At 68.6% G+C, this 53434-nt stretch carries 62 protein-coding genes and 3 tRNA genes (2 of these 65 running past the window's edge); 28 read left to right on the forward strand and 37 right to left on the reverse strand.

Going from position 1 to position 53434, the window contains the following annotated elements; all coding sequences use genetic code 11:
* The 4 genes from murI to ttcA all read left to right on the forward strand — a co-directional run.
* Positions 1 to 487: the 3' portion of a glutamate racemase gene (murI, locus tag FZN60_RS10315; protein ID WP_158873406.1), read on the forward strand. The gene continues 308 nt to the left of window position 1, outside the view; 487 of the gene's 795 nt are visible here — the last part of the coding sequence; the start codon falls outside the window, past its left edge; it ends in the stop codon at positions 485 to 487.
* Positions 488 to 557: 70 nt separating this feature from the next.
* Positions 558 to 716: a YqaE/Pmp3 family membrane protein gene (locus tag FZN60_RS10320; protein WP_158873407.1), complete on the forward strand. Its 159-nt coding sequence runs from the start codon at positions 558 to 560 to the stop codon at positions 714 to 716.
* A gap of 232 nt (positions 717 to 948) precedes the next feature.
* Positions 949 to 1566: a 30S ribosomal protein S4 gene (rpsD, locus tag FZN60_RS10325; protein ID WP_158873408.1), complete on the forward strand. Its 618-nt coding sequence runs from the start codon at positions 949 to 951 to the stop codon at positions 1564 to 1566.
* Positions 1567 to 1640: 74 nt separating this feature from the next.
* On the forward strand, positions 1641 to 2537 hold the full coding sequence (gene ttcA / locus FZN60_RS10330; protein ID WP_158873409.1) for a tRNA 2-thiocytidine(32) synthetase TtcA: 897 nt from the start codon (positions 1641 to 1643) through the stop codon (positions 2535 to 2537).
* Here the strand turns inward: ttcA and FZN60_RS10335 are convergent, their stop codons facing one another.
* From FZN60_RS10335 to purC, 13 genes are all read right to left on the reverse strand, one after another.
* Positions 2538 to 3821: a multidrug effflux MFS transporter gene (locus FZN60_RS10335; protein ID WP_158873410.1), complete on the reverse strand. Its 1284-nt coding sequence runs from the start codon at positions 3819 to 3821 to the stop codon at positions 2538 to 2540.
* Between the two features lie 166 nt (positions 3822 to 3987).
* The gene (gene grxD, locus FZN60_RS10340; protein ID WP_158873411.1) at positions 3988 to 4335 is read right to left on the reverse strand and encodes a Grx4 family monothiol glutaredoxin; all 348 of its coding nucleotides are present in this window, start codon (positions 4333 to 4335) and stop codon (positions 3988 to 3990) included.
* On the reverse strand, positions 4332 to 4709 hold the full coding sequence (locus tag FZN60_RS10345) for a hypothetical protein (RefSeq protein ID WP_158873412.1): 378 nt from the start codon (positions 4707 to 4709) through the stop codon (positions 4332 to 4334). The genes grxD and FZN60_RS10345 overlap by 4 nt, the downstream gene beginning before the upstream one ends.
* 7 nt (positions 4710 to 4716) lie before the next feature.
* The gene (locus FZN60_RS10350; protein ID WP_158873413.1) at positions 4717 to 4950 is read right to left on the reverse strand and encodes a BolA family protein; all 234 of its coding nucleotides are present in this window, start codon (positions 4948 to 4950) and stop codon (positions 4717 to 4719) included.
* 74 nt (positions 4951 to 5024) lie between these two features.
* Positions 5025 to 7259, reverse strand: coding sequence for a phosphoribosylformylglycinamidine synthase subunit PurL (gene purL / locus FZN60_RS10355; RefSeq protein ID WP_158873414.1), 2235 nt, complete (start codon positions 7257 to 7259; stop codon positions 5025 to 5027).
* Positions 7260 to 7386: 127 nt separating this feature from the next.
* On the reverse strand, positions 7387 to 7806 hold the full coding sequence (locus FZN60_RS10360; protein ID WP_158873415.1) for a hypothetical protein: 420 nt from the start codon (positions 7804 to 7806) through the stop codon (positions 7387 to 7389).
* A 23-nt stretch (positions 7807 to 7829) separates the two neighbouring features.
* Entirely contained in the window at positions 7830 to 8507 is a 678-nt protein-coding gene (locus FZN60_RS10365; RefSeq protein WP_158873416.1) for a hypothetical protein, read from the reverse strand.
* A complete protein-coding gene (locus FZN60_RS10370) occupies positions 8492 to 8908 on the reverse strand; it encodes a hypothetical protein (RefSeq protein ID WP_199266535.1) in 417 nt (138 codons plus the stop codon). Before FZN60_RS10370 ends, FZN60_RS10365 begins: the two co-directional genes overlap by 16 nt.
* Positions 8905 to 9588, reverse strand: coding sequence for a phosphoribosylformylglycinamidine synthase subunit PurQ (gene purQ / locus FZN60_RS10375; RefSeq protein WP_158873417.1), 684 nt, complete (start codon positions 9586 to 9588; stop codon positions 8905 to 8907). The genes FZN60_RS10370 and purQ overlap by 4 nt, the downstream gene beginning before the upstream one ends.
* Positions 9585 to 10136, reverse strand: a complete 552-nt coding sequence (locus tag FZN60_RS10380; RefSeq protein WP_158873418.1) for a hypothetical protein — start codon at positions 10134 to 10136, stop codon at positions 9585 to 9587. The genes purQ and FZN60_RS10380 overlap by 4 nt, the downstream gene beginning before the upstream one ends.
* Before the next feature lie 73 nt (positions 10137 to 10209).
* On the reverse strand, positions 10210 to 10761 hold the full coding sequence (locus FZN60_RS10385; RefSeq protein ID WP_158873419.1) for an RNA 2'-phosphotransferase: 552 nt from the start codon (positions 10759 to 10761) through the stop codon (positions 10210 to 10212).
* Between the two features lie 48 nt (positions 10762 to 10809).
* Positions 10810 to 11052, reverse strand: coding sequence for a phosphoribosylformylglycinamidine synthase subunit PurS (gene purS, locus FZN60_RS10390; RefSeq protein WP_158873420.1), 243 nt, complete (start codon positions 11050 to 11052; stop codon positions 10810 to 10812).
* A 70-nt stretch (positions 11053 to 11122) separates the two neighbouring features.
* On the reverse strand, positions 11123 to 11887 hold the full coding sequence (gene purC, locus FZN60_RS10395; protein ID WP_158873421.1) for a phosphoribosylaminoimidazolesuccinocarboxamide synthase: 765 nt from the start codon (positions 11885 to 11887) through the stop codon (positions 11123 to 11125).
* A 236-nt stretch (positions 11888 to 12123) separates the two neighbouring features.
* On the opposite strand from purC, the gene FZN60_RS10400 reads away from it, so the two are divergent.
* Positions 12124 to 12441: a DUF1476 domain-containing protein gene (locus FZN60_RS10400; RefSeq protein WP_158873422.1), complete on the forward strand. Its 318-nt coding sequence runs from the start codon at positions 12124 to 12126 to the stop codon at positions 12439 to 12441.
* 30 nt (positions 12442 to 12471) lie between these two features.
* Here the strand turns inward: FZN60_RS10400 and FZN60_RS10405 are convergent, their stop codons facing one another.
* The 3 genes from FZN60_RS10405 to cls are packed head-to-tail and all read right to left on the reverse strand — an operon-like array spanning position 12472 to position 14972.
* Complete coding sequence (locus tag FZN60_RS10405) at positions 12472 to 13032, reverse strand: RBBP9/YdeN family alpha/beta hydrolase (RefSeq protein WP_158873423.1); 561 nt, start codon at positions 13030 to 13032, stop codon at positions 12472 to 12474.
* Between the two features lie 53 nt (positions 13033 to 13085).
* Complete coding sequence (locus tag FZN60_RS10410; protein ID WP_158873424.1) at positions 13086 to 13508, reverse strand: bleomycin resistance protein; 423 nt, start codon at positions 13506 to 13508, stop codon at positions 13086 to 13088.
* A 15-nt stretch (positions 13509 to 13523) separates the two neighbouring features.
* On the reverse strand, positions 13524 to 14972 hold the full coding sequence (gene cls, locus FZN60_RS10415) for a cardiolipin synthase (protein WP_246726697.1): 1449 nt from the start codon (positions 14970 to 14972) through the stop codon (positions 13524 to 13526).
* A gap of 206 nt (positions 14973 to 15178) precedes the next feature.
* Here cls and FZN60_RS10420 point away from each other — a divergent pair, with 206 nt between their 5' ends.
* Positions 15179 to 15964: an endonuclease/exonuclease/phosphatase family protein gene (locus FZN60_RS10420; protein WP_158873426.1), complete on the forward strand. Its 786-nt coding sequence runs from the start codon at positions 15179 to 15181 to the stop codon at positions 15962 to 15964.
* Between the two features lie 12 nt (positions 15965 to 15976).
* Here the strand turns inward: FZN60_RS10420 and FZN60_RS10425 are convergent, their stop codons facing one another.
* The 4 genes from FZN60_RS10425 to FZN60_RS10440 all read right to left on the reverse strand — a co-directional run bounded on the left by FZN60_RS10425 (position 15977) and on the right by FZN60_RS10440 (position 19824).
* Positions 15977 to 16219 carry a hypothetical protein gene (locus FZN60_RS10425; protein ID WP_158873427.1) on the reverse strand — a complete coding sequence of 81 codons (243 nt, stop codon included), beginning with the start codon at positions 16217 to 16219 and terminating at the stop codon, positions 15977 to 15979.
* 95 nt (positions 16220 to 16314) lie between these two features.
* Positions 16315 to 17661 carry an adenylosuccinate lyase gene (gene purB, locus FZN60_RS10430; RefSeq protein ID WP_158873428.1) on the reverse strand — a complete coding sequence of 449 codons (1347 nt, stop codon included), beginning with the start codon at positions 17659 to 17661 and terminating at the stop codon, positions 16315 to 16317.
* Between the two features lie 58 nt (positions 17662 to 17719).
* Entirely contained in the window at positions 17720 to 18730 is a 1011-nt protein-coding gene (locus tag FZN60_RS10435; protein WP_158873429.1) for a P1 family peptidase, read from the reverse strand.
* A complete protein-coding gene (locus FZN60_RS10440) occupies positions 18727 to 19824 on the reverse strand; it encodes a branched-chain amino acid ABC transporter substrate-binding protein (RefSeq protein WP_158873430.1) in 1098 nt (365 codons plus the stop codon). Before FZN60_RS10440 ends, FZN60_RS10435 begins: the two co-directional genes overlap by 4 nt.
* A gap of 147 nt (positions 19825 to 19971) precedes the next feature.
* Here FZN60_RS10440 and FZN60_RS10445 point away from each other — a divergent pair, with 147 nt between their 5' ends.
* A complete protein-coding gene (locus tag FZN60_RS10445; RefSeq protein WP_158873431.1) occupies positions 19972 to 21168 on the forward strand; it encodes an ABC transporter substrate-binding protein in 1197 nt (398 codons plus the stop codon).
* An 86-nt stretch (positions 21169 to 21254) separates the two neighbouring features.
* On the opposite strand, the gene FZN60_RS10450 is transcribed toward FZN60_RS10445, so the two are convergent.
* The 5 genes from FZN60_RS10450 to FZN60_RS10470 form a co-directional block, all read right to left on the reverse strand.
* On the reverse strand, positions 21255 to 21590 hold the full coding sequence (locus FZN60_RS10450) for a DUF3140 domain-containing protein (protein WP_158873432.1): 336 nt from the start codon (positions 21588 to 21590) through the stop codon (positions 21255 to 21257).
* A 95-nt stretch (positions 21591 to 21685) separates the two neighbouring features.
* Entirely contained in the window at positions 21686 to 22984 is a 1299-nt protein-coding gene (locus tag FZN60_RS10455; protein WP_158873433.1) for a branched-chain amino acid ABC transporter permease, read from the reverse strand.
* A gap of 1 nt (position 22985) precedes the next feature.
* Entirely contained in the window at positions 22986 to 23972 is a 987-nt protein-coding gene (locus FZN60_RS10460; RefSeq protein WP_158873434.1) for a branched-chain amino acid ABC transporter permease, read from the reverse strand.
* Between the two features lie 51 nt (positions 23973 to 24023).
* Positions 24024 to 24728: an ABC transporter ATP-binding protein gene (locus FZN60_RS10465; RefSeq protein ID WP_199266536.1), complete on the reverse strand. Its 705-nt coding sequence runs from the start codon at positions 24726 to 24728 to the stop codon at positions 24024 to 24026.
* Positions 24725 to 25540 carry an ABC transporter ATP-binding protein gene (locus FZN60_RS10470; protein WP_158873435.1) on the reverse strand — a complete coding sequence of 272 codons (816 nt, stop codon included), beginning with the start codon at positions 25538 to 25540 and terminating at the stop codon, positions 24725 to 24727. The genes FZN60_RS10465 and FZN60_RS10470 overlap by 4 nt, the downstream gene beginning before the upstream one ends.
* Before the next feature lie 189 nt (positions 25541 to 25729).
* On the opposite strand from FZN60_RS10470, the gene FZN60_RS10475 reads away from it, so the two are divergent.
* Genes FZN60_RS10475 through FZN60_RS10500 form a run of 6 tightly spaced genes read left to right on the forward strand, consistent with a single transcriptional unit; the run spans position 25730 to position 31074 of the window.
* The gene (locus FZN60_RS10475) at positions 25730 to 26224 is read left to right on the forward strand and encodes a flavin reductase (protein WP_246726698.1); all 495 of its coding nucleotides are present in this window, start codon (positions 25730 to 25732) and stop codon (positions 26222 to 26224) included.
* Positions 26225 to 26249: 25 nt separating this feature from the next.
* On the forward strand, positions 26250 to 27170 hold the full coding sequence (locus tag FZN60_RS10480) for an AAA family ATPase (protein ID WP_158873436.1): 921 nt from the start codon (positions 26250 to 26252) through the stop codon (positions 27168 to 27170).
* A complete protein-coding gene (locus FZN60_RS10485; protein WP_158873437.1) occupies positions 27167 to 28399 on the forward strand; it encodes a vWA domain-containing protein in 1233 nt (410 codons plus the stop codon). The genes FZN60_RS10480 and FZN60_RS10485 overlap by 4 nt, the downstream gene beginning before the upstream one ends.
* 19 nt (positions 28400 to 28418) lie before the next feature.
* The gene (locus FZN60_RS10490; protein ID WP_158873438.1) at positions 28419 to 28736 is read left to right on the forward strand and encodes an XdhC family protein; all 318 of its coding nucleotides are present in this window, start codon (positions 28419 to 28421) and stop codon (positions 28734 to 28736) included.
* Complete coding sequence (locus FZN60_RS10495; protein WP_158873439.1) at positions 28736 to 29452, forward strand: XdhC family protein; 717 nt, start codon at positions 28736 to 28738, stop codon at positions 29450 to 29452. The genes FZN60_RS10490 and FZN60_RS10495 overlap by 1 nt, the downstream gene beginning before the upstream one ends.
* On the forward strand, positions 29449 to 31074 hold the full coding sequence (locus FZN60_RS10500; protein ID WP_158873440.1) for an NTP transferase domain-containing protein: 1626 nt from the start codon (positions 29449 to 29451) through the stop codon (positions 31072 to 31074). Before FZN60_RS10495 ends, FZN60_RS10500 begins: the two co-directional genes overlap by 4 nt.
* Here FZN60_RS10500 and FZN60_RS10505 read toward each other — a convergent pair.
* Positions 31071 to 31223, reverse strand: a complete 153-nt coding sequence (locus FZN60_RS10505; RefSeq protein ID WP_158873441.1) for a DUF2256 domain-containing protein — start codon at positions 31221 to 31223, stop codon at positions 31071 to 31073. The genes FZN60_RS10500 and FZN60_RS10505 overlap by 4 nt on opposite strands.
* A 153-nt stretch (positions 31224 to 31376) precedes the next feature.
* On the opposite strand from FZN60_RS10505, the gene FZN60_RS10510 reads away from it, so the two are divergent.
* The 3 genes from FZN60_RS10510 (at position 31377) to FZN60_RS10520 (ending at position 33018) form a co-directional block, all read left to right on the forward strand.
* Positions 31377 to 31658: an usg protein gene (locus FZN60_RS10510; RefSeq protein ID WP_158873442.1), complete on the forward strand. Its 282-nt coding sequence runs from the start codon at positions 31377 to 31379 to the stop codon at positions 31656 to 31658.
* Positions 31659 to 31738: 80 nt separating this feature from the next.
* A complete protein-coding gene (locus FZN60_RS10515) occupies positions 31739 to 32530 on the forward strand; it encodes a fatty acid desaturase (protein ID WP_158873443.1) in 792 nt (263 codons plus the stop codon).
* Positions 32527 to 33018 (forward strand): sterol desaturase family protein, encoded by a 492-nt coding sequence (locus FZN60_RS10520; protein WP_158873444.1) that lies wholly within the window; start codon positions 32527 to 32529, stop codon positions 33016 to 33018. The genes FZN60_RS10515 and FZN60_RS10520 overlap by 4 nt, the downstream gene beginning before the upstream one ends.
* Before the next feature lie 207 nt (positions 33019 to 33225).
* On the opposite strand, the gene radC is transcribed toward FZN60_RS10520, so the two are convergent.
* From radC to phaC, 3 genes are all read right to left on the reverse strand, one after another.
* Positions 33226 to 33942, reverse strand: coding sequence for a RadC family protein (gene radC / locus FZN60_RS10525; RefSeq protein ID WP_158873445.1), 717 nt, complete (start codon positions 33940 to 33942; stop codon positions 33226 to 33228).
* Between the two features lie 22 nt (positions 33943 to 33964).
* Positions 33965 to 34822: a type I methionyl aminopeptidase gene (gene map, locus FZN60_RS10530; protein ID WP_158873446.1), complete on the reverse strand. Its 858-nt coding sequence runs from the start codon at positions 34820 to 34822 to the stop codon at positions 33965 to 33967.
* Positions 34823 to 34962: 140 nt separating this feature from the next.
* Positions 34963 to 36798, reverse strand: coding sequence for a class I poly(R)-hydroxyalkanoic acid synthase (gene phaC / locus FZN60_RS10535; protein WP_158873447.1), 1836 nt, complete (start codon positions 36796 to 36798; stop codon positions 34963 to 34965).
* Between the two features lie 198 nt (positions 36799 to 36996).
* Between phaC and FZN60_RS10540 the strand changes: the two genes are divergently transcribed.
* The 6 genes from FZN60_RS10540 (at position 36997) to FZN60_RS10565 (ending at position 43294) form a co-directional block, all read left to right on the forward strand.
* On the forward strand, positions 36997 to 37407 hold the full coding sequence (locus tag FZN60_RS10540; RefSeq protein ID WP_158873448.1) for a hypothetical protein: 411 nt from the start codon (positions 36997 to 36999) through the stop codon (positions 37405 to 37407).
* 84 nt (positions 37408 to 37491) lie between these two features.
* The gene (locus FZN60_RS10545) at positions 37492 to 38712 is read left to right on the forward strand and encodes an LL-diaminopimelate aminotransferase (protein ID WP_158873449.1); all 1221 of its coding nucleotides are present in this window, start codon (positions 37492 to 37494) and stop codon (positions 38710 to 38712) included.
* A 37-nt stretch (positions 38713 to 38749) separates the two neighbouring features.
* Positions 38750 to 40063, forward strand: a complete 1314-nt coding sequence (locus FZN60_RS10550) for a homoserine dehydrogenase (RefSeq protein WP_158873450.1) — start codon at positions 38750 to 38752, stop codon at positions 40061 to 40063.
* 82 nt (positions 40064 to 40145) lie between these two features.
* Positions 40146 to 41132: a class II fructose-bisphosphatase gene (gene glpX, locus FZN60_RS10555; protein ID WP_158873451.1), complete on the forward strand. Its 987-nt coding sequence runs from the start codon at positions 40146 to 40148 to the stop codon at positions 41130 to 41132.
* Between the two features lie 83 nt (positions 41133 to 41215).
* Positions 41216 to 42943, forward strand: a complete 1728-nt coding sequence (recJ, locus tag FZN60_RS10560) for a single-stranded-DNA-specific exonuclease RecJ (RefSeq protein WP_246726700.1) — start codon at positions 41216 to 41218, stop codon at positions 42941 to 42943.
* Positions 42944 to 43090: 147 nt separating this feature from the next.
* Positions 43091 to 43294: a hypothetical protein gene (locus FZN60_RS10565; RefSeq protein WP_158873452.1), complete on the forward strand. Its 204-nt coding sequence runs from the start codon at positions 43091 to 43093 to the stop codon at positions 43292 to 43294.
* Between the two features lie 26 nt (positions 43295 to 43320).
* On the opposite strand, the gene FZN60_RS10570 is transcribed toward FZN60_RS10565, so the two are convergent.
* Both FZN60_RS10570 and FZN60_RS10575 read right to left on the reverse strand, forming a co-directional pair.
* Positions 43321 to 43395: transfer RNA gene (locus tag FZN60_RS10570), tRNA-Glu, on the reverse strand.
* Between the two features lie 124 nt (positions 43396 to 43519).
* On the reverse strand, positions 43520 to 44572 hold the full coding sequence (locus FZN60_RS10575; protein ID WP_158873453.1) for a YcbK family protein: 1053 nt from the start codon (positions 44570 to 44572) through the stop codon (positions 43520 to 43522).
* 45 nt (positions 44573 to 44617) lie between these two features.
* Here FZN60_RS10575 and FZN60_RS10580 point away from each other — a divergent pair, with 45 nt between their 5' ends.
* Positions 44618 to 44767 carry a hypothetical protein gene (locus FZN60_RS10580; RefSeq protein WP_158873454.1) on the forward strand — a complete coding sequence of 50 codons (150 nt, stop codon included), beginning with the start codon at positions 44618 to 44620 and terminating at the stop codon, positions 44765 to 44767.
* Positions 44768 to 44787: 20 nt separating this feature from the next.
* Here the strand turns inward: FZN60_RS10580 and FZN60_RS10585 are convergent, their stop codons facing one another.
* Entirely contained in the window at positions 44788 to 45228 is a 441-nt protein-coding gene (locus FZN60_RS10585; RefSeq protein WP_158873528.1) for a VOC family protein, read from the reverse strand.
* Positions 45229 to 45522: 294 nt separating this feature from the next.
* On the opposite strand from FZN60_RS10585, the gene FZN60_RS10590 reads away from it, so the two are divergent.
* Entirely contained in the window at positions 45523 to 46101 is a 579-nt protein-coding gene (locus FZN60_RS10590; RefSeq protein ID WP_158873455.1) for a cold-shock protein, read from the forward strand.
* A 20-nt stretch (positions 46102 to 46121) separates the two neighbouring features.
* Positions 46122 to 46583 carry a DUF192 domain-containing protein gene (locus FZN60_RS10595; protein WP_158873456.1) on the forward strand — a complete coding sequence of 154 codons (462 nt, stop codon included), beginning with the start codon at positions 46122 to 46124 and terminating at the stop codon, positions 46581 to 46583.
* 15 nt (positions 46584 to 46598) lie between these two features.
* On the opposite strand, the gene FZN60_RS10600 is transcribed toward FZN60_RS10595, so the two are convergent.
* A complete protein-coding gene (locus FZN60_RS10600; protein ID WP_158873457.1) occupies positions 46599 to 46904 on the reverse strand; it encodes an ETC complex I subunit in 306 nt (101 codons plus the stop codon).
* A 52-nt stretch (positions 46905 to 46956) separates the two neighbouring features.
* Positions 46957 to 47033 (reverse strand) — tRNA-Pro (locus FZN60_RS10605).
* A gap of 454 nt (positions 47034 to 47487) precedes the next feature.
* Between FZN60_RS10605 and FZN60_RS10610 the strand changes: the two genes are divergently transcribed.
* Entirely contained in the window at positions 47488 to 49488 is a 2001-nt protein-coding gene (locus FZN60_RS10610) for a methyl-accepting chemotaxis protein (protein WP_246726702.1), read from the forward strand.
* A gap of 79 nt (positions 49489 to 49567) precedes the next feature.
* Here FZN60_RS10610 and FZN60_RS10615 read toward each other — a convergent pair whose 3' ends face one another.
* Both FZN60_RS10615 and FZN60_RS10620 read right to left on the reverse strand, forming a co-directional pair.
* The gene (locus tag FZN60_RS10615; protein WP_158873458.1) at positions 49568 to 50125 is read right to left on the reverse strand and encodes a MarR family winged helix-turn-helix transcriptional regulator; all 558 of its coding nucleotides are present in this window, start codon (positions 50123 to 50125) and stop codon (positions 49568 to 49570) included.
* A 155-nt stretch (positions 50126 to 50280) separates the two neighbouring features.
* A tRNA-Arg gene (locus FZN60_RS10620) sits at positions 50281 to 50356 on the reverse strand.
* 237 nt (positions 50357 to 50593) lie between these two features.
* Between FZN60_RS10620 and FZN60_RS10625 the strand changes: the two genes are divergently transcribed.
* Entirely contained in the window at positions 50594 to 51319 is a 726-nt protein-coding gene (locus FZN60_RS10625; protein WP_158873459.1) for a phosphatase PAP2 family protein, read from the forward strand.
* 4 nt (positions 51320 to 51323) lie between these two features.
* On the opposite strand, the gene metC is transcribed toward FZN60_RS10625, so the two are convergent.
* Positions 51324 to 52505: a cystathionine beta-lyase gene (gene metC, locus FZN60_RS10630; protein ID WP_158873460.1), complete on the reverse strand. Its 1182-nt coding sequence runs from the start codon at positions 52503 to 52505 to the stop codon at positions 51324 to 51326.
* A 208-nt stretch (positions 52506 to 52713) separates the two neighbouring features.
* Here metC and FZN60_RS10635 point away from each other — a divergent pair, with 208 nt between their 5' ends.
* On the forward strand, positions 52714 to 53434 hold the 5' portion of the coding sequence (locus tag FZN60_RS10635) for an amino acid ABC transporter substrate-binding protein (protein ID WP_158873461.1). It continues 299 nt past the right edge of the window; 721 of the gene's 1020 nt are visible here — the first part of the coding sequence; it begins with the start codon at positions 52714 to 52716; the stop codon falls past the right edge of the window.

Below are 53434 nucleotides of genomic sequence, written 5' to 3' on the forward strand. Positions count from 1 at the left end.
GGCCGCCGAGCGCACCCGCTCGGGGCTCGTCAGCGTGCTGGCGACGCCCGGCACGGTGAAGCGGCAGTACACCCGCGATCTCATCACGCAATGGGCCTCGAAGTGCGAGGTGACGCTCGTCGGCAGCGTGCGGCTGGCGGCGCTCGCCGAGACCTACATGCGTCACGGCTTCGTCGAGGAAGAGGCCGTGCGCGCTGAAGTTCAGCCGTGCTTCGTCGAGAAGGACGGCCGGCGCACCGACATCGTGGTGCTGGCCTGCACGCACTACCCGTTCCTCGCCAACCGCATGCGCAAGATGGCGCCCTGGCCGGTCGACTGGCTCGACCCGGCCGAGGCCATCGCCCGCCGGGCCTTGGCGCTGCTGCCACCGGACGGGCATTCCTCGGAAATGGGGCTGGACCGGGCGATCTTCACCGCCGGTCCACCGGACGCGGCGACCCGCTCGCTGATCCGCGGCTTCGGCCTCGTCGCGGCCGAGCCGGCCTGAGAGCGGAGACGGAACGAGCCCCGCAGCCGGGCGTTGCGCAGGCAACAATCATTCCAACCGGCTGGGTTCCATGGACATCGTCCGCATCATCATCGCCATTCTCCTGCCGCCGCTCGGCGTCTTCCTCCAGGTCGGCCTCGGCAAGCAGTTCTGGATCAACATTCTCCTGACGCTCCTCGGCTACATCCCCGGCATCGTTCACGCCGTCTGGGTCATCGCGAGGCGCTGATCGGGCTCGGCTTTTTGCCCCGGCGTCTCGGTTGACAGCCGTGTGACACCCTTGTAGACGACACGCAGCCGGCCGGAGCTTCACGTTCCAGCCGCTTTTACGTGTCCCGTGGACTGGGCCGCTCGCCGGCCCGATGTCCTGTCAGTCCGCACAACCGGCGGGCAGAGGAGGGCGCGTTTCCCGCGCCGGCGGAATCGTCCGCTCGGCGCCTCCTCATTTTGGGAAAACGCGAATGAGCAAGCGCGAGTCAGCGAAGTACAAGATCGATCGCCGCATGGGCGAGAACATCTGGGGCCGTCCGAAGTCCCCGGTGAACCGCCGCCAGTACGGCCCGGGCCAGCACGGCCAGCGCCGCAAGGGCAAGATGAGCGACTTCGGCCTGCAGCTCCGTGCCAAGCAGAAGCTGAAGGGCTACTACGGCGACGTTTCCGAGAAGCAGTTCCGCAAGATCTACGAGGAGGCCGCGCGCCGCAAGGGCGACACCTCCGAGAACCTGATCGCCCTGCTGGAGAGCCGGCTCGACGCGGTGGTGTATCGCGCGAAGTTCGTGCCGACCATCTGGGCCGCCCGTCAGTTCGTCAACCACGGCCACGTCAACGTCAACGGCCGTCGCACAAACATCGGCTCCTACACCTGCAAGCCGGGCGACGTCATCGAAGTCCGTCAGAAGTCGAAGCAGCTGACCGTCCTCATCGAGGCCACCCAGCTCGCCGAGCGCGACGTGCCGGACTACATCGAGGCCGATCACAACAAGATGGTCGCGACCTACACACGCGCCCCCGGCCTCCACGACGTGCCGTATCCGGTGCAGATGGAGCCGAACCTCGTGGTCGAGTTCTACTCGCGCTAAGATCGGGCGCGGGAAACGACGGAATGGCAAAGGCCGCGCCCCTCGCGCGGCCTTTCGCATGTTCGGAGGGTGGCATGCTCAACGAAGCGGCGAGACCGGCGGACGAGCCGGACACGGATGCCGGCGAGGCGGGCGAGGGCGGTTGCCATCCGCTCTTCGCCGAGGCGCCGTCCAGCGTCGGGTTCAAGAAGCTGAGGAAGCGTCTCCTGCGCGAGGTGCGCGAGGCGATGGACGCCTATGGCATGATCCGGCCGGGTGCGCGCTGGCTCGTCGGCATCTCCGGCGGCAAGGACTCCTACGCGCTGCTGGCACTCCTTCTCGACCTGCAGTGGCGTGGGCTGCTGCCGGTCGACCTCCTCGCCTGCAACCTCGACCAGGGCCAGCCGAACTTTCCCAAGCAAGTGCTGCCGGACTTTCTGAACCGCTTCGGCATTCCGCACCGGATCGAGTACCGCGACACCTATTCCGTGGTGACGGAGAAGGTGCCGGCGGGGCGGACCTACTGCTCGCTCTGCTCGCGTCTGCGGCGCGGCAACCTCTACCGCGTCGCCCGGGAGGAGGGCTGCGAGGCGCTCGTGCTCGGCCACCACCGCGACGACTGCCTCGAGACCTTCTTCATGAACCTCGTCCATGGCGGACGGCTCTCGGCCATGCCGGGCAAGCTGCTCAACGACGAGGGCGATCTCTTCGTCCTGCGACCGCTGATCCGCTCGGCGGAAGAGGACATCGCGCGCTTCTCCGCGGCGATGGCCTTTCCGATCATCCCCTGCGATCTCTGCGGCAGCCAGGACGGGCTCCAGCGCAACGCGACGAAGGCGTGGCTCGCCGAGATGGAGACGCGCTTTCCCGGCCGCAAGGACGTCATGATGCGGGCGCTTGCCAGCGTTCGGCCGTCGCAACTCCTCGACACGACGCTGTTCGACTTCGCCGGCCTCTCGCCCGCCGCGCGGGATGCGGCGGGCGAGAGCTGATCATTCGGCGGGCTTGCCGCTCAGCGTCTGGTCTTCGGCGCGGTCGTCGACGGGATGCCGGCGGCGGAACAGCCTGCCGCCCTCGGCGATGGTGATGGCCGTCAGCGACAGAAGCGACAGGATGATGAAGCCGGCATAGAGCGGGATCAGCGTGCCGTTGTAGGCGTAGCCGATCCCGGCGCCGATCAGGCCGCCGCCCAGCGTCTGCATGAAGCCGAGCACGGACGAGGCCGTGCCGGCGACGTGTCCCAGCGGGTCCATGGCGAGGGCGTTGAAGTTGGTGCCGATGAAGCCGAAGAGGCAGAAGGTCGGCACCATCAGGCCGAGAAACAGCGGGAAGGGCAGCGTGCCGCCCCAGGCCGTGGCGATCACCGCCTGCAGGATCGACAGACCCGCGAAGCCGATCAGTGCGCCGTGCGACAGCGGGCGCATGCCGAAGCGCTGGACGAGCCGCGAATTTGCGAAGGACGCGCCGGCCATGAAGATGGCGACGAGCGAGAAGTAGAGCGTGAAGGCCGGACCGAGGTGGTAGACCTGGGTGTAGATCTGCTCCGCCTGGTTGATGAAGCCGAACAGGACGCCGAAAATTAGCGCCGTGCCGATCGTGTAGCCGAAGGCGACGCGGTTGGTGAGGACGAGGCGAAAGGCCTCGGCGGTGCGCTTCCAGGTCAGCTCGCGCCGGTCCTCGGGGTGCAGCGTCTCGGGCAGGCGGAACCAGGCCCAGACCGTGACGAAGAGGCCGAACAGGCCGACCGCGATGAAGATCTCGAACCAGGAGCCGAACTGCATGATGAGCTGGCCGGCATTGGGCGCGAGCACCGGAATCGCCATGAACACCATCATGGCGAGCGACATGACGCTGGCCATGCGCGGGCCGCCGAAGCAGTCGCGCACCACCGACACGGCGATGACCCGCGTCGCCGCCGCGCCGACGCCCTGAATGAAGCGCCAGGCGAGCAGCACCTCGAAGGTCGGCGCGAGGGCGGCTGCGAAGGAGGCGACGACGTAGATGCCGAGGCCGAAGAACAGGACGGGCCGCCGGCCGAAGCGATCGGACAGGGTGCCATAGACGATCTGCGAAGCGCCGAAGCCGACGATGTAGGCGGTGATGACGAACTGGCGCTGGTTCTCGGACTGGACGTCGAGCGCCGCGCCGATCTGCTGGAGCGCGGGGATGAAGATGTCGATGGCGGCGGCGTTGAGCGCCATCAGGCAGGCGATCATGGTGACGAGTTCCCAATAGGGAAGCCCGCGGGTTTCAGCGTTGGGGGCTGCCTGCGTCATTCGGAAGTGTCCTGTGGTGAGCGGCCCACCTCTTACGCCGCATCGCAAAATAAGCAAGGCAAGCTTGGCAACGGGGTCGCGGCGGCCATCCGCGGGGGGGCCGGCCAAAAACGCGAAACGGCGGACCGAGGCCCGCCGTTGCATGAAGAGGCTATGAACGCAGCGGTCAGCCGTTGGCCGCAGCCTGCGCCTTAGTCGCGATGCCGTTCTGGCCGAAGAAGTCCTGCAGCTCGCCGGCCTGGAACATCTCGCGGATGATGTCGCATCCGCCGACGAACTCGCCCTTCACGTAGATCTGCGGGATCGTCGGCCAGCTGCCGTATTCCTTGATCCCCTGGCGCAGCTCGTCCGAGGACAGGACGTTGACGCCCTTGTACTCGACGCCGAGGTAATCGAGAATCTGCACGACCTGCCCCGAGAATCCGCATTGCGGGAAGGCGGGTGTGCCCTTCATGAAGACCACCACGTCGTTGGTCTTCACCTCGTTGTCGATCCAGTCGTTGATGCCGGTCATGGTTGGGTTCCACTTTCGTCGTCGGGGGCGGTGGCCGCTTCTGGAAGATCGAGCTGGCGCTCCTCGATCTGCGTGATGCGGCTGGAGAGGTCGTATTCCGCGTTGACGCGGTTGAGGACGTTGTTCTCCAGGAGAACGATGTCGGATCGAACTTCGTGCACGTCGCGGCGCAGGTTCGCAAGGTCGGTGCGAAGTCCGGCGATGTCGCGTTGGATCTCCGTGAAGCCTTCGCGCATGTCTCGGTCGAGACGCGAGATCAGCTCCTGCTGGCGCACGAACAGATCCACCATCTCGTTCTGCCGCCGGTCGATCCGACGGAGATAGGCAAGGGTGTGGCTGGCAAGCTGCTCGTCAGGCTTGGCGGCTTGGCTCATCGTTCCCTCACTTCGGCGCGCTGGTCTGGAGCGCCAAGGCGTGGAGCTCGCCGCCCATGTTGCCGCCGAGCGCCTGGTAGACCATCTGGTGCTGCTGGACGCGCGACTTGCCCCGGAAGCTCTCGGCGACGATTTCGGCGGCGTAGTGGTCGCCGTCGCCCGCGAGGTCGCGGATCGTCACCTGCGCGTCCGGGATCCCGTCCTTGATCATCCGTTCGATGTCGCGGGCGTTCATGGGCATGGGGCGCGTGTCCTGTGCGAGAGAAACGGCAGGGGCCGTTCTCCCAAGATAAGGGCGTCGGCCCCCGCGATCAATCAGGCGGCGGCAGCGGCGCCCGTGCCGGTGCCGGCCATGTAGGACGGGAACCAGCTCTCGTGCGCGACCGTCAGTTCGGTGATCGCCAGGGCGCGGCCCTTGCCGAGCGCCAGCGTCTCGCCGCCGGTCAGTCCGATCCAAGGGGCGAAGAGCCCGGCCTTCTCGGCCTTCTCCTGGACGGCCTCGACCTCGGAGCGGGCGACGGCGACGACGTAGCGACCCTGGTCCTCGCCGAAGAAGGCGGCGACCGGGTCGGCGTCGACGAGGCCCGGCACGCTCGCGCCGATGCCGCTCGCCATCGCCATCTCGGCGAGCGCGACGGCGAGGCCGCCGTCCGAGCAGTCGTGGACGCTCGTTGTCGTGCCGGCCGCGATCAGGCCGCGCACGATGTCGCCGGCACGCTTTTCGTGAGCGAGGTCGACCGGCGGTGGGGCGCCCGCCTCGTTCTTCAGGATCTCCCGCGCGAAGCTCGACTGGCCGAGATGCGAGCCCCAGGCAGGCGGCGCGCCGACGAGGAGGATCGCGAGGTCGGAGCCCGCGAAGGCGATGCGCGCCGTGCGCGTGCGGTCCTCGATCAGGCCGACGCCGCCGATGGTGGGCGTCGGCAGGATCGCGCGGCCGTGCGTCTCGTTGTAGAGCGAGACGTTGCCGGACACGATCGGGAAGTCGAGCGCGCGGCAGGCGGCGCCGATGCCCTCCACCGCCTTGACGAACTGGCCCATGATCTCGGGCTTCTCGGGATTGCCGAAGTTCAGGTTGTCGGTGGCCGCGAGCGGCAGGGCGCCGACGGCGCAAAGGTTGCGCCAGCACTCCGCCACCGCCTGCGCGCCGCCGCGATAGGGATCGGCCTCGCAATAGCGCGGGTTGACGTCGGAGGAGAAGGCGAGGGCCTTCTTGGCGTGTCCGTCGACGCGCACGACGCCCGCGTCGCCGCCGGGGCGCTGCAGCGAGTTGCCCTGGATCAGCGTGTCGTACTGCTCGTAGACCCAGCGGCGCGAGCACAGGTCTGGCGAGCCGAGGAGCTTCAGAAGCGCGTCGGCGACGTCGTGGCGGGACAGGTCGCCCGGCTCGAACGCGGCCGGCGGCTTCGGCTCGTTCCAGGGACGGTCGTATTCCGGTGCCTCGTCGCCGAGCTGCTTGATCGGGAGGTTCGCGACCTCCTTGCCCTCGAACAGGATGCGGAAGCGCAGGTCGTCCGTGGTCTCGCCGACGATGGCGAAGTCGAGGCCCCACTTGCGGAAGATGGCCTCGGCCTCTTCGCGCTTCTCGGGCTTGAGCACCATGAGCATGCGCTCCTGGCTCTCCGAGAGCATCATCTCGTAAGGGCTCATGCGGCTTTCGCGCACCGGCACCTTTTCGAGATCGAGCCGGATACCGAGGTCGCCCTTTGCGCCCATCTCGACGGCCGAGCAGGTGAGGCCCGCCGCGCCCATATCCTGGATGGCGATGACGGCGCCCGTGCCCATCAGCTCGAGGCAGGCTTCCAGCAGGCACTTCTCGGTGAAGGGGTCGCCGACCTGGACGGTCGGGCGCTTCTCCTCGATCGAATCGTCGAACTCTGCCGAGGCCATGGTCGCGCCGCCGACGCCGTCGCGGCCGGTCTTGGCGCCGAGGTAGACGACGGGCAGCCCGACGCCTTCCGCCTTGGAGTAGAAGATCGCGTCGGTCTTGGCCAAGCCGGCGGCGAAGGCGTTGACGAGGCAGTTGCCGTCGTAGCGCGGGTGGAAGTTCACCTCGCCGCCGACGGTGGGCACGCCGAAGGAGTTGCCGTAGCCGCCGACCCCGGCGACGACGCCGGCGACGAGGTGGCGCGTCTTCGGGTGATCCGGCGAGCCGAAGCGCAGGGCGTTCATCGCCGCGATCGGCCGGGCGCCCATGGTGAAGACGTCGCGGAGGATGCCGCCGACGCCCGTCGCCGCGCCCTGATAGGGCTCGATATAGGAGGGGTGGTTGTGGCTCTCCATCTTGAAGACCACGCAGAGCCCGTCGCCGATGTCGACGACGCCGGCGTTCTCGCCCGGCCCTTGGATCACGCGCGCGCCCTTGGTCGGGAGCGTGCGCAGCCACTTCTTCGAGGACTTGTACGAGCAGTGCTCGTTCCACATGGCCGAGAAGATGCCGAGCTCGGTGATCGAGGGCGTGCGGCCGATGAGCTTGAGGATGCGCTCGTACTCGTCGGGCTTGAGGCCATGGCTCGCCACCAGCTCCGGCGTGATCGGGGTGTCGGGCGCCATGCTTGGTACTCCTGCGAAGAAATGGCGGCCTCGGCCGCTGGCGGTTTGCCAGCCTCTAACATCGGGCGTGCGGCGCAAAAAGAGGCGGCGTCGCGCGTGCGGTGGATTGCGCGCGCGGAAAGGGCGGTCAGCTGACCGGCACCCAGTCGAGCGACCCGTCGCGGCAGGGCCGCGTGTCGGCGGAGCCGCGTAGGATCACCGCGTCGTCCTCGACTTGGCTGACCGGCCCCTCGACGATGCGCCGCTGGAGGACGACGAGCGCGTGGTCGACCCCGCGGCCCTTGGCGGGCGACCGGGCGCAGACGGCATAGCCGTCGACGCCCGCGGCCGACACGAAGCCGCGGCTGCGCTCGGCCGCGCGCCGTCGGAACACGGCGGAGATCGTCGTGTCGAGATAGTCGTCCTCGGCGGCGGTCGGGCCGTTCGGCATGGTTGGCCGGAGCGGAGCGAAGCTCGGCAGGGGCGGCGATGCCGGCAGCTCGACGAGGGCGAGCGGATCGGCGCCCGAGGTGCAGCCGCTCGCCAGAAGCGCCACGAGAGGCAGCATGAGCCTTGCTCCCATCCTCCGCATCATCGCTTGAATCCGCCCTCCGCCTCCAAGGCGCCGACGAGTTGCGCCGACAGCCGATCGACCTCGCGCAGCATCCATGCCGCGAAAGCGGCAAGATAAAGGTAAGCGGCGAGTTCGAGCGCTTCCTCGGTCCGGTAGAAGCCGCTCGCCTCGAGAAGCTCGGAGGACGCGATCATCCCCGCGGCCAGGACCGCCGGCCATGTCCACAGGAGATGACGCGCGACGATCAGGTTCTGGCGGAAGGTCAGGAGGCGCGGGCGGATCGAGGGTTTCAAAACGAGGCCGACGACGACGAGCAGCGCCATGGCGACGTAGACGCCGTCCTTGAGGTTCCCGTCGATGCAGACGCCGCCCTCGTAGAAGGGACTGTCGCATCGCGGCGTTTCGCGCATGGCGGCCATGATCGCCGCGACGGCGAAGACGAGGCTCGCCTGTCCGACGGCGAAGAGCCCGCGGGCGAAGGTGACGGTGAAGAGGCCGCTGGCGACGAGAAGAACCGCCACCTGGACCAGTTCGACCGGTCCGTCCTCGGCGAAGGTGCGGCCGAGCGCGTCGTCGTCGCGCCACCCGGTTCCGGCGAGAACGGCGAGGAGGACGAGGAGAGCCGCGCCGGCAAGCCAAGGGCCCGGGCGGGGAATCAGAGGAGCGCCGTCGGCGCTCCCTATGCGATGCTGCAACTGCCACTTCCTCTCGACCAGCGATCGACGTCGGCCGCGGCGCGCCGGCCGACCGCCTCGCCCATCAGCGGCCCGTAGACCGAAACCTCACCCGACCCGCTTCGCCCTTCGACCACGAGCAGCGGGCGCGCTTCGGGGCGGCCGCGCGGCACGAGCAGGAAGCGCGGTCGTCCCGAAAAGGACGATAGCTCGGGTGCGAGGCTGTAGGGCGAGAAGGCCGCGTCGCCCGACTTGAACCAGCAGCGGTTCGCCGCGAGCGTCAAACGCTCCATGCGGTCGAGCCCGGTGTCGGCGCTGGCGCTCGGCGCGCTCGGCTGGGGCGGGGGCGGTGCGGCGGGCGTTCCGCAGGCCGCGAGCGCCAGTCCGACGAGACTCAGCGCGGCGACGGTCGGCCGCTTCACGCGGCGGCCTTGGCGGGCGCGAGCCCGAGAACGCTCTCGAAGACGCCCCGTCCGTCGGTGCCGCCGTGCTCGGGCTCGACGAGGTTCTCGGGGTGCGGCATCAGGCCGAGCACGTTGCCCTCGGCCGACACGATGCCGGCGATGTCGTTGATCGCGCCGTTCGGGTTGGTGCCCTCGGCGTAGCGGAAGACGACCCGGTTCTCGCCCTCGATGCGCTTCAGCGTCTCGGCGTCGGCGAAGAAGTTGCCGTCGTGGTGGGCGACCGGGCAGCGGATCACCTGGTTCTCGGCGTAGGCGGTGGTGAAGCGCGTCGCGGCGTTGGCGACCGAAAGCTTCACCTCGCGGCAGACGAAGCGCAGCGAGGTGTTGCGCATCAGGGCGCCCGGCAGGAGGCCGGCCTCGCACAGGATCTGGAAGCCGTTGCAGACGCCGAGCACCGGCACGCCCTTGGCGGCGGCCTCGGCGACGGCGCGCATGACCGGCGAGCGGGCGGCGATGGCCCCGCAGCGCAGATAGTCGCCGAAGGAGAAGCCGCCGGGCACCACGACGAGGTCGGCCGGGGGCAGCGCGGTCTCCGTCTGCCAGACGGTCTTGGGCGCCTTGCCGGTGATGGCGGTGAGAGCCGCGATCATGTCGCGGTCGCGGTTGAGGCCGGGGAGAAGGACGACGACGGTGTTCATCGGGCGAGGCGGACCTTGGACAAAAGGCTGCGGGCGAAATCGAAGCGCTGGTCGGACCGGTCGCAGGTCGAGCAGCGAACCTTGACGAAGCGCCCGCCGACGACGGTCGTCGCCTGATAGAGCGATTTCCAGCCGTAGGGCGCCATCGTTTCGGCCGCATACCACGATTGCCGCCCGATCCATACGGTTTCCGGACCGGCGGTGATCTCGGAGCCCTCGCGCGCGTCCTCCAGGATGTCCGCTTCCGCCTCGTCGCCGATGGTGAAGGCGACGAGCCATGCACCGGGGACCGGCAGGCCGGGAATGGCCGAGTTCGGCACGGTGATCGTGCAGCTCTCCTGCGTCGACTTGCAGGTTTCCGTTTCGCAGGTGAGGACGACCGCGCGGGCGCCGGGGCCTTCTTCGAGGCGCGACGACCAGCCCTTGGGCACGGCGACGGCAAGGCCGTGGAGCGGACCGCTCCATTCGGGCGGTGCGGGTTCGGCATGTCCCGGGGGCGAGCTCGCGAGGAGGGCGAAGGCGGCGGGAACGATTGCCGACAGTGCCAAGCGTCGTCGCATCGCTGCAACTCCCTGTCCCACGCGCAAGCGGCACTTCGGCGCCGCGCGATCGATCGCGATCCTATGGGATAGCGGCGCCTTCGAGAACCTCGATATGCGCCGGCGGCACCGCCTCCACCAGCCAGACGCCGTTGTCGGAGCGGAAGAACACCGCACCGGCCGCCGCCATGCCGGCTGCGTCGATGCTGAGAACGACGGGCTTGCCGCCGTGCCGCGCGCCGACGATGCGTGCTGTTTCGATGTCAGACGAGAGGTGGACGTGGTGGCGCGCGCCGCGGCGAAGACCCTCGGCCAGGATGGCGCCGAGCACGTTGCGGCTCGTTCCATGATACAGCCGCTTAGGGGGCTCGGCCGGGGCCAAATCGAGGTCGACGGAGACGCTGTGCCCCTGCGCGGCGCGGACGCGGCCGTCTTTGATGGTGAAACGCTGCTTCGGGCTCTCGGCGATCACGCGGCGGACATCATCCGCTTCCGCGCCGAGGCGGGATTTCACGGCCCGGCAGAGCGCATCGAAATCCGTCCAGCCCGCCTCGTCCAGCACGAGTCCCGCCGCAGCTGGGTCATGGCGCAGGACGAGGCTCATGTATTTGGAAATGGCGGCGTCGCGCGCCATGCCGGCCTCCGTGTCATCGGACGGACGGCGGAGACCGGCGCGTCCGCTTCAGGCGATCTCGACCGAGTAGTTCTCGATCACCGTGTTGGCGAGGAGCTTCTCGCACATCTGCGACAGGCGCTCCTTGGCGCCCGCCTTGTCGTCGCCGTCGAGGACGACGTCGAAGACCTTGCCCTGGCGCACGCCCCCGACCCCGGAGAAGCCGAGGTTGGAGAGCGCGCCCTCGATGGCCTTGCCCTGCGGGTCGAGGACGCCGTTCTTCAGCGTCACGACGATGCGTGCCTTGATCACGAAATCCGCCTGTCCCTGGAATAAACGAGCTTCAATGCCGGTGCCGGCTGCTTGACGGGCCGACGCCGCCTTACTTGACCAGCACCGGCCCCGAAGGGCGGGGCGGCTCGTTCTCGTTCATGATGCCGAGGCGGCGCGCCACTTCCTGGTAGGCCTCGACGAGGCCGCCCATGTCGCGGCGGAACCGGTCCTTGTCGAGCTTGTCCTGGGTCTGGACGTCCCAGAGGCGGCACGAATCGGGCGAGATCTCGTCGGCGACGATGATGCGCATCATGTCGCCCTCGAAGAGCCGGCCCGTCTCGATCTTGAAGTCGACGAGCTGGATGCCGACGCCGAGGAAGAGGCCAGATAGGAAGTCGTTGACACGGATGGCGAGCGCCATGATGTCGTCGATCTCCTGGGGCGAGGCCCAGCCGAAGGCGGTGATGTGCTCTTCCGAGACCATCGGGTCGTCGAGCGCGTCGGCCTTGTAGTAGAACTCGATGATCGAGCGCGGCAGCACCGTGCCTTCCTCGATGCCGAGGCGCTTGGCGAGCGAGCCCGCCGCGATGTTGCGCACCACGATCTCGAGCGGGATGATCTCGACTTCCTTGATCAGCTGCTCGCGCATGTTCAGCCGACGAATGAAGTGCGTCGGGATGCCCATCTTGTTGAGGTGCGAGAAGATGTATTCCGAGATGCGGTTGTTGAGGACGCCCTTGCCGTCGACGATCTCGTGCTTCTTCTTGTTGAAGGCGGTGGCGTCGTCCTTGAAGAACTGGACCAGGGTGCCAGGCTCGGGACCCTCGTAGAGGATCTTTCCCTTGCCTTCGTAGATCCGGCGGCGACGTGTCATCATAGAGCTCGATCGTGAATGGGCGCGGCGCGCCTTGTGGAGCGCGCGGAATCTCGGGTCGGTCGTGCGGGTGAATAGACCATACGCGACTTTATAACAATCGCGGGTAACCAAGTCGTGCCGCGCTGCGGAAAATGCAAGGTCATGGTTTCCGGGCGACCCGGTGCCTTCAAATGACCCGCGCGGGCCCTATTGATACCCAGCGAACAGCCTCACCAGAACGGGAAAGGAAGGTCATGTCGTTCAACGATCGCGAGCGCGATTTCGAGAGCCGCTTCGCTCACGACGAGGAGCTGCGCTTTCGCGTCACCGCCCGCCGCAACAAGCTGCTCGGGCTCTGGGCCGCGGAGAAGCTGGGCCTTTCCGGCCAAGATGCGGAAACCTACGCGCAGGACGTCGTGAAGGCCGACTTCCAGCGCGAGGGCGAGGAGGACGTGTTCGAGAAGATCCGGCACGACTTCGACGCCGGAAAGGTGGACCAGTCCGACCACCAGATCCGTCGCCACATGGCGGACTTCCTGATCGAGGCGGAACAGCAGATCCGCTCGGCCTGAGTCGCCCCGACGATCGCCTCGCAGCCGGCCTCAGGCGTGGGTCGGCAGCTTGGCGATGAATTTTCCGAAGGTCAGAAGGCCCTCGGGCCAGGGTCCGTGACCGCTCTCGGCGTTGAGATGACCCGACTCGCCGGCGTCGACGAACACCGAGCCCCAGGCCGCCGCGACGTCCTCCGCCGTCTCGTAGGCCGAGAACGGATCGTTGCGGCTGGCGACCACCATGCTCGGAAAGGGCAGTGGGTCGCGCGGATAGGGGCCGAAGGTCATCAGGTGCTTGGGCCGGATCGCCTCGTTGGCCACGTCCGGCGGCGCCACGAAGAAGGCGCCGGCCACCGGCCGATGGAAGAGGTGCAGGGCCTGCACCACCGCCGCGACGCCCAGCGAATGGGCCACGATGACGACGGGCCGCGCCGATTCGTTGACCGCGGCCGCCACGGCGTGCGTCCAGTCCTCGCGCACCGGCTTCGTCCACTCGGCCTGCTCCACGCGGCGCGCCGTCGAGAGCTTTCGCTCCCACCGGGTCTGCCAGTGGTTTTCGGGGGAGCCCTTGTATCCGGGCACGATGAGGATGTCGGCTTGGCTGACGCGCATGGTGCGGCGAATTGGGGAGGAGGGCGGCGCCTGTCAAGCGACTCGCGCATCGATCACGGTCGGGATGGACGCGTGCCCACGACCTGAATGGGCCCGACGAGGTAGCCGTCCGGATCGGCGACCACGAACTGCTTCTGACCGATCTCGTCGGCGGCGCGTCGATACCAGCGCTCCTCCAATGGAAGAACGAGCGGCAGGCCGGCCGCTAGAACTCTGGCCTGCACCGCCCTCACGTCGGGCACGGCGAGTTGGATGTTCAAGCCGGCGCCGAGCGGACGGCGCAGGCGCTCATCCACGTGGAAGCCTCGCCCGAGATCGATCTGGTCGATCATCAGTTCCGCGCTGCCCAACTCGAGGTATGCAAAGCCCTTCACCTCGCGAGCGTAGCGGATTGAGAAGCCGATCAGATCGCAATAGAAGGCAAGGCTCCGGCGCCAGTCGAAGACCGTGAGTTCGGGGACGAGGGCGTTGAGCATCCGGGCCTCCCGCGGTCACAGCAGCGGGCTGATCAGGCGCATGATGTTCTCGCCGAGCTGGGGGAAGAAGCCGCGGCGCTCCCATTCGGCGGCGACGAGGCGGTGGCTCTTCTGCATGTAGTCGCGCTCGATGCGGCGCAGCTGCGCGACGAGTTCGCCGTCATAGGCGATCAGCGTCACCTCCGAATTCAGCTCGAAGGAGCGCCTGTCCATGTTCGCCGAGCCGACGACGGCGATGTCGTCGTCGATCGACAGGTGCTTGGCGTGGAGGAAGCGCTCCCGGTAGAGCATGACCTCGACGCCCGAGGCCAGCAGCTCGTCGTAATAGGAGCGCTGGGCGAGGTCGATGTAGAGGCTGTTGGTCGTCGAGGTGACGAAGAGCGTGACCTCGACGCCCTTGTCCACGGCGGTGCGCAGTGCCCGCAGAAGCGGCTCGTTCGGAATGAAGTAGGGTGTGGCGAGGACCACGCGCTCACGGGCATTGTGGATGAGATCGGCGAAGAGGATGTCGACGCCCGAATCCGGGTAGTCCGGTCCCGTCGGCATGATCTGCGCCATGGCCGTTCCGGGATAATCGTTCGGGTCGGACGGCGGCATCAGGGCCGGGGAGGCGATGTCCTCCTCGGTTTCCAGGAACCAGTCGCCGATGAAGATCGCCTGGAGCTCCAGGACCGCAGGGCCGAGAACGCGGGCCATGACCTCGCGGTAGAAGGTCTTCGGCTCGTATTCGATGCGGTGCATGTTCTGCGACCCGACCCAGCCGATCAGGCCGTCGATGACGACGATCTTGCGGTGGTTGCGCAGATCGAAGCGCGTCGCCCGGTTCCAGAAGCGCAAGGGCAGGATCACGCGAAGGTCGACGCCCGTACCCTCCAGGCGCTCGGCGATGGCGCGCCGGTCCGAGGAGGAGCCGACGGCGTCGATCAGGAGCCGGCAGGTGACGCCGCGGGCCGCCGCCCGCTCGAGCGCCCGCAGCACCTTGTTGCCCGCCTCGTCGTTCTGGAGGATGTAGAACATGATATGCGCGTGGTCGGTCGCGCGGTCGATGTCGGCCGCGATCGCGTCGACGACGCGGTTGTAGTCGGCGTCGAGACGGATGGCGTTGCCGGGCACCGCCGGCATGCGGCCGAGCTTCTGGACGAGGTTGGCCGAGCGCCTGTGATCGTCGGGCAGCTCGTGGGCGCGGTTCATCTCGTCGAGCGAGAGTTCCTGGACGGCCTCGCGGATGATCGCGGGCAGGCGCTTGAGCCGCTCCTTGCGCCAGCGCGGGTGCTCGGCATGGCCGAAGACGGCGTAGAGCAGCAGCGCGATGAATGGCATGAAGAAGAAGAGGATCATCCACGCCTGCGCCGCGGCCGGCGAGCGGCGGAAGGGGATGTAGACGAGCGCGCCGAAGATGATGATCCAGTTGGCGGCCGACAGCGCCGCTGTCCAGATCCACCCGTCGAAGAAGCCCGAATCCAAGAAACAACTCCGCCGTGAGCGCGCTCCGCCGCCGGCGCGCAACCGCTGGACCATCGCGATGCAAGATGGGGCGCACCGCGACGATTCGTGTCCCCCCGGCCCGCATCATTACCAAAGCTTCAGGTCGGCGGCGCGCTTTTGCCTCGATCGCGACGCGTGGCTGCCCTACAACGCCGACGAGGCTTCGCAGCCGGAGAGGTAAGAGAGTGACGCTTCGGATCGTCTACGCCAATCTGGGCTATTCGCGCGACATCAACGGCTCGATCGTGCATCACGTGAGCCGCCTGCACCACCACATCTACACGCCCGTTGCGGCGCAGATGCGCAGCCTCGGCTTCGTGAAGGACACGCTGCGCGGGCTCAAGCCCGACCTGTCCTGCTTCGTGGAGGTGGACCAGGGGTCGCTCACCAACGGCTTCCTCGACCAGCTGCCGCACCTCACCGAGGAGCATCACACGCACGTCCAGGTCGATTCGAAATACGCCCGGGAAAAGCGCTTCGGGCGGATGTCGATCTCGCGCGGCAAGTCGAACGCCTTCCTGGCGACGAAGCCGATCACCTTCGAGTCGCGCTATCTCGATCACGGCCGCAAGCGGCTGGTCTACGACATCGACATCGAGGGCACGCGGGTGATGATCGCCCACTGCTCGCTGAGCCACCGCACGCGCATCCAGCAGTTCGAGCAGCTCGCCTCGTGGATCGACGAGCGCGAAGGGCCGACGGTGCTCATGGGCGACTTCAACATCTTCCACGGCGTGTCGGAGCTGCGGCCGCTCCTGCGCTCGGGCATGCTGTTCCACCTGAACCGCGCGATGGGCCCGACTTTCCGCTTCGGCCCCTACCGGGCGAGCCTCGATACCTGCCTCGTCTCGATGGACATCGCCTCGCGCTGCGAGCTGCAGATCATCGAGCAGCCGGTCTCCGACCACCACATGCTCCGCCTCGACATCCGCCCGGCCGAGGTCGCGGCGGACTCGGCCGAGGCGGCCTGATCGAGGCGCCTGTCAATTCGCCGTGGCGGGTGCAGGTGCTGCCGGAGCGGGCGCGGTGCTGCCTCCCACGGTCGCGGCGGGGCTCCCCGTCGGCGGGAGGGTGCCGGTCAGGGTGCCGTCATCCGGGCGTCCGGTGAAGAACAGGAAATAGATCACCACCGCCGCGGCGATCGCCACGAGCGCGAACCAGGCGGCGCCGTGGCGCTGCCGAGGCCGGTTCTCGGCAGGGGTGAAGGTCGGGCGCGTGTCGCTCATGAGGCCTTCCTCGCTGAACGCGGCCCGACGGATTCGGGCCGTCTCGCGGGAAGAAGCCCTCCGGGCGGCTTATCGTTCCGCGTGCAGGCCCCGGCTCAACCGGCGGTGGGCGCGTCGGCGCTTCCGAAGACCCGGGTGAAGATCGTGTCGGCGTGCTTGGTGTGGTAGCCGAGGTCGAACTTCTCGCGGATCGTTTCGGGGCTGAGAGCGGCGGTGACCTCCGGATCCTTGAGGAGCTCCTCGAGGAAGTCGACGTCCGCCGAGCCGCTGGTCTGATAGCTGTTCCAGACCTTCATCGCGTTGCGCTGGACGAGGCGGTAGGAATCCTCGCGCGACAGGCCCGCCTGGGTGAGCGCGAGCAGGATGCGCTGCGAATGGACGAGGCCGCCCAGCCGGTCCATGTTGCCGCTCATCCGCTCGGGGTAGACGAGGAGCTTGTCGACGACGCCGGTGAGGCGCGCGAGGGCGAAGTCGAGCGTGATGGTCGCGTCCGGGCCGATGTAGCGCTCGACCGAAGAATGCGAGATGTCGCGCTCGTGCCAGAGGGCGACGTTCTCCATGGCCGGCATGGCATAGGCGCGCACCATCCGGGCAAGGCCCGTCAGGTTCTCCGTCAGCACCGGGTTGCGCTTGTGGGGCATCGCCGAGGAGCCCTTCTGGCCCGGCGAGAAGTACTCCTCCGCCTCCAGGACCTCGGTGCGCTGGAGGTGGCGGATCTCGGTGGCCAAGCGCTCGATCGAGGAGGCGACGACGCCGAGCGTCGCGAAGTACATGGCATGGCGGTCGCGCGGGATGACCTGCGTCGAGACCGGCTCCACCGCCAGGCCCATTGCCTTCGCGACGTGCTCCTCGACGCGCGGGTCGATGTTGGCGAAGGAGCCGACCGCGCCCGAGATGGCGCAGGTCGCGACTTCGGCGCGGGCCGCTTCGAGGCGTTGGCGGCAGCGCTCGAACTCGGCATAGGCGAAAGCGAGCTTGACGCCGAAGGTGGTCGGCTCGGCGTGGATGCCGTGGCTGCGCCCGATCGTGACGGTGTCCTTGTGCTCGAAGGCCCGGCGCTTGAGCGCCGCGAGCAACGCGTCCATGTCGTTCAGGAGGATATCGGTCGCCCGCACGAGCTGGACGTTGAGGCAGGTGTCGAGGACGTCCGACGAGGTCATGCCCTGGTGGACGAAGCGCGCCTCCGGCCCGACGAACTCGGCGAGGTGGGTGAGGAAGGCGATGACGTCGTGCTTGGTCTCGCGCTCGATCTCGTCGATGCGCGCGACGTCGAAGGTGGCGGCGCCGCCCTTCTCCCAGATCGTCTTCGCCGCTTCCTTCGGGATGACCCCGAGCTCGGCCAGCGCGTCGCAGGCATGCGCCTCGATCTCGAACCAGATGCGGAACTTGGTCTCCTGGGACCAGATGGCCGTCATCTCGGGGCGGGAGTAGCGGGGGATCATGGGCGGCTCGCGCGTCTGGACAGTGTTCTGCGCGCTCTAACAGAGCCGGGCCGCCGCCTCAAATCGGAAGGTCGCGCCAAGCGGGAAGCCGGTCGCCCGCCGCGGCCGTCGCCGCGAAGACCCCGCGCGCGATCGCGCGGGCCATGACGCCGGTCGCGGCGGCGGCGAGTTCGACCCGGTCCGCGCCGTCTGGCGCCATGCCGCTGGCGCCCGTCGCGACCGCGAAGACGAGATCGCCGTCGAAGTCGGTGTGCGCGGGCCAGAGCGCGTGAACGAACCCGTCATGCGCTGCCACGGCGAGACGCTTGGCGCCGCCCTTGTCGAGGACCGCGTCCGTCGCGACGATCGCGATGGTCGTGTTCTCGCGGGGCGAGACGGTGAACTTCGTGCGCGGCGTCGCGGCATCCGCCGGCCAGGGCACCGGCAGGCCCAGCCCGCCGAACTCGGCGCCGACTTCGAAGGGCGCGGCGCGGAAATGGCGCGTGAGCCCGACGAGCGGCGAGCCGACGGCGTTCACCGCGACGAGGGCGCCGACCGTCACGCCCGAGGGAAGCACGACGGAGGCCGAGCCGAGACCGCCCTTGACGACGGCGGTCGTCGCGCCGGTGCCCGCGCCGACACTGCCGAGGGCGAAGTCGGCGCTCGCGGCCCGCGCGGCGGCGAGGCCAAGCTCGCGATACGGGGCGTGGAGGCCCCAGTCCTTGTCGCCGCCGTTGGCGAGATCGAACAGGATCGCGGCGGGAACGAGCGGCACGCGGAAGCCCGCCACCTCGAAGCCGCGGCCGGCGGCCCGCAGATGCGCCTGGACCCCGGACGCCGCGTCGAGGCCGAAGGCCGAACCGCCGGACAGGACTAGCGCGTCGATGCCGCTCACCAGCTTGTCGGGCGCGAGCAGCTCGGTTTCCCGCGTGCCCGGGGCGCCGCCGAGGATCTCCACCGCCGCCGCGCAAGGGCGGTCGAGGAGGAGGGCGGTGACGCCGCTTTTCAGCCGCTCGTCCTGAGCGTTGCCGACGGATAGGCCGGCGACGTCGGTGACAAGGTTGCGGGGACCGGGAGAAAGCCAGCTCATCGCGTCGCCTCCGCTGCATCAGTGGGCTGGAAGCGGCCGTCCCGCCATTCGTACAGCCCGAAATGGTCGAGGCTCGAATCCCCCTTCTCGTCGAAGGAGATCGGCCCGAGGATCGTCGCGAAGTCGCCGGCCGCCAGGGCATCGCGCAGCTCGGCGGTATCGCCCGCGTCCCGAAGCGCCTGATTCGCGATCTCGACCGCCGCCGTCGCGAGCCGGCGATAGCCGGCGGCGGACGGATCGACGTCGGCGCCGGGCGCCGCGGGATCGCTCGACGGGTAGAAGCCGCGCTCGGCGACGGCGAGGGTGCCCGCCGGGAGCTCCGGCGCTTCGCCGGCAGCCCTCTCGTCGAACAGGCTCTCGCTTCCGATAAGCGCGAACGGTGTGCCCGCGGCGGCCGCATCGCGCGCCAGCACCGCCGCGTCGCCCGGCCCGGCGGCGATCACGACGTTGCGGGCGCCGGATGCGGCGAGGCGGCCGGCGAGCAGCGACTGGTTCGCCGCTCCGGCCCGGAGCGTGACGGCGATCGCAGGAGCGCGGCCTTCGGACTCCAGCGCCGCGCGCACCGCGTCGACGAGCGCCCGCGACTCCGTGCCGCCGTCGTCGACGAGGGCGAAGGACGCTGCCCCCCACCGCTCGCGGATCGCCCGCGCGAGCGCCTGCGCCTCGGCGTCGGAGCGCGGGCCGAGGCGCCAGACGAGAGCGCCGGAGCGCGCACGGTTGTCGGTGATCCGGTCGGCGCGCACGCCGACCGCGATCGTCGGAATGCCGGCCTCGCCGAGGATCGGGAGGGCGGCTTCCAGCGCTTCGGCGCACAGGAAGCCGACGACGATCCGGGCGCCTCCCGCCCGCAGCTGCCGCGCGGCCTCGGCACCGCCTTCGGCCTCGCAGCGGGTGTCGGCCGACAGGATCGGTGTTCCGCCCGATGCGGCCTGCGCGCCGGCGACGATCTGCCGGCCGAGGAGAGCGACCGGCCCGGTCAAAGGCGCGGCGACGCCGATCGGAGCCGGCGCCTGCGCGCGCGCCGGGACGGCGGCGAGGCCGAGCACCGAGACGAGGACGAGTGGCGCGGCGAACGTGCGGAAGCAAACCGGCATGGCTTCTGCTTTTAACCATCCGGCAGGGCCTTGGCGAGCCGGGCCGTGCCTTGCGCGAGGCTTGCTTGACCGATGGGTCAATGACCGTCAAACATGACGCAGCGCCTGGTATCAGGGACGCCAGGTCGATTTTTCAGGGAGTTCTCGATGTCTTTCCGCTTGAAGACGGCGCTCGCGCTCGGCGCCGCCCTCATCGCCATGCCGGCGCTCGCCCAGGATGCGGCCGCCGTGAAGATCGGTTTCATCGGCGGCCTGACCGGGCCGATCGAGAGCCTGATGCCGCCGATCCAGAAGGGCGCGGAACTCGCCGTCGCGCAGGTGAACGGCGCCGGCGGCCTGTTCGGCGAGGGCGCGAAGGTCGAGATGATCGTGGCCGACGACGGCTGCGTCGACGCCGCCCGCGCGGCGGACGCGGGTGACCGCGTCGTCAACACCCAGCAGGCCGTCGGCATCGTCGGCGCCATGTGCTCGGGCGCGACCATCGCTGCCGCCAACGCCGCGGCGATCCCCGCGGGCGTCGTGATGGTCTCGCCGGCCTCGACCTCGCCGGCCCTGACCTCGCTCGACGACAAGGGCCTCGTCTTCCGCACCGTGCCGTCCGACGCCTATCAGGGCGAAGTGCTGGCCAAGGCGCTGGTCGACGACGGCATCACCAACGTCGCGGTCACCTACGTCAACAACGACTACGGCACGGCCTTCGCCGACGCCTTCGGCAAGGCCTTCGAGGCGGCCGGCGGCACGGTCGCCGTTTCGCAGCCACACGAGGACAACCGCGCCGACTACCGGCCGGAGATCGGCTCGCTCGCGTCCAGCGGCGCCGAGACGCTCGTCGTCCTCGCCTATGTCGACGGCTCGGGCGGCACGATCATGCGCCAGGCGCTCGAGACGGGCGACTTCAACTCGTTCGCCGGCGGCGACGGCATGGTCGGTGCTTCGCTGGCGAGCGTCGCCGAGGGCGCCGACAAGCTGATCATGACCCGTCCGGGCGGCGGCACGGCGGCCGGCTACGCGCCCTTCGAGACGGCGGCCAAGGCCGACCAGCTCGATCCGACCGCGACCTATGCCGCGACGTCCTACGACGCCGCCTTCGCGCTTCTCCTCGCCGTGGAGAAGAACGGATCGTCCCGCCAGGGTCTCGCCGACGCGCTCAAGGAAGTCGTCAATGCGCCGGGCGAAGTGATCCTGCCGGGCGAGTGGGAGAAGGCCAAGAAGCTCCTCGCGGCCGGCACCGACATCAACTACCAGGGCGCCTCGGGCGACCTCGAGTTCGACGAGAACGGCGACGTTCCCGGCACCTACGACAGGGTGACGGTGAAGGACGGCCAGATCGTCGTCCTCCAGTAAGGACCGGCGCGGGGCTCTGTCCCGACGAGATGCGAGAAGGCCGGCGGATCGTCTCCGCCGGCCTTTTTCGTTTGGCTGCGGCTTCCTCAGCCCTCCTTGAGCGGGTCATGGCCCCAGTTCATCAGCGAGTAGCGCCAGTCCGTTTCGCCGATGTCGCCCTTCGGCCTCTGGGCGAGGTGGCGCTTGATGTAGCCGGTGGTCTTGTTCATCCAGGCCCACTGATCGTCGGTCAGGTCGGCCTTCTTCGTGTGCTTGATCTCGATGATGCGGCGGCCCGACTTGTGGCCGGTCGATTCGCCCTCGCCGTGGGTATCGCCGACCGACTTCGACTCCTCGCTTTTCAGCCACGTCTCGAGCTTGGCCGGGGTCATGTTGACCAGCTCCTGCCACTCGCTCCAGATCTCGTCGTGGTCCTTCGTCATGGCCGCTCGCGCTCCCGTGATGTTTGGGCGCGAACGGAAAAGCCGCGCCCGGTGTTCCGGGCGCGGCTTGTCGCAGGTCGTCGAGAAGCGCTCGTTCAGCCGCGGGCGATGCGCTCGGGCAGGACGCCGTGCGGCGCGAAGCGAAGGACGAGCGTGATCGTCAGGCCGATGACGAAGACGCGCATCTGGAGGGCGCGGCTCTGGAGGTCGGCGGGCGGCACCCAGTCGAACCAGTCCCGGCCGAGATCGCTGGCGAGGCGGAAGAGGGCGGTGGCCGCCGGCTCCGACATGACCCAGACGATGTAGACGAAGACGGCGCCGAAGATCGCGCCGCGATTGTTGCCGGCGCCGCCCAGGATCACCATCACCCAGACCAGGAAGGTGTGGTTGAGGTCGACGAAGCCGGCCGGGTCGAAGAGCTGGTTGAAGTGGACCAGCAGCGCGCCGCCGATGCCCATCAGCGCGCCGCCGAGCACGAAGATCTCCAGCCGCCGGCCGTTGACGTTCTTGCCCATGGACGCGGCGGCCGCCTCGTTGTCGCGGATCGCCCGCATCATCCGCCCCCAGGGCGCGTGATAGGCGCGCTGGATGAGGAGGTAGACGACGAGGAGCAGCGCGGCGGACAGGGCGAGGTAGTAGGACCGGCCCCAGAGGAAGCCGACGTCGAGGGGCGTCGGCACCGGCCAGGGCAGCGGCGACACGGTGAGCGTGCCGCGCGTCAGCCAGTCGGCGTTGCGCAGGAAGGTCTTGATGATCTGCGCGATGCCGAGCGTCGCGATGGCGAGGTAGTCCGCGCGAAGCCCGAGGCAGATCTTGCCGATGACCCACGAGATGAGGCCGGCGACGAGCCCCGCCGCGGCCCAGCCGACAAGTGGATGAAGGCCGAGGCCGCCGATCCAGCCGGCTTGGCGCTCGACGGCCGTGGTCGGCGCGTCGAAGACCGACTGGATCACCATGAAGGCGATCGCGCCGGAGATGATGGTGAGCGCGGTCGACAGGCCTTTCGGCACGCCGACCCGCCAGCTCTGCGAGATCAGGCCGACGATGACCACCGCGAGGATCAGCCACAGGAAGGCCATTCCGAGCTGCGGCGCCGCGTCGGAGGCCCAGAAGGCGGCGTTGACGGGGAAGGATACGAAGAGCGAGGCGAAGGATCCCGCGAGGATCAGCCCCATGATGCCGACGTTGAAGAGGCCGGCATAACCCCATTGAATGTTCAGGCCGATCGCGATCAGCGCGTAGGCGAAGGCTTCCACCGTCATGCGCAGGGCGTAGGGGCTGCCCTGGACGAAGGCGACGAGCAGGATCAGCGCGAACAGGGCGGAAAAGAGAGCCACGTCGCGGCCAAAGCCGCGCTGCTCGTGGTGGCGGCTGTCGGCGGAAAGTCCGGCCATGTCAGAACACCCTTCCCTTGAAGATGCCGGTCGGCCGGTAGATCAGGACGATGATCAGGATCACGAAGGGAACGGCGAGGCGGTACTCGTTCGGCACCACGGACAGGTTCGCCGGCAGGTCGAAGGGCAGAACGCCGGCAAAGGGCCGCAGCAGCACCGACCAGTTGAACACCGCCAGCGTTTCGGAGAAGCCGACGACGTAGCCGCCCGCCACCGCGCCGTAGGGCTGGCCGATGCCGCCCAAGATCGTCGCGGCGAAGATCGGCAGGAGGATGTTGTAGGCGAGATCCGGCTGCAGGTTGACGTCGAGCGCCAGCATGACGCCGGCGATCGCCGCGAGGCCGCCGCCGATCACCCAGGTCGCGTTGACCACGGTGTCGAGCGAGATGCCGGTGACGCGGGCGAGGTCCGGATTGTCGGAGACCGCGCGCATCGCCTTGCCGAGGCGCGAGCGCGTCAGGAACAGGTGGAGGCAGATCACCGAAAGGGCGGTGAGGATGATCAGCAGCGCCTGCGGTTGCGACAGGACGATGTCCCGGAAGCCGGTCGGGATGCGGTAGATCACCTTCCGCTCGCCGCCGAGGAGGTCGTAATTGCCCGTGCCGAAGACGATGCGGATGAGGCCCTGAAGCATCAGCGTCACGCCGATCGAGGCCATGACGAGCACGACCGGACGCGCGCCGCGGGCGCGCAGAGGCTTGTAGAAGGCCCGATCGAGGCCGATCGTGAACAGCGCCGTCAAGACGAACACGACCGGCAGGAGCACGATGGCGAGCGGCAGGCCGACGTCGATTCCGAGGCCCGACAGCAATCCGACCAGCACCAGCGTCGCGAAGGCCGCGGCCGTCATCACGTCGCCGTGGGCGAAGTGGGCGAAGCGCAGGATGCCGAAGATCAGCGTCACCCCGACGGCGCCGAGCGCGTAGATCGAGCCGATGACGAGGCCGCCGATGAGGCCTCGATTGACAAAGAAAATCAGCTCATCCAAGGCGTTGGACCGATGTTTGGTTAAACTTGACGAAGTTGTTCATGTAACGCTTCAGCCGCCGAGGAAGCTCTTGGCGACCTCGGGATCGGCCAGCAGCGCCTCGCCCGTGTCGGTGTAGCGGTTGCGCCCGCTGGCCAGCACATAGCCCTTGTGGGCGATGCCGAGCGCCTGCTTGGCGTTCTGCTCCACCATGGCCACGGTCACGCCGGTCGCGTTGATCGCGAGGATCCGGTCGAAGATCTGGCTCATGTACATCGGCGAAAGGCCGGCGGTCGGCTCGTCGAGTAGGATGAGCTTGGGCTCGATCATCAGCGCGCGCCCGACCGCCACCATCTGGCGCTGGCCGCCCGACAGCTCGCCGGCCGGCTGGTTGCGCTTCTCCTTGAGCGGCGGGAAGATGTCGTAGACGCGGGCCAGCAGCCCGGACCAGTCGTCGCGCCGGACATAGGCGCCCATCTCCAGGTTCTCCTGGACGGAGAGCGTGCGGAAGACGTTGTGCTCCTGCGGCACGAAGGCCATGCCGAGGCGGGACAGCGCCTCCGGCTTGACGTTCGTGATGTCGTGCCCGTCGAACTCGATGCGTCCCTGCGTGACGTTCAGGAAGCCGAACATGGATTTGAGCATGGTCGACTTGCCGGCGCCGTTCGGGCCGACGATGACGCCGATCTGGCCGGCATCGAGCGAGAACTCGACGCCGTTGAGGATGTTCATGCCGCCGTAGCCGGCATGAACGTCGGTCAGCGAGATCAGGCTCACGCGCGCACCTCCGCGGCCGGACCGTTCGGCGTCGTGGCGTGGCCGGTCGGCGAGCCGCCGAAATAGGCCTCGACCACGGCTTCGTTCGCCTGGATCTCGTCCAGCGTGCCCTGCATCATCACCTGTCCCGCGGCCATGACGATGACCGGATCGCAGAGGCGGCCGATGAGGTCCATGTCGTGCTCGATGACGAAGAAGGTGTAGCCGCGCTCGCGGTTCAGCCGCTCGATGTTGCCGGCGAGGTCGTTGAGCAGCGTGCGGTTCACGCCCGCCGCGATCTCGTCGAGAAGCACGACCTTGGCGTCGGTCATCATGGTGCGACCGAGCTCCAGGAGCTTCTTCTGACCACCCGACAGGTTGCCGGCGAGCTCGTCGGCGACGTGTCCGATCTTGAGGAAGTCGATGACTTCGTCAGCCTTCTCGCGGACGGCGCGCTCGTTCTCGCGCACGCGCCCACCGGCCACCCACGTCGCGAGCAGGCTCTCGCCGGCCTGGTGCTCCGGCACCACCATGAGGTTCTCGCGAACCGTCAGGCGGGAAAACTCGTGCGCGATCTGGAAGGTGCGCAGGAGCCCCTTGCCGAACAGCTTGTGCGGCGGCACCCCCGTGATGTCCTCGCCGTCGAGGAGGATCTGCCCGGAGCTCGGCGACAGGTTGCCGGCGACCATGTTGAAGAGCGTCGACTTGCCCGCGCCATTGGGCCCGATCAGGCCGGTGATCGAGCCCCGCTCGACCTTCAGCGAACAGTCGTTGACGGCGACGAAGCCGCCGAACCGGCGCGTGACGTGTCTGACTTCGATGATCGGAGGCATGACTCTCGGAATGTCGAGGGGAGGTCGCCGAAAAATGCCGGCACCACAACTCATTGCAGGGATTGCGGGCGCGTGTAAACTTTGTTGACGCGCCCGTCAAAGCGTACCGGTGCGCCGGCCGCGATCCTGTCCTATGTAAGCTTCTCCAATCCGCGGCCCCGCGTGCGGCCACCCCTGGGGACGAGGCGCTTGCTGACGACGAATACCATCGACCGCCAGGATTTTCGCGAAGCGATGAGCCGTTTCGCCGCCGCCGTGCTGCTGGTCACGACGGACGGGCCGGCGGGCCGGCGCGGCGTCACCGTTTCCGCGGCCTGTTCGGTTTCGGACGATCCCGCGACGATGCTCGTCTGCTTGAACCAGGGCAGCGTCCACAATCGTCGCTTCTCCGACAACGGCAACTTCGCGGTGAACGTCCTGTCGGTCGACAGCGAGCGGCTCGCCCGCGCCTTTTCCGGCGAGGGCGGACTGTCGTTGGACGAGCGATTCGCCCTTGGCGCGTGGGAGCGCCGGGCCACAGGGGCGCCGCTCCTGGCCGACGCGCTGGTCGCCTTCGACTGCCGGATGATCGAGAACCGGGTGGTCGCCACCCACCACGTCATGATCGGCACGGTCGAGGCGATGCGCTTTGGACCAAAGGCGCCCTCGCTTCTTTATCGCGATCGCCTTTATCACCAACTCTGACGAGGAACCGACGAAGGAGACGGGCGTGGCGCAGACAGGGCTTCCGGCTTCCATCGACGAGACGGCCGAGCTTCTCGACCGCCAGAACTACGTCGCGTCGCGCCCGCTCGCGACGGTGCTGTTTCTCGCGCTGAAGATGGGGCGTCCGCTGTTCCTCGAAGGCGAGGCCGGCGTCGGCAAGACCGAGATCGCCAAGGTGCTCGCAGCAGCGCTCGATCGGCCGCTGATCCGGCTGCAGTGCTACGAGGGTCTCGACGTGTCCTCGGCGCTCTACGAGTGGAACTACGCGGCGCAGATGATCGAGATCCGGCTCCGGGAGGCGGCCGGCGACACGAGCCGCGACGCCGCGCGCTCCGACATCTTCTCGGACCGCTTCCTGATCCGCCGCCCGATCCTCCAGGCGCTGGAGGGCGAGCTGGGCCGCGCGCCGGTGCTCCTCATCGACGAGCTGGACCGCACCGACGAGGCCTTCGAGGCCTTTCTCCTGGAGGTCCTGTCCGACAACCAGGTGACCATCCCCGAGTTTGGCACCGTGCGCGCCGCCGAGCCGCCGATCGTCGTGATCACCACCAACCGCACCCGCGAGATCCACGACGCGCTGAAGCGCCGCTGCCTGTATCACTGGGTCGACTATCCCCAGGCCGACCAGGAGCTGGAGATCGTCCGGCGCAAGGCGCCGCGCGCCAATGCCGATCTCGCCGCCGAACTCGTCGCCTTCGTTCAGCGGCTGCGCGGGCTCGACCTCTTCAAGGCGCCGGGCGTCGCCGAAACGATCGACTGGGCCAACGCCCTGACCGAGCTGAACGCCGTGGCGCTCGACCCGGCGCACGTCTCCGATACGCTGGGCGTCCTTCTGAAGTACCAGGACGATATCGCACGCATGGAGCGCGGCGAGGGGCGGCAGATCCTGAACGAGGTCAAGCGCGACCTCGCCGGCGCCGCGTGAGTGCCGTGGGCGCGGCTGCCGATCCCGACGGCAAGCTCGCCGACAACATCGCCTGGTTCGCGCGGGCGCTGCGCCGCGCCGGCCTGAAGCTCGGCCCCTCCGCGACGCTCGACGCGATCGAAGCGGTGAAGGCCGCCGGGCTCGCTTCGCGCGACGACTTCTATTGGACGCTCCATGCGGTGCTCGTCAGGCGGCACGAGGACCACGCAGTCTTCGACGAGGCTTTCCGGCTGTTCTGGCGCTCGCGCGAGCTGATCGAGAAGATGATCGCGATGTTCTCGCCCAAGGCGCCGCCGACCGATGCGCCCCGCGAGAAGAAGCGTGCCGGGGAGACCCGCGCCGCCGATTCGCTGTTCGAGGGCGCGAAGGCGCGCGAAACCCGGCAGGAGCGGCCGGAGATCGAGGTCGACGCCACGATGACCGTTTCGCCCGACGAGGTGCTCCGGGCCAAGGACTTCGCGCAGATGAGCGCGGCCGAGATCGCCGAGGCCAAGCGTGCCATCGCGGCCCTGCGCCTGCCGGCGGACCGGGTGCGCACCCGCCGCTTCCGGCCGACCCCACGCGGCCGGGCGATCGATCCGCGGGCGACGCTGCGCGCCTCGCTGCGCACCGGCGGCGACCTCGTCCTGCCGCGCTTCCGCTCGCCGCGCGAGGTGCATCCGCCGCTCGTCGTCATCGCCGACATTTCGGGCTCGATGAGCCAGTATTCGCGGATCTTCCTGCACTTCCTCCACGCGCTGACGGAGCGCCGGCGGCGGGTGCACACGTTTCTCTTCGGCACGCGGCTCACCAACGTGTCGCGCCAGATGCGGCACAAGGATCCGGACGAGGCGCTGGCGGACTGCGCCGGCACGGTGAAGGACTGGTCGGGCGGCACGCGGATCGCCGAAGCGCTCGGCGTCTTCAACCGCGACTGGTCGCGGCGCGTCCTCGGCCAGGGCGCCGTGGTGCTGCTCATCACCGACGGGCTGGAGCGGGGCGAGGTGGCGGACCTCGAACGCGAGATGGACCGGCTGCACAAGAGCTGCCGACGGCTTATCTGGCTGAATCCGCTGCTGCGCTTCGACGGTTTCGCGGCACGGGCCGGGGGCGTGCGGGCCATGCTGCCGCACGTCGACGAGTTCCGCGCGGTCCACTCGCTGGACGCCATGCGGGCGCTCTGCGAGGCGCTGTCGGCGGACGGAGACCAGCGCACCGCCGACCCGCGCCGGTGGCTCGCTGCGGCCTGACGACGATAGGAGGAGTCCGATGTCCAACCTCGATGTGCTCGCCACCGCCGAGAGCTGGTCGGCGCAGGGCCGCCCGATCGCGCTCGCGACCGTCGTCGAGACCTGGGGCTCCGCGCCCCGGCCGGCGGGCAGCTACCTCGTGATCGATGCGGACGGCAACTTCGAGGGCTCCGTGTCCGGCGGCTGCGTCGAGGGCGCCGTGGTCGCGGAAGCCGCAGACGTCATCGCCGACGGCAAGCCGCGGATGCTGGAGTTCGGCGTCGCCGACGAGACGGCCTGGCGCGTCGGCCTGTCCTGCGGCGGGCGCATCAAGGTCTACGTCGAGAAGGTCGTCTGATGGACCGCGCGCTTCTCGCCGAGCTGAACGCGGCACGGGCCGAGCGCCGCGCAGCCGTCCTCGTCACCGAACTGGGCTCCGGCACGCAGCGCCTCGTCCACGAGGCGGGGATCGCCGCCGATCCGCTGGCCGATCCGATCCGCGCCGCGATCCGCTCGGGCAAGTCGGGGACGATAGAGACGCAGGGCGGGCCGGTCTTCCTCAACGCGCACCTGCCGCCGCCGCGACTCGTCGCGATCGGCGCCGTTCACATCACGCAGGCGCTCGCCCGGATGGCGCCGCTCGCCGGCTACGACGTCGAGATCATCGACCCGCGCACCGCCTTCGCGACGGCGGAGCGCTTTCCCGGCGTCAGCCTGCGCGCCGAGTGGCCGCAGGACGTCCTCGATGCGCGTCCGCTCGACGCCTACACGGCGCTCTGCGCCATCACCCACGACCCGAAGATCGACGACCTGCCGCTGATCCGGGCATTGCAGGCCGGCTGCTTCTATGTCGGCGCGCTGGGCTCGCGGAAGACCCATGGCAAGCGCGTCGAGCGCCTGAGGGACGCCGGGCTCGGCGAGGCCGAGATCGCTCGGATCGAGGCGCCGATCGGGGCCGACATCGGTGCGTCGACGCCCGGCGAGATCGCCGTCGCGATCCTCGCATCCGTGGTCGAGGCCTTTCGCAAGCGCAAGATGTTCGCCGAGCGGCGGGGCGAGACGAAGGCGGCATGAGGTTCGGGACCGTTCCGCTCGCCGAGGCCGAGGGCGCGCTGCTGGCCCACGCGCAGCGCCTGCCGGGCGGGCGGTTGCCCAAGGGCCGCCGGCTCTCGGCCGGGGATGTCGAGGCCCTGCGCGATGCCGGTATCACCGAGATCGTCGGCGCGCGGCTCGAACCGGGCGACCTCACGGAGGACGAGGCGGCGGCGCGGATCGGCGGCGCGCTCGCGGGTGAGGCGATCGGGGCGGGGCCCGCCGCGACCGGGCGGGTCAACCTCTTCGCCGGCGAGGCGGGCCTGTTCCTGCCGGACCGATCGGTGGTCGACGCGCTCAACGCCATCGATCCGGATCTCACCCTCGCGACGCTTCCCGAATACGCGCCGGTGCCGCAGGGCGCGATGGTCGCGACCGTGAAGATCATCCCGCTGGCGCTGCCCGGCGCCGTGGTGTCGGAGGCGGTGGCGCTGCTTCGCCAGGGAACGGCTCTGCGCCTCGCACCCTTCGCGGCGCGCACCGCCGCCCTCGTCCAGACCGAGCTTGCGAGCCTGAAGCCCAGCGTCCTCGACAAGACCCGGCGCGTCCTGGACGACCGCCTCGCGGCGTCCGGCTCGCGCGTCGTCGCCGAGGCGCGATGCCGGCACCGGGCGGACGATCTCACGCGCGTGCTGCGCGATCTGCCGCCCGCCGACCTCGTGATCGTCTTCGGCGCCTCGGCGGTGATCGACGCGGGGGACGTCATTCCGGCGGCGGTCGAGGCTGCCGGGGGCGTCGTCGAGCATCTCGGCATGCCCGTCGATCCCGGCAACCTCCTGCTCCTCGGCCGTCTCGGCGAAGCGCGGGTCCTCGGCGCGCCGGGCTGTGCCCGAAGCCCCAAGGAGAACGGCTTCGACTGGGTGCTCGACCGGCTCGTCGCGGGCGTCGAGGTGACGCCGAACGACATCCGCCGCATGGGCGTCGGGGGACTTCTCGCCGAGATCGCCAGCCGTCCGCAGCCGCGCGAGACGAACACGACGACGGAGGTCGCGGGCGAGCCGCTGCGCGTTTCAGCCGTGGTGCTCGCCGCCGGGCGGTCGAGCCGCATGGGCGGGCCGAACAAGCTCCTCGCGACCTTCGACGGCGTGCCGCTGGTGCGGCGCTCGGTGGAAACGGCACTGGCAAGCCGTGCGGGCGAGGTGATCGTCGTCACCGGCCACATGGAGGCTGAGGTGCGGGCGGCGCTCGTCGGCCTGCCGGTCGCGTTCGTGTCGAACCCTCGCTTCGGCGAAGGCCTGTCGACGTCGCTCGTCGCGGGCTTCGGTGCGGCGTTGGTCGGGGGCGCCGACGGCGTCCTCGTGATGCTCGCAGACCAGCCGCTCCTCACCAGCGCGCATCTCGACGCCATGATCGCGGCCTTTCGGCCGAGCGGGGCCGGCGCGATCGTCCTTGCCGCGGACGAGGGGCGGCGCGCCAATCCGGTGATCCTGTCGGGCGTCTTCCGCGACGCGGTCGCCGCGCTGTCGGGCGATGTCGGGGCGCGCGGCATCGTGGCGGCGAACGGCGACCTCGTCGCGCTCGTCGAGATCGGCCGGGCGGCGAGCCTCGACGTCGACACGCCCGAAGCCATGGCCGAAGCGGGCGGGCGCCTCGTCCAGGCCTAGGCGGGCTTGGGGGCCCGCGCCTCGCGCCGGCAGCGCTCGGAGCAGTACTTCACCTCGTCCCAGACGCGCTCCCATTTCTTGCGCCAGACCATCGGTCGGCCGCAATGCGCGCAGGTCTTGACGGGCAGGGTCGGCTTCTTGTGCGCCATGGCGGACGAGATCGGTCGACAGTCACCCTCGTTCAAGTCGCTGCCATCGGTTTGAGCAGTGCTTCCGATGCGTTCAGCCTGCGTTAAGCATCCAAGCGCACGATCCTCTTGCCGGCTCGCTCCCGGCCGGCGCGGCGAGGATGGTGCGTGCCGATGCAAAAGCAAAAGGTCGATCCCGGGTTCGAGCGCATGATCGGTGGATACGGGCTGACGACGGCCCAGATCCTCTACCGAATGCCGGACCACCCGACGTTCCTGCAATCCTTCTCCTGGCAGTTCGAGGACGTGGCGCCGGACTATCCGCGTCTTCATCGCTTCCTCGATCACTGGAAGCGCGAGGTCGAAGCGGCGATCCACTCCGTGCGCGTCAGCCATTCCCGGCTGATCAAGCCGGCGGAGGTGCGCTTCGCGCGCGAGCTCGGCTGGCTGCAGTAACCGGAGCGGCGACGGAAACTTTTCGTCGCAGCACGCGAAAGGGCGGCGTCAAGCGCGTCTGTGCTGCTAGATAGGCGTCGATGGCCATCGACTCCGATCTGCAACCCTTTCGCACCCGCGCCGCCCGCCCGCTCGTTCCCGGCGGCGCGGCGTCGCGCCGGCAGGCGGCGATCGGCCTGACGCTGTTCGCCCTGATCCTCGGGGGCTGGGTCGCGATCCACCTCTTCGGCGTCTTCGCCTTCCGCTTCACGCCCGCGACGGCGCTCCTCGCGCCGGTCCTGATCGCGCTGCAGTGCTGGCTGACGGTCGGGTTGTTCATCGTCGCGCACGACGCGATGCACGGCTCGCTCGTGCCGTTCCATCCGCGCGTCAACGAGGCGATCGGCCGGTTCATCCTGATGATCTATGCGGGCTTCGGCTGGCGCCGGGTCCTGTCCGCCCACATGGCGCATCACCGGGCACCCGGCACGCCGGAGGATCCCGACTTCTTCACGGACGATCCCGAGCACTTCTGGCCCTGGTATCGCACCTTCTTCCGGCGCTATTTCGGCCTGTCCTCGGTGCTCTTCGTGTCGAGCGTCGTCACGGTCTACATCCTCGTCCTCGGCGCGAGGGTCGAGAACGTCGTCCTGTTCTACGGCATGCCCTCGCTTCTGTCCTCGCTGCAGCTGTTCTTCTTCGGCACCTACCTGCCGCACCGGCACGATGAGGACGGCTTTCTCGACGAGCACAAGGCGCGCTCCAGCGGCTTCGGCTGGGTCGCCTCGCTCGCGACCTGCTTCCATTTCGGCTACCATCACGAACACCATGCCCACCCGGCGACGCCCTGGTGGGCGCTGCCGGCTCGCAGACAGGAGGGCCAGTCCTCATGAGCCTCGCCGCCAAGATCCTGCTCGTTCTCGGCTCCTGCGCCTTCATGGAGTTCTTCGCCTGGTTCGTGCACAAGTACGTCATGCACGGCTGGGGCTGGAACTGGCACCGCTCGCACCACGAGCCGCACGACGACGCGCTCGAAAAGAACGACCTCTACGCCGCGGTCTTCGCGGTCATCGTCGTCGGACTGTTCTGGATCGGCGCGGCCTATTGGGAGCCGCTCTGGTGGATGGCGCTCGGCGTCACGCTCTACGGGCTCCTCTACTTCATCGTCCATGACGGGCTGGTCCACCAGCGCTGGCCGTTCCGCGCCACGCCCCGCAAGGGCTACGCCAAGCGCCTCGTTCAGGCGCACAAGCTCCATCACGCGACGCATGGAAAGGACGGCGCCGTGTCGTTCGGCTTCCTGTGGGCCGAGGAGCCGCGCAAGCTCAAGTCGCGGCTGAAGCGCATGCATGGCCGCGCGATCGAGGAGCCGGCGGAGTAGGCCTTCTGGCAATGCGCCGAAAAGTCTCCCCTTTCCCGCTGGCGGGAGACGGTCCCGGCAGGGGGATGAGGGTGGCGGCGAAGCCGCAATGGCGGCGCGTCGAATGTTCTTCGCTTGGCCGCTTGCGCGGCCGACACCCTCACCCGGCGCTTCGCGCCAGCCTCTCCCGCAAGCGGGCGAGGGGAAGCAGCGCCTGGTCCGGAACGCTCAGAAGAGCTTCAGGCCCTTCAGGCTCGCGTGCCCGTCGCGGCCGATGATGATGTGGTCGTGGACGGTGATGCCGAGCGGCTTGGCCGATTCCGCGACGAGGCGGGGCATCTCGATATCGGCGCGCGAGGGAGTCGGGTCGCCGGAGGGATGGTTGTGGACGAGAACCACGGCCGTCGCCGAAAGCTCCAGCGCGCGACGGACCACCTCGCGGGGATAGACCGGCGTGTGGTCGACGGTGCCGGTCTGCTGCACCTCGTCGGCGATCAGGGCGTTCTTCTTGTCGAGGAAGAGGATGCGGAACTGCTCGCGCGGCTCGTAGGCCATGGCGGCGCGGATGTAGTCCATCACCGCCGCCCAGGACGAGAGCACCTCGCGCTTGCGCACCGCGGCGCGCATCGCGCGCTGGTTCAGCGCCGCCGTCACGGCGAGGTCCAGCGCCACGGCATCCTTGACGCCGGCCACCTCGGCGAGGCGCTCGGGCGGCGCGTTCAGCACCTCGGCGAGCGAGCCGAAGCGCGCGATGAGCGCCTTGGCGATCGGCTTCACGTCGCGCCGCGGGATCGAGCGGAACAGGTGAAGCTCGAGAAGCTCGTAATCGGCCAGGGCCACCGCGCCGGCCTGGCGGAAGCGCTCGCGCAGGCGTTCGCGGTGACCGCTGACGTGATCGTCGGCGGCGAAGGCTTCGTCGAGGCCGGGAGGAGGCCGCTCGCTCATGCGGGCCGCGACTCGCAGCGCGTCAGGCGGCCGCGCCGGCGAGAAAGGCCGGGTCGATCACGATGCCCGGCGTGTCGAGGCCGCCCGGCGAGAAGGTGAAGACTTCCACGCCGGTTTCGGTGACGCCGACCGTGTGCTCGTACTGCGCCGAGAGCGAGCGGTCGCGCGTGACCGCCGTCCAGCCGTCGTTCAGCACCTTCACGTGCGGGCGGCCGAGATTGATCATCGGCTCGATGGTGAAGATCATGCCGGGCTTCAGCTCCGGTCCTTCGCCGCGCCGGCCGTAGTGAAGGATGTTCGGCGCGTCGTGGAAGAGGCGGCCGACGCCGTGGCCGCAGAAGTCGCGCACCACGGAGCAGCGCTCGCCTTCGGCATAGTCCTGGATCGCCGCGCCGATGTCGCCGACGTGGCCGCCCGGCTTCACGGCCCGGATGCCGAGCAGCAGCGACTGGTAGGTGACCTCGCACAGCCGCTCGGCGGCGCGCTTGATCTGGCCGACGGGATACATGCGCGAGGAATCGCCGTGCCAGCCGTCGACGATGAAGGTGACGTCGATGTTGACGATGTCGCCTTCGCGCAGGGGCTTGTCGTTCGGCATGCCGTGGCACACGACGTGGTTGATCGAGGTGCAGACGCTCGCCGGGTAGCCGCGATAGTTCAGCGTCGCCGACACGGTGTCGTGCGCCTTGGCGAAGGCGACGACGTGGTCGTCGATGGCGCGGGTGGTGATGCCGGGCTTCACGATCTCGGCCAGGCTGTCGAGGCAGCGCGCCGTCAGCTGGCAGGCGCGGCGCATCGCTTCGAAGCCGGCCTCGTCGTAGAGGCGGATGGCACCGGTGTTGCGCGTCGGGGCGTCGGTGGCGTCGACGTAGGTCGTCATGGCGGCGGCGATCGTCCGGTCTCGGCGAGGGGATCGAGGGTGCCGGACACACTCGACCGCAAGCGCTCGTTCAAAAGCTTGCCCGTGATGTCGCATCGAACCGCCCGCGCTTCAAGTGCGGGGCGGCTCGGCCTCCGGCTTCAGGACTTGCGGCGCACGTAGGACCCCGGCGCTTCCTCGATGGCGTTGAGCCGGCCGCCGCCGGGCTCGCGCGAGGGCACCTGCTCGCCCGACTGGGCCGCCACCCAGGCGTGCCAGTGCGGCCACCAGGAGCCCGCCGTTTCCTCCGCCCGGAGCAGCCAGTCCTCGTAGGGCGCCTCGGCGTCGGGGGCCGGGCCGGTCCAGAACTGGTACTTCTTCTTGTCCGGCGGGTTCACGACGCCGGCGATGTGGCCGGAGCCGGTGAGAACGAAGGTGACCGGCGCGCCGAGAGCGAGGCTGCCCTCGTAGACGCTGCGCGGCGGAGCGATGTGATCTTCCTTGGTCGCGAGATTGTAGATCGGGATCGTCACCTTGGACAGGTCGATGCGCTGGCCGTCGATCTCCATGATCCCGCGCGACAGCCGGTTCTCCAGGTAGCAGTTGCGAAGATAGAACATGTGGTTCGTCTTCGGCATGCGCGTCGCGTCGGCGTTCCAGTACAGGAGGTCGAAGGGCAGTGGCTCCTTGCCCTTCAGGTAGTTGTTGACGAAGTAGGGCCAGATCAGCTCGCCCGAGCGCAGGAGGTTGAAGGCGGCCGACATCTGCGTGCCGTCGAGGTAGCCCTTGGCCTCCATGACCCTGTCGAGAAGGGCGAGCTGCGCCTCGTCGACGAAGACCTTCAGGTCGCCCGCATGGGTGAAGTCGATCTGCGTCGTCAGGAAGGTGCAGGAGCGGATGCGCTCGTCGCCGCGCTCCTTGAGATAGGACAGGCTGGCGGCCAGCAGCGTGCCGCCGACGCAGTAGCCGATGAGGTTCGCCTCGCGCTCGCCCGTGGAGCGCTCCACCGTGTCGAGGCCGAAGGCGATGCCGTCGCGGATGTAGTCGCCCCAGCCGAGCTTCGCCTGCCGCTGATCCGGATTGACCCAGGACACGACGAACACCGTGTGACCCTCGCCGACGGCCCAGCGGATGAAGCTCTTCTGCGGGTTGAGGTCGAGGATGTAGAACTTGTTGATCCAGGGCGGCACGATGAGGAGCGGGCGCTTGAGCACCGTCTCGGTGGTCGGCGTGTATTGGATGATCTGGCAGACGTCGTTCTGCGCGATCACCTTGCCCGGCGTCACCGCCATGTCGCGGCCGACCTCGAAGCGGCTCGCATCCGACTGGCGCAGCTTCAGCGTGCCGCGCCCCGCCGCGATGTCCTCGGCCAGCATCTTCATGCCGCGCACGAGGTTCTGCCCGTTGGCGGCGACCGTTTCGCGGTAGAGCTCGGGATTGGTCGCGACGAAATTGGAGGGGGCGAGGGCGTTGCCGATCTGCTTGACGTAGAAGGCGGCCTTGTGCCGCGTGTGCGGGTCGAGCCCGTCGGCGCGCGCGACGAGGTCGTCGGCCCATCGGGTCGTCAGAACGTAGACCTGCTTCAGCGTGTCGAAGAAGAGGTTCTCGTTCCAGTCCTTGTCGGCGAAGCGCTTGTCGCCGCGGGCCGGCTCCATCGGATCCACGGGCGCTTCGCCCGCGAGACGTCGGATCGAGTTGTTCCACACGTTGAGGTAGCCGGAAAACAGCGCCGTCTGGGCCTCGAGGACCCGGCTCGGATCGCTGATCCAGTATTCGGTGACCTTGGCGAGCGTCTGGGCGACTTCCACCGCGGAGAGCGGCGAGGGGTCGACGTGCTCGCCCCGCTCGCGCGGCTCGACCCAGGCCGAGGCGGCCTTGCCCATGTGCTCGATCATCTTGGCCATGTTGAGCGCGAAGGCTTCCGGATCCTTCACGACATAGGCGTCGGGACCCGGTTCCGACCCGCGAGCATCGCCCGTTCCGTCCGCAGCGGCCATGTCAGTCCTCCCGATCCCAACGCCCGTTCCGCGTCCGGTCCGCCTTGCGGCTGTTATCGGACGGGATCATGCTATAATGGCGCTGATCGATCGCATTGACGAGGCGTGCCGACAACTACCCGGACGAGAAATCCGAACCCCAAGGTTCGGACCGTCCTCGAGGCGTAGACAGCACGACCCCGAACCGGAGCGGACCGAATGGCCCAGCGCGCCACGCCCATCCTGCTTGTTCTCGCCGGCGCCTCGTCGCTCGTCCTAGGCGGCTGCCAGGGCTTTCCCGGCGAAGAGCCGAATCAGGCGCTCGCGAGCTACAACGCGCGGCTGGCGCGTCCGGCCTCGGCGCAGCGGCTCGACGAGAACGGCTTTCCCCTGCTCGGCGCCTATCCCACGGCCGCCGCACCGCAGCTCGACAACGCGACGGTCGCCAACGAGACCGCGCGCCTGTCGCGCCGCTCCGTCGGCAACACGAGCGGCAGCCAGCGGGCGCGCTACGACGCCGCGATCCGCAACGCGGCCGCCGTGCGCCAGCAGCAGCGCCTCGCCATGGACCGAGCTCTGTCCGGCACCGGGGCCGCTCAGGCAGGGGCGCCCCGCACGCCGGCGAACTGACTGCGCAGAGCCTTAGCGAGACAACGAGCCCCTGACTGCGGGCATTGAAGCGGGCGCCATCTGAGCGTCCCGAGGTCTGATTCGATGACGGAAGAATTTCACAAGGTCCGCCGCCTGCCTCCCTACGTGTTCGAGGAGGTCAACAAGAAGAAGGCCGCGGCCAGAGCCAAGGGCGTCGACATCGTCGACCTCGGCATGGGCAATCCGGACCTGCCGACCCCGAGCTTCGTCGTGGACAAGCTCTGCGAGGCGATCCGCGATCCGCGCACGCACCGCTACTCCGCCTCCAAGGGCATCGCCGGGCTTCGCCGCGCCCAGGCCGCCTATTATGCCCGCCGCTTCGGCGTGAAGCTGAACCCGGACACGCAGGTCGTCGCCACCCTCGGCTCGAAGGAAGGCTTCGCCAACATGGCGCAGGCCATCACCGCGCCGGGCGACGTCGTGCTCTGCCCGAACCCGACCTATCCGATTCACGCCTTCGGCTTCCTGATGACCGGCGGCACGATCCGCTCGATTCCCGCCAAGCCCGACGAGGACTTCCTGCGGGCGATCGACCGGGCGGTGCGCCACTCGATCCCGAAGCCCATCGCGATCATCCTGAACTATCCCTCGAACCCGACCGCCTACGAGGCCGACCTCGACTTCTACGCCGAGGTGGTGAAGTTCGCGCGCGAGAACGAGATCATCATCCTCTCGGACCTCGCTTATTCCGAGATCTTCTTCGACGGCGCCCCGCCGCCCTCCGTGCTCCAGGTGCCGGGCGCGATGGACGTGGCCGTGGAGTTCACCTCCATGTCGAAGACCTTCTCGATGCCCGGCTGGCGGGTCGGCTTCGCGGTCGGCAACGAGCGGCTGATCGCGGCGCTCGCCCGCGTGAAGTCCTATCTCGACTACGGCGCCTTCACGCCGATCCAGGTCGCCGCGACGGCGGCGCTGAACGCCGGCGACGAGGCGATCGAGGAGGTGCGCTCGGTCTATCGCCACCGCCGCAACGTTCTCGTCGACGCCTTCGGGCGCGCCGGCTTCGAGGTGCCGCCGCCCTCGTCCACCATGTTCGCCTGGGCGCAGATCCCCGAGCGCTATCGCCATCTCGGCAGCCTGGAGTTCTCCAAGCTCCTGATCGAGAAGGCGGAAGTGGCGGTCGCACCGGGCATCGGCTTCGGCGAATACGGCGACGACTACGTGCGCATCGCCCTCGTCGAGAACGAGCACCGCATCCGGCAGGCCGCGCGCAACATCAAGCGCTTCCTTGCCAGCGAACGGGAAGACGGGCAGAAGGTCGTGGCTCTCGGCGGTCGCCGCTGAGGGCGCGTCCCTCGACACGATTCTTTCGCGAGAAGACATGGCCACTCCCTTGCGGCTCGGCATCGCCGGCCTCGGAACCGTCGGCGGGGCGCTCGCGCGCCTCGTCGAAGCCAAGCGCGACGCGCTGGAGAAGCGCGCCCAACGGCGCATCGAGATCGTCGCCGTTTCGGCGCGCGACAGGATGCGCGAGCGCGGTTTCTCGACCGAGGGTATGGCCTGGCACGACGATCCGGTCTCGCTGGCGAGCCACGCGGAGATCGACGCCTATGTCGAGCTCGTCGGCGGCTCGGAAGGGGCGGCGCTCGAATCGGTGAAGGCGGCGCTGAACCGCGGGATCCCGGTGATCACCGCCAACAAGGCGCTGCTCGCCCATCACGGCGTCCAGCTCGCCAAGCTCGCGGCCAAGAAGAACTCGACGATCCTCTTCGAGGCGGCGGTGGCCGGAGGTATCCCGGTCATCAAGACCATGCGCGAGGCGCTGGCCGGCAACGAGGTGGCGCGCGTCTACGGCATCCTCAACGGCACCTGCAACTACATCCTGACGCGGATGGAGAAGGAAGGCCTGACCTTCGCCGAGTGCCTCGCCGAGGCGCAGCGGCTCGGCTATGCCGAAGCGGACCCGACCTTCGACGTCGGCGGCTTCGACGCCGCGCACAAGCTGGCGATCCTGACCTCGCTCGCCTTCGGCTGCGAGATCGACCTCGATTCGATCTTCATCGAGGGCATCTCCAACGTCGCCATCGAGGACATCGAGGCGGCGGCCGAGCTCGGCTACCGCATCAAGCTCCTGGCGGTGGCGCAGCGCACCGATACGGGCATCGAGCAGCGCGTCCACCCGACCATGATCCCGACGAAGTCTGCGCTCGCGCAGGTCGACGGTGTCACCAACGCGGTGGCGATCGATTCGGACCTTCTCGGCTCGATCCTGCTCGCCGGCCCCGGCGCGGGCGGCAACGCGACGGCCTCGGCGGTGCTCTCCGACGTCATGGACCTCGCGATCGGCTCCGTCACGCCGACGCTCGGCGTCGCGCCAGCGAATCTGACGCCCTACAAGCGGGCGCGGATGCGCGCGCACGAGGGCGGCTACTACATCCGCCTGTCGGTGCTCGACCGCGTCGGCGCCTTCGCCTCGATCGCGCGGCGCATGGCGGAGAACCAGATCTCGCTCGAATCGATCGTCCAGCGCCGCCGTGATTCGGACGGCGCGGAGAGCGACGTGGCGCCGGTCGTGCTCATCACCCACGAGACCACGGAAGCCGCCGTGCGCAAGGCGCTCGACCTTGTTTCCAAGGACGGGCACCTCAAGGGCGAGCCGCACATGATCCGCATCGAGGATCTGTCTCGCGACTGATCGACACGAATGGATGGCGGCGTTGCCTTTTCGCCGCCGCCGGTCATAAGTCTCGCGACCCTTCGCGAAAGGACAGGCTTTCATGAGCACCGCCGAGGCCAGCTTCGCCCAGCTCGACCGGCTGTTGACGCTGGAGATCGCGCGCGTGACGGAGCGCGCCGCCATCGCGGCGGCGATGCTGCGCGGGCGCGGCGACGAGAAGGCGGCCGATCAGGCCGCCGTCGACGCCATGCGCTCCGAGCTGAACGCCCTGGCGATCGACGGGACCATCGTCATCGGCGAGGGCGAGCGCGACGAGGCGCCGATGCTGTTCATCGGCGAAACGGTCGGAACCGGCGGGCCGGCGGTCGACATCGCGCTCGATCCGCTCGAAGGCACCACGGTCTGCGCCAAGAACTTGCCGAACTCGCTGGCCGTGATCGCCGTCGCCCAGCGCGGCAGCCTGCTCAACGCCCCCGACGTCTACATGGAGAAGATCGCGGTCGGCCCCGGCTATCCCGCCGGCATCGTGTCGCTGGAGCGCACCCCGGACGCCAATCTCCACGCGCTCGCCGAGGCCAAGGGCGTCGCCGTCAGCCAGATCACCGCCTGCATCCTCGACCGGCCGCGCCATGCCCAACTCATCGAGGCGGTGCGCGCGACCGGCGCCGCCATCCGGTTGATCGGCGACGGTGACGTTGCCGGCGTCATCCACACGACCGATCCGGCCGAGACGGGCATCGACATCTACATGGGCATCGGCGGCGCTCCGGAGGGCGTCCTCGCGGCCGCGGCGCTGCGCTGCACCGGCGGCCAGATGCAGGGGCGCCTCCAGCTCAACACGCCGGAGAAGCGCGCCCGCGCCGCCAAGATGGGCATCACCGATCCCGCGCGCATCTACGCGGCGGAGGAGATGGCCTCCGGCGACGTCATCTTCGCCGCGACCGGCGTGACCGACGGCAACCTCCTCGACGGCGTTCGCTTCCACGCGACCCATATCGAGACGCACACGCTGCTCATGCGCTCGCGCTCCAAGACCGTGCGCGAGGTGCGCGCCCGCTTCCGCGACGCGTCGCGGTTCGGCCTCTGACGCCGACGGGATCGAACCGGCGGCCCGCGGCGCTGCAGCGCCCGTTCCTGGGCGTCGAGCGCTCGCTCAGCGGTCGCCGATGGGTGTCTTCGCTCGATCTTCGCGCCGAGGGGGAGGCGACGCGCATCGCGCAGGCGCTCGGCCTGCCGAGCGTCGTCGCGCAGCTTCTGGCCGCGCGCGGCGTCGATGCGCCGGGGGCGGCAGGCTTCCTGAAGCCGACGATCCGCGACCTCCTGCCCAATCCCTCGCGCCTAACCGACATGGACGCCGCGGCGTCCCGGCTGGCCGACGCCATCGAGCGCCGCGAGCGCGTCGCGGTCTTCGGCGACTACGACGTCGACGGGGCGGCTTCCTCCGCCATGCTGAAGCGCTACCTCCGCCACTTCGGGCTGGAGGCCGCGGTGCGCATTCCGGACCGGATCTCGGAGGGCTACGGGCCCAACGTGCCCGCGATGATCGAGCTCGTGGAGGACGGCGCAACGCTGATCGTCACGGTGGACTGCGGCACGACCAGTTTCGAGTCGGTTGCCGCAGCGCGCGGCCGGGGCGCCGACATCCTGGTCCTCGACCATCACCAGACGGTGGACGCGCTGCCCGAGGCGAACGCCATCGTCAATCCGAACCGGCGCGACGACGCCTCGGGCCTTGGCCATCTCTGCGCGGCGGGGATCGTCTTCATGACGCTCGTCGCGACCCAGCGCGAGCTGCGCCGACGCGGGCGCGACGCCGCTTCGCTTCCCGACCTGATGCGGCTCCTCGACCTCGTATCGCTGGCGACCGTCTGCGACGTCGTCCCGCTCGTCGGTCTGAACCGCGCCTTCCTCGTGCGCGGCCTTCAAACGATGGGGGAGGCGGGCAATGCCGGCATCGCCGCGCTGGCGCGCGCCGCGCGCCTCCACGGCGCCTTCGATGCCTATCACCTCGGCTTCATCCTCGGCCCGCGCATCAATGCGGGCGGGCGGATCGGCGAGGCCGATCTCGGATCGCGGCTGCTGGCGCTCGACGATCCGATCGAAGCCTTTTCCATCGCCGAGCGGCTCGACGGCCTGAACGCCGAGCGTCAGGCCATGGAGCGCGCCATGCTGGCCCGCGCCGAGGCGGAGGTCGAGGCGGACCTCGCCAGCAAGGCGCCGCCCGCCGTGATCCTGACCGCGAGCGAGCACTACCATCCCGGCATCGTCGGCCTGATCGCGGCGCGGCTGAAGGAGCGGCATCGCCGCCCGGCCGTCGCCGTGGCGGTTGACGGGCTCGGTAAGGGAACGGGTTCGGCGCGCTCCATCGACGGCTTCGACATGGGCCGTGCGATCCGCGGCGCCGTGGAGGCCGGCATCCTGGAAAAGGGCGGTGGCCACGCCATGGCGGCGGGCCTCACCGTCCGGCGGGACCGGCTGGCGGATCTGCGCGCCTTTCTCGAAGAACGCGGCGGCGAGACGGTGTCGGCGCTCGTTTCGGGCGAGGTCCTGCGCATCGACGGGGCGCTGTCCGCGGCCGGGCTCAACGCCGATCTCGTCCACACGATCGAGAAGGCGGGTCCGTTCGGAGCCGGCCATCCCGCGCCGCTCTTCGCTCTGGCGAGCCATCGCATCGGCTCCTCGGCCGCGATCAACGGAGGCCACGTGCGCGCCACGCTGCGCGCGCAGGACGGCTCGACCGTCCAGGCGATCGCCTTCCGCGCGGCCGAGACGCCGATCGGCGAGCGCCTCCTGAAGGATCGCGATCGACCGATCCACGTTGCCGGCGCTCTGTCGATCGACACGTGGCAGGGCCGGCGCGAGGTCCGCTTCCGGATCGTCGACGTCGCCAACGCCTGAGCCGGCATCGGAATCCGGCAGACCCCTAAAATCCTTTGGAATTCCTGAACGGAACGCTGAGGTGGCGAGCCTACAACTCGGCCACCACTAGAGCGGAGCCGTTCCGTGACGTCGCCTATCTTGCAGGCGGTCTCGACCAGAGAGGCCGTGGATCCGGCACTCGAAGCCTGGCGTTTTCTCTGGGTTCCGCTGACGCCCACCCCGCCGGCGCCGAGAGCGGCTCCCGCGATTCCGCCGCCGGCGGCCGTTCAGCCGTCGACCGCGCTGACCATCGCCGAGACCCTGCCGCAGAAGTTCGCCCAGGCGATCCTGCCGGCTGTCATGGCGGCATACCGTCAGAATGCCGACTGACGATCGTCTCGCAATAATAGGGAAGATGGCACGCCCAAGGGGAATCGAACCCCTCTCTCCACCGTGAAAGGGTGGCGTCCTGACCGATAGACGATGGGCGCGTCTGAGGGGGGTATAGGGGTCTTCGCGGCGAACCGCAACCGCAAAGTCGCGTCTGCGGTGGGGAAAACGTCCCGCATCCGGAACGACGAGGACCGGGCCTGAAAACCCGGATCTGTCAGAGGCTTAGCCGCGGCGGCGGCAGCCCCAGTTCCAGTCCCGCTGGCGTCCGACGTCGACGTGCACGGCAGCCGTGTGACAGTAGGTGCCGACGCCGCCGCGACCGGGCAGGGTGCGTGCGAAGTTCGCGAGCTCGAATCGATCGACGCCGGGCACGACGATGTCCGCCGCCTTGCAGGCCATGTGTTGGGAATGGCGGGCGCCGTTGACGCGGCGATTGTGCGCGGGGTTGCGGTAACCGGAGGTGACCACCACGCGCTTGCCGAACTTGCGCTCGATGGCCCGCAGCATGCCGACGAGCTTGGGCTCGAAGCACTGGGTCACGATGTCCTCGCGCTGGACGAGGAGGCCGTTGGGCGCGAGGCGGGCGAGACCCGACAGAGACGCCACCTCGTAGGAGCCGTCGCCGGCTCCTGTGTCTTCCATGACCTCCTCGTCGTCGAGCGAGGCGCGCTGGCCGATCTCGAAGAGCGAGGACGCGTCGACGCCGGGAAGGGCGTTGTCACCCCCGCCGCCGACCTCGGTCGGCGCGCCTTCGCGCTCGAGGATGACGCGGCGGCTGCGCGTGCGATCGGCGTTGGGAAGAGGCGTGCGTGGCTCGGCGCTGGCGAAGAGCGAGCCGAACCGGGTGCCGTTGTTGCCGCTGCGAGCGGCCTCGTCGCCGTTGCCCCGGACGGTTCCGCCGGAATAGGCGGCGATCGACGCCGTGTTGGCGAGGAACGGCGACTGCGCCGAAGGCTTGGGATTGGAAGCGGATGCAGTCGCGGAGGCAGCGACCTCGGCGGCGTCCGCACCGCGCGCGGCCGCCGCGATCTGCTCCGTGGCGGCTGCGTCTGCGCCGGCGGACACGTCGGAAGGAATCGACGGTGCGTCGCCGCCCGCGGCGGCATCAGCCAGGGCCGATGCCGGTTTCTCCGTCGCGCCGCTGTTGAAGCCGAAGGCCGAGGAATCGTCCACGGCGGACACGCAACCGCTCGCCATGGGCGCCACGACGAGGGCGACCCCGAGCAGCCATGCCCGGCCGTCGCGCGCGCGGCGGATCAATCCACGGTCGATCATTCGGTCCCCAATCCCTCTCCGCGCCGGGCCTTGCCCGAGCACGCCATGCGAGCCGACAAGTCGGCCCGGCTGGACGCGGTCGAGGTTCGTTGGCCGGGCATCCCCTCCCGGTTCGCCGGCGATCATCACGCCGGCGTGCGGACGAACCTCGCCCATTCAAAAGCCCGTTACCGGCCGATTAAGGCGGCAGGATGACGGGTCGTCAAGTTGGTTGTCTACCAAGTGCCTGTATTGGACATGGATTTCCACGGTTCAGCCGGTTGCTTGGCTTCGCCGCGCTGCAGCAACTCGAACGAGATATTGTCGGGTGACTTCACGAAAGCCATGTATCCGTCGCGCGGCGGACGGTTGATGACGACGCCGGCTTCCATCAGCTTGGCGCAGGTCTCGTAGATGTCCTCGACCTCGAAGGCGAGATGGCCGAAGTTGCGGCCTCCCGTATAGGTCTCGGGGTCCCAGTTGTAGGTCAGCTCCATCAGCGGAGCCTTGGTCTGGCGGGCAGTCTCGGCGTCCTCGGATGCGGCCAGGAACACCAGGGTATAGCGCCCCTTCTCGTTCTCGACGCGGCGGGTTTCGACCAGCCCGAGCTTGTTGCAGTAGAAGTCGAGCGACTGGTCAAGGTCGGTGACCCGGACCATGGTGTGGAGGTAGCGCATCCCGAATCCTTTTCGTTGCCGCGGCCGGTCAGGATAGGGCGGCAGCGCGCGCGAAAAAAGGAGGGCCGTGCCGAGGTCCTTCTGAGCCGGTGGATTCGAGGAGAACCGATCGCCGTCCGGTTGTTCATTATCCGTCGGGCCATCCCACCCGAGCTGTCGGGCGCGACGAACCGCCGCGCGATCCGTTCCTTCGATACGCAAATTTTAGCGATTCGTGCTCCGCGGCCTTGCCTGGACTCCATCCCCTGATGCTAAGCTCAGGGGCACGATTCACCAGACGAGCGGGACTCCCGAATGTCGGAGAGAACCTCTGCCCCACTCGGCCGCGATGCGCGAGCTTCCGTTGTCGACGAGGTCGATCTGGATGTCGTGTCGGGGCACATCAAATGGTTCGATGTCGCCAAGGGATTCGGCTTCATCGTGCCGGACGACCAGGGACCCGACATCCTCCTGCACGTGACCTGCCTGCGGCGCGACGGCTTCGCGACGGCCTTGGAGGGCGCGCGGCTCGTCTGCGAGGTTCAGGAGGGCGAGCGCGGACGCCAAGCGTTTCGCGTCCTGTCCATGGACATGTCGAGCGCGACCCATCCCTCCCAGCTTCCCCCGAGCCGGACCCACGCCAATGTCGTGCCGTCGAGCGATCTCGTTCCGGCCACGGTGAAGTGGTTCAACCGCACGAAGGGCTACGGCTTCCTGACGCAGGGCGAGGGCACGAGCGACATCTTCGTCCACATGGAAACGCTCCGCCGCTACGGCATGACGGAGTTGCGACCGGGGCAGGACGTGCTCGTCCGCTTCGGAACCAGCGGCAAGGGCCTGATGGCCGCCGAGGTGCATCCCGGCAGCGGCCCCGCCGGACCGGCGGCGCACTGACAGGCGAAAGACGAGATCCGATGTCCCGGAAGATCCTGACCCTCGGCCTGGCCGGCGCAGTCTGCCTCGTCGCCGGCTATTTCGCCTACGCGGCCAACAGCCTGTCCACCGCCGTCCTCACCACCGACACCGGCAAGCACGAGATCGCGGTCGAGGTCGCGGACACGCCGGAGACCCGCGCGACCGGGCTGATGAACCGCCCCTCCATGCCGGAGGATCACGGCATGCTGTTCGATTTCGACGAGAACCGCGACGTGACGATGTGGATGAAGAACACCCTCATCCCGCTCGACATGCTGTTCATCGACGAGACGGGCAAGGTGACGCGGGTGTCGACAAACGCGCAGCCCTTGTCGCTCGCGACCATCCCCTCGGGCGGCCCCGTACGCTACGTGCTGGAGATCAACGGGGGCGCGGCCGCGCGCTACGGCGTGAAGGCAGGCGACAGGCTCGCCCACCCGATCATTCCGGCCGCCAACTGAGGTGTTTCGCCGCCTTCAGTGAGTCCAGGGCTGGCGGCGGTCGTAGCGGAAGTTGTCGGAATAGGAGACGCGCACGCGCTTGGTCTCGAGCGGCTCTTCGATCCGGTAGGCGATGCCGTTGCGCTCGGCATAGGCGATCGCCTGCTCCTTGTTCTCGAAGCTCAGCCGAACCTGCTGGAACATGTCTCCCGACGAGGTGTAGCCCATCAGGGGCTCCACCTGCTTGCGCTCGGCCGGCTCGTATTCGAGCAGCCATTCCCGCGTCTTCGCCTTGCCCGATTGCATGGCGGTGCGGGTGGGGCGGTAGATTCTGGCAACCATGGCGCGATCCGGGCTTCAAGCGTCTTTGGCGGATCGCCGCGGCCTCGGGCGATGGTCGGAGCGGCAGGATTCGAACCTGCGACCCTCTGGTCCCAAACCAGATGCGCTACCAGGCTGCGCTACGCTCCGTGAGGCTCGGTTCGACCCGACACCGTCGATGTGCAGCGCGCCAGGGTCGAAGTCAAGGCGGAGGCTCGGGCGAAGCTGAACCGGGGATGACCCGTCCGCCTCCCGCCGGCGGCGAAGCGAGCTCCTCGGCGCTCCCGGCAGGATCGCAGCCGTTGATGCCTCACGACGGTTCTCAGACAGCGTCGGAAGTACTTCAAGCAGGTCGGTCAGGCATTGCTTCAAGATAGTAATATGGATTTATAATACGCAACACATATTTGCTATGTGATAGCTTCGCGCAACCCCGAATGGATAAGGGTGTGGCCCTATCTTCAACTTCCGAAGCGCTCCTGAGGAAAACATTATGCGGCTTACGTACAGAGCGAAGCTTCTCGCTTCATTCGCTCTCGTTCTTGTATTTACCGGCAGCATCGGCTTTTTCGGAGCGTCAGGCATCGCGTCGGTCAACAACGCCATGCTGGGCTTCGCGAACGGCCCCTTTCTTCAGGGCACCGCTTCGAACGCGATGCAGACGAACCTGGAAACGGTTCGCCGAAGCGTCCAGGCCGGCCTGTCCACCACAGGAAGCGACGACGGCCTCAAGGAGGAATACCAGCAGGCTTGGTCCGATATCGACTCGGCTTGGAAGATCATCGCGAATTCATTGGATGCCGATCTGGTACGGGAGTTCGCGACCCTGCCTGACGAACTCGGCAAAGCGAGGACGCAGGCCGAGCAGGCCTTGGCCGCGGCCTCGGATGCCGACCCTCTTGCCGCCGAAAGTGCTCTCGACGGACTCGAAGGCGGCAGGGCTGCCGTGCACGCGGCGATCGTCACGTTGAGGCAGAACGTCGCGTCGGCAAGCGTGATGACGCTGCCGCTGGCGGAGGGCCTGGATCAGGCGGAGATGGCATCCAAGGACGCCCTGATCGAGGCGACGCGGATTCTGATCCACACGGGTGATGAGGAGCTCAAGGCGGCGAGTGCGGCCCTCGACAACGCGGACAAGGAGATGGGCGCGGCCCTTTCGCAGCTTTACCAGTCGCTGCCCGCCGCCCACCATCCCGCCGTCGATGCTCTCCGGTCCGAATGGACGGAGTACTTCACGCGGCTGAGGGCCACGGCCGACGAGGGCATGAAGAATGGCTTCACCAAAGCCCTGACCGCCATCGCCGATATGGGACCGACGATGAGCGCCCTGGACAACCGGATGGACAGGCTCACCGAAGTGGCTGAGCAGTCGGCGCAAGCCTATCTGGAGCGGGCGAACACCGCTTATGGCTCGACGCGCAGCTTCCTGATCGCCCTCGTCATCGGCGCCGTGCTCGTGGGTGCTGCGGCCGGGCTTCTGATCGCGGCGTCGATCTCGCGCGGCCTTTCACAATCCATCTCGGCCGCCGAAACGATCAGCGCCGGCGACCTCACTCAGCCGATCAAAGGCCATGGCCGCGACGAGGTGGGCGATCTTCTCACCGCGATGGAGCGGATGCGCGCGCGCCTGAGCGGCATCGTCGGTGGGGTCATCGGCTCGGCCGGGCAGGTGGCGTCCGGTTCGGCCCTGTCGGCGCAGACGGCCGAGCAGCTCTCCTCCGGCTCGACCGAGCAGGCGGCGGCTTCCGAGCAGGCGAGCGCCGCGGTCGAGGAGATGACGGCGAACGTTCGCCAGAACGCCGACAATGCCGCCCAGACCGAGAAGATCGCCGCCCAGGCCAACGTCAACGCCGAGAAGACCGGCACCGCCGTAGCCCAGTCGGTGGAGGCCATGCGCACCATCGCCGAGAAGATCACGGTGGTGCAGGAGATCGCCCGCCAGACCGATCTCCTCGCCCTCAACGCGGCCATCGAGGCGGCGCGTGCCGGCTCTCACGGCAAGGGCTTTGCCGTCGTCGCGTCGGAAGTGAGGAAGCTTGCCGAGCGCAGCCAACAGGCGGCGGCCGAGATCGGCGAGCTGTCGGTGTCGACGCTGCAGGTGTCGGAGGAAGCGGGCGAGATGCTGCAGCGGCTCGTTCCCGACATTCGCCGCACGGCCGAGCTGGTGGGCGAGATCTCGGCGGCCTGCCGCGAGCAGTCGATCGGCATCGAGCAGATCAACCAGGCCATCCAGCAGCTCGACCAGGTGACGCAAGCCAACGCGGGCGCCGCCAACGAGATGACGGCCACCGCCGGCGAGCTCTCGGCCGAGGCCGAAGCTCTCAACGAGCGTGCGGGGTTCTTCAAGCTCGACGCGAGCGGTGCCGCGGAGGTGAGGGCGAAATCGGTTCCTGGGGCAAGTCGGATGCCGGTGCGCCGCTCGACCGATCAACTGCGCCCGGCAGGTCTCGCCTCGGCCTCGACCGCGCGCCACTCCGTTCATCAACTCCAGGCGCGCGTGAGCGAGTTTCAAACCAAGAAGCAGCCGAACGCGCCCGCTCAAGGAGTCGCACTCGAGCTCGACGGTGGCAGCCACGATGCGGGATTCGAGCGGATGAGCGGCTGAGCGCTCCGTTCATTCCCTCGCAGGCTTTACGCTCGACGAACGTCCCGCCCGGTTTTAACTGGGCGGGGCTTTTTGCGTCTCAAGCGTTCAGCGATTCGGCTTTCGCCCCTTCGACGTAATCGGCGAGCCGAAAGCGCATCTCCAGGAGCGCTTGGCCGGTCGCTCGCACGACGACCTCGTCCACGGTGGCGAAGGCGTATCGCCCCACCTGGTTCATGATCTCGTCGAGCTTCTCGGCAATGGCGAACGCGCCGCTCGTCGGGTGGATGCTCTTGTGCCGGCGATTCGCTGCGCTCGGCCGGCTCTCCACCAGGTCGCGCTTCACCAACCCCTCAAGCGTGCTCTTCAGCGTCGCCGGCTCGACGTGCAGCCATTCGGCAAGCTCGGAAGGCCGAAGTCCCGGATTGCGGACGATGACGGACAGTGCGCGAATCTCCGCCGGCGGCAGGTTCAGGCCCGCTCGGCGGGCGACATCTCCCAGCGTCTGTGCCCAAAGGTACGCGACGTCCGCGACGAGCAAGCTCATCTGGCTTCCGCTCACCGGGGGCAGTGCCGCATACCGACGCGGAGCGCTCGGTTCGAAGGTCAGGATCTGGGCAGACATCGGCGCTCCTCCGTTCCGACGCGACTCGGCCAAACGTGAACATTATAGGAACATTGTCGGACTGCGAGCAAGCTTACTCCACGAACACGCACCTTCGATGACGTCCATGGAAGGGCCATGCCAGGAACGAAGCCGGGCCAAACGTCGGACTCGTCTCGTGTCCGGCGCCTGCTAAGCTGCTGATGCTGTGGCGACCCCGGCAGGATTCGAACCTGCGACCATCGGCTTAGAAGGCCGGTGCTCTATCCTCTGAGCTACGGGGCCGTCGCAGCCGTTCCATACCAGGATCGGCGCCGGTGCAAAAGCGCGGCCGCGGCCGATCGTCGAGCGGAGAGGGAACGGGTGGCGGATCGGTCGAGTGGGCAGGATGGGGGAGGCGAGGCGCAACCGCCGGGCGATGCCGTCGGCCGGCGCCGGCGTTTGGCGGCCGTCGCGCGCGCCACGCGTCAAAGGCTTCGCGAACGGCGACGCGCCGAGTTCGGGCCACCCTTCGATCGGCGCATGGCGCTGATCGCGCTGGGCGCATTGGCGCTGGTCGGCCTGCTGCTTCCCTTCGATGGGCGGGTGAAGCTCGCCATGCTCGACGAGCCGGAGGGCGTACGCGCCTTTTTCGGCGTCGCGACCGATATCGGCCTGTCTGCCTGGTACGTGTACCCCTCGGCGGCCCTTCTGCTCTTCATCGTTTTCACCGATTGGCGCGGCTTGACGCGCGTCGGCCGGCGGCGCGTCGTCAACCTCTATGCCCACGCCTTCTACCTTTTCGCCAGCGTCGCAAGCGCGGCGCTGCTGACGCAGGTCCTGAAGACGATCTTCGGCCGCGCCCGGCCCGCGCTCTTCGACGAAGAGGGGCCGGTCGCCTTTCGGTTCTTCCAGCTGCCGCACCTTTACGCGAGCTTTCCGTCGGGGCACTCGACCACCATGGGCGCGGTCACCATGGTGCTGATGCTCTGGTTCAAGCCGCTGCGCATCCCGGCGCTTCTGGCGGGCCTGTGCTTCGCCTTTTCCCGCGTCGTCGTTCTCGCGCACTACCCCTCGGACGTCGTCGCCGGCTTCACGATCGGCGCGCTCGTCGCGCTGACCCTGGCGCGGTGGCTGGCGCGCCGGGGCATTCTCTTCGGCTACGACGAGGCGGCGCGGGGCTGGGCGACGCTTCTGCCGGAGCGCGCCGGCCATTGGCGCGACTTCGGCGTCCGCACCGTCCTCGGACGGCTCCGATCGGGTCGCTGAAGCGTCAGCTGGCGGCGACGGCCGTGAAGCCCCGATCGAGATCCGCCAGGAGATCGGGCACGTCCTCGAGGCCGATCTGCAGCCGGATCAGGCCGCCCTCCGGCGACCCCTTGGCGACGCGGCGGTCGGACAGGTCGACGGGAATCGCGAGGCTTTCGTGCCCGCCCCAGGAATAGCCGAGCCCGAACAGCTTGAGCGCGTCGAGGAAGCGCACGACCGCCGCGTCGCCCCCGCGCAGCGCGAAGGAGAACAGGCCCGAGGAGCCGCAGAACTGACGGCGCCACAGGTCGTGCCCGGGGAAGGAGGAAAGCGCCGGATGCAGGACGGCGGCAACCTCGTCGCGGCCCTCCAGCCACTCGGCGATCCGCAGCGCCGACTCCTCGTGGCGGCGCAGGCGCACGCCCATCGTCTTCAGCCCGCGCAGGACGAGGTAGGCGTCGTCCGGCGCCGCGTTGACGCCGATCGCCATCTGCGTGTCGCGCAGCCGCCGATACGCCTCGGCCGTCGCCGAAACGCTGCCCAGCATCAGGTCGGAGTGGCCGCCGGGATACTTGGTGAGGGCGTGGATCGACACGTCGCAACCGTGATCCAGCGGCTTGAAGAAGATGGGGGTCGCCCAGGTGTTGTCGATCATGGTCACGGCGCCGCGGCTCTTCGCCGCCGCGGCCACCGCCGCCACGTCCATCATCTCGAAGGTGTTCGAGCCCGGCGCTTCGAGGAAGACGACCTTGGTCTCGCCGCGCATGAGATCCGCGATCCCGGCGCCGACGTCCGGCGCGAAGTACTCGACGCAAACGCCCATGCGCTTCAGAACGGTGTCGCAGAAGTGCCGTGTCGGCGAATAAAGGCTGTCGACGAGGAGCACGTGGTCGCCCGCCCCGAGGAAGGCGAGGAGCGGGAAGGTGCAGGCCGCGAGACCGGAGGGCAGGAGGATCGTGCCCGCCGAGCCTTCCAGCTCGTTCAGCGCGTTCTCCAGCGCCGTGGTCGTCGGCGTGCCCCGCAACCCGTAGGTGTAGGCGAGGGTGGAGCGCCTGCGCAGCGAAGCGACGGAGTCGAACAAAACGGTCGAGGCGTGAACGACCGGCGGGTTGACGAAACCGTGAAAGCTTCGCGGATCATGCCCGGAATGGGCCAGCTGCGTGTTGATGCCCGTCGTCTGGGCAGAACTCGTCTTGTTATCGCTCATTCCGGAAGCTTTCGGCATCGCTGTTGATCATATTGTTGGCAGGTCTTGGAAATAACTGGAAAATTTCGTCATCCGCTTGACCTGCTGAATTTTATGGCATGAGATCGCGTCGTCGTCAGGCCCGAAGGGCCACGTACCGGCATGGGCGGCGTCGGCGAAGCAGGGTCGCTACGTCCTTCTGAACCATTTCATCACGGGAAGGTAGACTATGAACTTGAAGCTCCTGACTGCCGCGCTCGGCGTCACGATCGCCGCGCTGGCCGCCGGAAGCGCTTCCGCGCAGACTCTCGACGCGGTCAAGCAGCGCGGCAGCGTGCGCTGCGGCGTCAACACGGGTCTTCCGGGCTTCGCATCTCAGAACGACAAGGGCGAGTGGCAGGGCCTCGACGTCGACTACTGCAAGGCCGTGGCGGCCGCGGTCTTCAACGATCCGACCAAGGTCCAGTACGTTCCCTTGTCGGCCGTCCAGCGCTTCCCCGCGCTGCAGAACAACGAGATCGACCTTCTCGCCCGCAACACGACCTGGACGATGGACCGCGACACGGCCCTCGGCCTCGCCTTTGCCGGCGTGAACTACTACGACGGCCAGGGCTTCATGGTGAAGAAGGAGCTCGGCGTGTCCTCGGCCCAGGAGCTGTCGGGCGCCACGATCTGCGTGCAGGCCGGCACCACGACCGAATTGAACCTCGCGGACTACTTCTCGAGCAACAATCTCGAATACAACCCCGTCGTCATCGAGGCGCAGGCCGACGTGAACTCGGCCTACGACCAGGGCCGCTGCGACGCGCTCACCACCGACGCTTCGGGCCTCTACGCCTCGCGCCTCGAGATGGGCAACCCCGACGACCACATCGTCCTGCCGGAGATCATCTCCAAGGAGCCGCTCGGCCCGGCCGTTCGCCAGGGCGATTTCCAGTGGTTCAACGTCG

Source organism: Antarcticirhabdus aurantiaca, assembly GCF_009765365.1.
GTDB classification, from domain to species: domain Bacteria; phylum Pseudomonadota; class Alphaproteobacteria; order Rhizobiales; family Rhizobiaceae; genus Antarcticirhabdus; species Antarcticirhabdus aurantiaca.

What these genes read in the sequence shown, in the direction of transcription:
- FZN60_RS10320 (WP_158873407.1), top strand. Translation starts at nt 558, where the DNA reads ATGGACATCGTCCGCATCATCATCGCCATTCTCCTGCCGCCGCTCGGC.
- rpsD (WP_158873408.1), top strand. Translation starts at nt 949, where the DNA reads ATGAGCAAGCGCGAGTCAGCGAAGTACAAGATCGATCGCCGCATGGGC.
- ttcA (WP_158873409.1), top strand. Translation starts at nt 1,641, where the DNA reads ATGCTCAACGAAGCGGCGAGACCGGCGGACGAGCCGGACACGGATGCC.
- FZN60_RS10335 (WP_158873410.1), bottom strand. Translation starts at nt 3,821, where the DNA reads ATGACGCAGGCAGCCCCCAACGCTGAAACCCGCGGGCTTCCCTATTGG.
- grxD (WP_158873411.1), bottom strand. Translation starts at nt 4,335, where the DNA reads ATGACCGGCATCAACGACTGGATCGACAACGAGGTGAAGACCAACGAC.
- FZN60_RS10345 (WP_158873412.1), bottom strand. Translation starts at nt 4,709, where the DNA reads ATGAGCCAAGCCGCCAAGCCTGACGAGCAGCTTGCCAGCCACACCCTT.
- FZN60_RS10350 (WP_158873413.1), bottom strand. Translation starts at nt 4,950, where the DNA reads ATGCCCATGAACGCCCGCGACATCGAACGGATGATCAAGGACGGGATC.
- purL (WP_158873414.1), bottom strand. Translation starts at nt 7,259, where the DNA reads ATGGCGCCCGACACCCCGATCACGCCGGAGCTGGTGGCGAGCCATGGC.
- FZN60_RS10360 (WP_158873415.1), bottom strand. Translation starts at nt 7,806, where the DNA reads ATGCTGCCTCTCGTGGCGCTTCTGGCGAGCGGCTGCACCTCGGGCGCC.
- purQ (WP_158873417.1), bottom strand. Translation starts at nt 9,588, where the DNA reads ATGAACACCGTCGTCGTCCTTCTCCCCGGCCTCAACCGCGACCGCGAC.
- FZN60_RS10385 (WP_158873419.1), bottom strand. Translation starts at nt 10,761, where the DNA reads ATGGCGCGCGACGCCGCCATTTCCAAATACATGAGCCTCGTCCTGCGC.
- purC (WP_158873421.1), bottom strand. Translation starts at nt 11,887, where the DNA reads ATGACACGTCGCCGCCGGATCTACGAAGGCAAGGGAAAGATCCTCTAC.
- FZN60_RS10400 (WP_158873422.1), top strand. Translation starts at nt 12,124, where the DNA reads ATGTCGTTCAACGATCGCGAGCGCGATTTCGAGAGCCGCTTCGCTCAC.
- FZN60_RS10405 (WP_158873423.1), bottom strand. Translation starts at nt 13,032, where the DNA reads ATGCGCGTCAGCCAAGCCGACATCCTCATCGTGCCCGGATACAAGGGC.
- FZN60_RS10410 (WP_158873424.1), bottom strand. Translation starts at nt 13,508, where the DNA reads ATGCTCAACGCCCTCGTCCCCGAACTCACGGTCTTCGACTGGCGCCGG.
- FZN60_RS10425 (WP_158873427.1), bottom strand. Translation starts at nt 16,219, where the DNA reads ATGAGCGACACGCGCCCGACCTTCACCCCTGCCGAGAACCGGCCTCGG.
- purB (WP_158873428.1), bottom strand. Translation starts at nt 17,661, where the DNA reads ATGATCCCCCGCTACTCCCGCCCCGAGATGACGGCCATCTGGTCCCAG.
- FZN60_RS10435 (WP_158873429.1), bottom strand. Translation starts at nt 18,730, where the DNA reads ATGAGCTGGCTTTCTCCCGGTCCCCGCAACCTTGTCACCGACGTCGCC.
- FZN60_RS10440 (WP_158873430.1), bottom strand. Translation starts at nt 19,824, where the DNA reads ATGCCGGTTTGCTTCCGCACGTTCGCCGCGCCACTCGTCCTCGTCTCG.
- FZN60_RS10445 (WP_158873431.1), top strand. Translation starts at nt 19,972, where the DNA reads ATGTCTTTCCGCTTGAAGACGGCGCTCGCGCTCGGCGCCGCCCTCATC.
- FZN60_RS10450 (WP_158873432.1), bottom strand. Translation starts at nt 21,590, where the DNA reads ATGACGAAGGACCACGACGAGATCTGGAGCGAGTGGCAGGAGCTGGTC.
- FZN60_RS10455 (WP_158873433.1), bottom strand. Translation starts at nt 22,984, where the DNA reads ATGGCCGGACTTTCCGCCGACAGCCGCCACCACGAGCAGCGCGGCTTT.
- FZN60_RS10470 (WP_158873435.1), bottom strand. Translation starts at nt 25,540, where the DNA reads ATGCCTCCGATCATCGAAGTCAGACACGTCACGCGCCGGTTCGGCGGC.
- FZN60_RS10490 (WP_158873438.1), top strand. Translation starts at nt 28,419, where the DNA reads ATGTCCAACCTCGATGTGCTCGCCACCGCCGAGAGCTGGTCGGCGCAG.
- FZN60_RS10495 (WP_158873439.1), top strand. Translation starts at nt 28,736, where the DNA reads ATGGACCGCGCGCTTCTCGCCGAGCTGAACGCGGCACGGGCCGAGCGC.
- FZN60_RS10500 (WP_158873440.1), top strand. Translation starts at nt 29,449, where the DNA reads ATGAGGTTCGGGACCGTTCCGCTCGCCGAGGCCGAGGGCGCGCTGCTG.
- FZN60_RS10505 (WP_158873441.1), bottom strand. Translation starts at nt 31,223, where the DNA reads ATGGCGCACAAGAAGCCGACCCTGCCCGTCAAGACCTGCGCGCATTGC.
- FZN60_RS10510 (WP_158873442.1), top strand. Translation starts at nt 31,377, where the DNA reads ATGCAAAAGCAAAAGGTCGATCCCGGGTTCGAGCGCATGATCGGTGGA.
- FZN60_RS10515 (WP_158873443.1), top strand. Translation starts at nt 31,739, where the DNA reads ATGGCCATCGACTCCGATCTGCAACCCTTTCGCACCCGCGCCGCCCGC.
- FZN60_RS10520 (WP_158873444.1), top strand. Translation starts at nt 32,527, where the DNA reads ATGAGCCTCGCCGCCAAGATCCTGCTCGTTCTCGGCTCCTGCGCCTTC.
- radC (WP_158873445.1), bottom strand. Translation starts at nt 33,942, where the DNA reads ATGAGCGAGCGGCCTCCTCCCGGCCTCGACGAAGCCTTCGCCGCCGAC.
- map (WP_158873446.1), bottom strand. Translation starts at nt 34,822, where the DNA reads ATGACGACCTACGTCGACGCCACCGACGCCCCGACGCGCAACACCGGT.
- phaC (WP_158873447.1), bottom strand. Translation starts at nt 36,798, where the DNA reads ATGGCCGCTGCGGACGGAACGGGCGATGCTCGCGGGTCGGAACCGGGT.
- FZN60_RS10540 (WP_158873448.1), top strand. Translation starts at nt 36,997, where the DNA reads ATGGCCCAGCGCGCCACGCCCATCCTGCTTGTTCTCGCCGGCGCCTCG.
- FZN60_RS10545 (WP_158873449.1), top strand. Translation starts at nt 37,492, where the DNA reads ATGACGGAAGAATTTCACAAGGTCCGCCGCCTGCCTCCCTACGTGTTC.
- FZN60_RS10550 (WP_158873450.1), top strand. Translation starts at nt 38,750, where the DNA reads ATGGCCACTCCCTTGCGGCTCGGCATCGCCGGCCTCGGAACCGTCGGC.
- glpX (WP_158873451.1), top strand. Translation starts at nt 40,146, where the DNA reads ATGAGCACCGCCGAGGCCAGCTTCGCCCAGCTCGACCGGCTGTTGACG.
- FZN60_RS10575 (WP_158873453.1), bottom strand. Translation starts at nt 44,572, where the DNA reads ATGATCGACCGTGGATTGATCCGCCGCGCGCGCGACGGCCGGGCATGG.
- FZN60_RS10580 (WP_158873454.1), top strand. Translation starts at nt 44,618, where the DNA reads ATGCGAGCCGACAAGTCGGCCCGGCTGGACGCGGTCGAGGTTCGTTGG.
- FZN60_RS10585 (WP_158873528.1), bottom strand. Translation starts at nt 45,228, where the DNA reads ATGCGCTACCTCCACACCATGGTCCGGGTCACCGACCTTGACCAGTCG.
- FZN60_RS10590 (WP_158873455.1), top strand. Translation starts at nt 45,523, where the DNA reads ATGTCGGAGAGAACCTCTGCCCCACTCGGCCGCGATGCGCGAGCTTCC.
- FZN60_RS10595 (WP_158873456.1), top strand. Translation starts at nt 46,122, where the DNA reads ATGTCCCGGAAGATCCTGACCCTCGGCCTGGCCGGCGCAGTCTGCCTC.
- FZN60_RS10600 (WP_158873457.1), bottom strand. Translation starts at nt 46,904, where the DNA reads ATGGTTGCCAGAATCTACCGCCCCACCCGCACCGCCATGCAATCGGGC.
- FZN60_RS10610 (WP_246726702.1), top strand. Translation starts at nt 47,488, where the DNA reads ATGCTGGGCTTCGCGAACGGCCCCTTTCTTCAGGGCACCGCTTCGAAC.
- FZN60_RS10625 (WP_158873459.1), top strand. Translation starts at nt 50,594, where the DNA reads ATGGCGCTGATCGCGCTGGGCGCATTGGCGCTGGTCGGCCTGCTGCTT.
- metC (WP_158873460.1), bottom strand. Translation starts at nt 52,505, where the DNA reads ATGAGCGATAACAAGACGAGTTCTGCCCAGACGACGGGCATCAACACG.